The organism is Pseudomonas sp. S3_B11 (genome assembly GCF_054667715.1).
This window is the reverse complement of sequence record NZ_CP162749.1, coordinates 6,644,214-6,699,490: the sequence shown is the minus strand read 5'-3', so window position 1 is coordinate 6,699,490 and position 55,277 is coordinate 6,644,214. Positions and strand designations below refer to the sequence as shown.

62 protein-coding genes, 6 tRNA genes and 3 rRNA genes (2 of these 71 cut by a window edge) are annotated in these 55,277 nt (G+C 55.8%); 9 read left to right on the top strand and 62 right to left on the bottom strand.

The genetic code is table 11. The features are described 5' to 3' along the window. The 55 genes from AB4O22_RS30080 to tyrS form a co-directional block, all read right to left on the bottom strand. Window positions 1-449: the 5' end (the start) of a catalase gene (locus tag AB4O22_RS30080; RefSeq protein WP_460095684.1), read on the bottom strand. 1,000 nt of this gene lie to the left of the window's left edge; the window shows 449 of its 1,449 coding nt (coding positions 1-449); the start codon lies at window positions 447-449; its stop codon lies off the left edge, out of view. 223 nt (window positions 450-672) lie between these two features. Further along, complete coding sequence (gene rplQ, locus AB4O22_RS30075) at window positions 673-1,059, bottom strand: 50S ribosomal protein L17 (protein WP_003186009.1); 387 nt, start codon at window positions 1,057-1,059, stop codon at window positions 673-675. 42 nt (window positions 1,060-1,101) lie between these two features. Further along, window positions 1,102-2,103 carry a DNA-directed RNA polymerase subunit alpha gene (locus AB4O22_RS30070; protein ID WP_003186012.1) on the bottom strand — a complete coding sequence of 334 codons (1,002 nt, stop codon included), beginning with the start codon at window positions 2,101-2,103 and terminating at the stop codon, window positions 1,102-1,104. A 22-nt stretch (window positions 2,104-2,125) separates the two neighbouring features. Next, the gene (gene rpsD / locus AB4O22_RS30065) at window positions 2,126-2,746 is read right to left on the bottom strand and encodes a 30S ribosomal protein S4 (protein ID WP_003176404.1); all 621 of its coding nucleotides are present in this window, start codon (window positions 2,744-2,746) and stop codon (window positions 2,126-2,128) included. 18 nt (window positions 2,747-2,764) lie between these two features. Beyond that, window positions 2,765-3,154 (bottom strand): 30S ribosomal protein S11, encoded by a 390-nt coding sequence (rpsK, locus tag AB4O22_RS30060; protein WP_002555466.1) that lies wholly within the window; start codon window positions 3,152-3,154, stop codon window positions 2,765-2,767. A gap of 30 nt (window positions 3,155-3,184) precedes the next feature. After that, complete coding sequence (gene rpsM, locus AB4O22_RS30055) at window positions 3,185-3,541, bottom strand: 30S ribosomal protein S13 (RefSeq protein ID WP_003186020.1); 357 nt, start codon at window positions 3,539-3,541, stop codon at window positions 3,185-3,187. Window positions 3,542-3,671: 130 nt separating this feature from the next. Then, complete coding sequence (gene rpmJ, locus AB4O22_RS30050) at window positions 3,672-3,788, bottom strand: 50S ribosomal protein L36 (protein WP_002555468.1); 117 nt, start codon at window positions 3,786-3,788, stop codon at window positions 3,672-3,674. A 30-nt stretch (window positions 3,789-3,818) separates the two neighbouring features. Further along, the gene (secY, locus tag AB4O22_RS30045) at window positions 3,819-5,147 is read right to left on the bottom strand and encodes a preprotein translocase subunit SecY (RefSeq protein WP_003186029.1); all 1,329 of its coding nucleotides are present in this window, start codon (window positions 5,145-5,147) and stop codon (window positions 3,819-3,821) included. Beyond that, window positions 5,148-5,585, bottom strand: coding sequence for a 50S ribosomal protein L15 (gene rplO / locus AB4O22_RS30040; protein WP_003186032.1), 438 nt, complete (start codon window positions 5,583-5,585; stop codon window positions 5,148-5,150). Window positions 5,586-5,588: 3 nt separating this feature from the next. Beyond that, window positions 5,589-5,765 carry a 50S ribosomal protein L30 gene (gene rpmD, locus AB4O22_RS30035; RefSeq protein ID WP_003186033.1) on the bottom strand — a complete coding sequence of 59 codons (177 nt, stop codon included), beginning with the start codon at window positions 5,763-5,765 and terminating at the stop codon, window positions 5,589-5,591. 2 nt (window positions 5,766-5,767) lie between these two features. Next, the gene (gene rpsE / locus AB4O22_RS30030; protein ID WP_003186035.1) at window positions 5,768-6,268 is read right to left on the bottom strand and encodes a 30S ribosomal protein S5; all 501 of its coding nucleotides are present in this window, start codon (window positions 6,266-6,268) and stop codon (window positions 5,768-5,770) included. 3 nt (window positions 6,269-6,271) lie between these two features. After that, window positions 6,272-6,622 carry a 50S ribosomal protein L18 gene (rplR, locus tag AB4O22_RS30025; protein ID WP_003186037.1) on the bottom strand — a complete coding sequence of 117 codons (351 nt, stop codon included), beginning with the start codon at window positions 6,620-6,622 and terminating at the stop codon, window positions 6,272-6,274. Between the two features lie 10 nt (window positions 6,623-6,632). After that, on the bottom strand, window positions 6,633-7,166 hold the full coding sequence (gene rplF / locus AB4O22_RS30020) for a 50S ribosomal protein L6 (RefSeq protein WP_003186039.1): 534 nt from the start codon (window positions 7,164-7,166) through the stop codon (window positions 6,633-6,635). Window positions 7,167-7,177: 11 nt separating this feature from the next. Continuing rightward, complete coding sequence (rpsH, locus tag AB4O22_RS30015) at window positions 7,178-7,570, bottom strand: 30S ribosomal protein S8 (protein WP_003186040.1); 393 nt, start codon at window positions 7,568-7,570, stop codon at window positions 7,178-7,180. A 210-nt stretch (window positions 7,571-7,780) separates the two neighbouring features. Further along, window positions 7,781-8,086 carry a 30S ribosomal protein S14 gene (gene rpsN, locus AB4O22_RS30010; protein WP_003186042.1) on the bottom strand — a complete coding sequence of 102 codons (306 nt, stop codon included), beginning with the start codon at window positions 8,084-8,086 and terminating at the stop codon, window positions 7,781-7,783. Between the two features lie 13 nt (window positions 8,087-8,099). Then, window positions 8,100-8,639 (bottom strand): 50S ribosomal protein L5, encoded by a 540-nt coding sequence (gene rplE, locus AB4O22_RS30005; RefSeq protein ID WP_003186044.1) that lies wholly within the window; start codon window positions 8,637-8,639, stop codon window positions 8,100-8,102. 20 nt (window positions 8,640-8,659) lie between these two features. Next, window positions 8,660-8,974, bottom strand: coding sequence for a 50S ribosomal protein L24 (gene rplX, locus AB4O22_RS30000; protein ID WP_003186046.1), 315 nt, complete (start codon window positions 8,972-8,974; stop codon window positions 8,660-8,662). A gap of 11 nt (window positions 8,975-8,985) precedes the next feature. Then, window positions 8,986-9,354 (bottom strand): 50S ribosomal protein L14, encoded by a 369-nt coding sequence (gene rplN, locus AB4O22_RS29995; protein WP_002555479.1) that lies wholly within the window; start codon window positions 9,352-9,354, stop codon window positions 8,986-8,988. Window positions 9,355-9,377: 23 nt separating this feature from the next. Then, window positions 9,378-9,644, bottom strand: coding sequence for a 30S ribosomal protein S17 (rpsQ, locus tag AB4O22_RS29990; RefSeq protein ID WP_003194644.1), 267 nt, complete (start codon window positions 9,642-9,644; stop codon window positions 9,378-9,380). 2 nt (window positions 9,645-9,646) lie between these two features. Further along, complete coding sequence (rpmC, locus tag AB4O22_RS29985; RefSeq protein WP_002555481.1) at window positions 9,647-9,838, bottom strand: 50S ribosomal protein L29; 192 nt, start codon at window positions 9,836-9,838, stop codon at window positions 9,647-9,649. Beyond that, complete coding sequence (rplP, locus tag AB4O22_RS29980) at window positions 9,838-10,251, bottom strand: 50S ribosomal protein L16 (RefSeq protein ID WP_003186052.1); 414 nt, start codon at window positions 10,249-10,251, stop codon at window positions 9,838-9,840. Before rplP ends, rpmC begins: the two co-directional genes overlap by 1 nt. Window positions 10,252-10,263: 12 nt before the next feature. Then, a complete protein-coding gene (gene rpsC / locus AB4O22_RS29975) occupies window positions 10,264-10,950 on the bottom strand; it encodes a 30S ribosomal protein S3 (protein WP_003176422.1) in 687 nt (228 codons plus the stop codon). A gap of 13 nt (window positions 10,951-10,963) precedes the next feature. Beyond that, a complete protein-coding gene (gene rplV, locus AB4O22_RS29970; protein WP_003103908.1) occupies window positions 10,964-11,296 on the bottom strand; it encodes a 50S ribosomal protein L22 in 333 nt (110 codons plus the stop codon). Between the two features lie 11 nt (window positions 11,297-11,307). Beyond that, window positions 11,308-11,583: a 30S ribosomal protein S19 gene (gene rpsS / locus AB4O22_RS29965; RefSeq protein ID WP_002555486.1), complete on the bottom strand. Its 276-nt coding sequence runs from the start codon at window positions 11,581-11,583 to the stop codon at window positions 11,308-11,310. Window positions 11,584-11,599: 16 nt separating this feature from the next. Then, on the bottom strand, window positions 11,600-12,424 hold the full coding sequence (rplB, locus tag AB4O22_RS29960; protein ID WP_003186055.1) for a 50S ribosomal protein L2: 825 nt from the start codon (window positions 12,422-12,424) through the stop codon (window positions 11,600-11,602). Window positions 12,425-12,438: 14 nt separating this feature from the next. Continuing rightward, a complete protein-coding gene (gene rplW / locus AB4O22_RS29955) occupies window positions 12,439-12,738 on the bottom strand; it encodes a 50S ribosomal protein L23 (protein WP_002555488.1) in 300 nt (99 codons plus the stop codon). Then, a complete protein-coding gene (rplD, locus tag AB4O22_RS29950) occupies window positions 12,735-13,337 on the bottom strand; it encodes a 50S ribosomal protein L4 (protein ID WP_003186057.1) in 603 nt (200 codons plus the stop codon). The genes rplW and rplD overlap by 4 nt, the downstream gene beginning before the upstream one ends. 12 nt (window positions 13,338-13,349) lie before the next feature. After that, the gene (gene rplC, locus AB4O22_RS29945; protein WP_003186059.1) at window positions 13,350-13,985 is read right to left on the bottom strand and encodes a 50S ribosomal protein L3; all 636 of its coding nucleotides are present in this window, start codon (window positions 13,983-13,985) and stop codon (window positions 13,350-13,352) included. Between the two features lie 80 nt (window positions 13,986-14,065). After that, window positions 14,066-14,377 (bottom strand): 30S ribosomal protein S10, encoded by a 312-nt coding sequence (gene rpsJ / locus AB4O22_RS29940; protein ID WP_003186070.1) that lies wholly within the window; start codon window positions 14,375-14,377, stop codon window positions 14,066-14,068. Window positions 14,378-14,534: 157 nt separating this feature from the next. Beyond that, the gene (gene tuf / locus AB4O22_RS29935; protein ID WP_003186071.1) at window positions 14,535-15,728 is read right to left on the bottom strand and encodes an elongation factor Tu; all 1,194 of its coding nucleotides are present in this window, start codon (window positions 15,726-15,728) and stop codon (window positions 14,535-14,537) included. Window positions 15,729-15,758: 30 nt separating this feature from the next. Continuing rightward, entirely contained in the window at window positions 15,759-17,864 is a 2,106-nt protein-coding gene (fusA, locus tag AB4O22_RS29930) for an elongation factor G (RefSeq protein WP_003206094.1), read from the bottom strand. Window positions 17,865-17,894: 30 nt separating this feature from the next. Then, window positions 17,895-18,365 (bottom strand): 30S ribosomal protein S7, encoded by a 471-nt coding sequence (gene rpsG / locus AB4O22_RS29925; protein WP_003186074.1) that lies wholly within the window; start codon window positions 18,363-18,365, stop codon window positions 17,895-17,897. A 102-nt stretch (window positions 18,366-18,467) separates the two neighbouring features. Then, entirely contained in the window at window positions 18,468-18,839 is a 372-nt protein-coding gene (gene rpsL / locus AB4O22_RS29920; RefSeq protein ID WP_003186084.1) for a 30S ribosomal protein S12, read from the bottom strand. Window positions 18,840-19,055: 216 nt separating this feature from the next. After that, complete coding sequence (rpoC, locus tag AB4O22_RS29915) at window positions 19,056-23,255, bottom strand: DNA-directed RNA polymerase subunit beta' (RefSeq protein WP_003206095.1); 4,200 nt, start codon at window positions 23,253-23,255, stop codon at window positions 19,056-19,058. Between the two features lie 64 nt (window positions 23,256-23,319). Then, a complete protein-coding gene (gene rpoB, locus AB4O22_RS29910; RefSeq protein ID WP_013694338.1) occupies window positions 23,320-27,393 on the bottom strand; it encodes a DNA-directed RNA polymerase subunit beta in 4,074 nt (1,357 codons plus the stop codon). 220 nt (window positions 27,394-27,613) lie between these two features. Beyond that, window positions 27,614-27,979 carry a 50S ribosomal protein L7/L12 gene (gene rplL, locus AB4O22_RS29905; protein ID WP_003206098.1) on the bottom strand — a complete coding sequence of 122 codons (366 nt, stop codon included), beginning with the start codon at window positions 27,977-27,979 and terminating at the stop codon, window positions 27,614-27,616. 78 nt (window positions 27,980-28,057) lie between these two features. Beyond that, a complete protein-coding gene (rplJ, locus tag AB4O22_RS29900; RefSeq protein ID WP_003206099.1) occupies window positions 28,058-28,558 on the bottom strand; it encodes a 50S ribosomal protein L10 in 501 nt (166 codons plus the stop codon). Between the two features lie 198 nt (window positions 28,559-28,756). Further along, the gene (gene rplA, locus AB4O22_RS29895; RefSeq protein WP_003186095.1) at window positions 28,757-29,452 is read right to left on the bottom strand and encodes a 50S ribosomal protein L1; all 696 of its coding nucleotides are present in this window, start codon (window positions 29,450-29,452) and stop codon (window positions 28,757-28,759) included. Next, the gene (rplK, locus tag AB4O22_RS29890) at window positions 29,452-29,883 is read right to left on the bottom strand and encodes a 50S ribosomal protein L11 (protein ID WP_003176435.1); all 432 of its coding nucleotides are present in this window, start codon (window positions 29,881-29,883) and stop codon (window positions 29,452-29,454) included. Before rplK ends, rplA begins: the two co-directional genes overlap by 1 nt. 117 nt (window positions 29,884-30,000) lie before the next feature. Continuing rightward, a complete protein-coding gene (gene nusG / locus AB4O22_RS29885) occupies window positions 30,001-30,534 on the bottom strand; it encodes a transcription termination/antitermination protein NusG (RefSeq protein WP_003186097.1) in 534 nt (177 codons plus the stop codon). Between the two features lie 9 nt (window positions 30,535-30,543). Further along, window positions 30,544-30,912, bottom strand: coding sequence for a preprotein translocase subunit SecE (gene secE / locus AB4O22_RS29880; protein WP_003206102.1), 369 nt, complete (start codon window positions 30,910-30,912; stop codon window positions 30,544-30,546). 45 nt (window positions 30,913-30,957) lie between these two features. After that, window positions 30,958-31,033, bottom strand: a tRNA-Trp gene (locus tag AB4O22_RS29875). Window positions 31,034-31,086: 53 nt separating this feature from the next. After that, window positions 31,087-32,280: an elongation factor Tu gene (gene tuf, locus AB4O22_RS29870; RefSeq protein WP_003186103.1), complete on the bottom strand. Its 1,194-nt coding sequence runs from the start codon at window positions 32,278-32,280 to the stop codon at window positions 31,087-31,089. A gap of 84 nt (window positions 32,281-32,364) precedes the next feature. Then, a tRNA-Thr gene (locus AB4O22_RS29865) sits at window positions 32,365-32,440 on the bottom strand. Window positions 32,441-32,466: 26 nt separating this feature from the next. Next, window positions 32,467-32,540, bottom strand: a tRNA-Gly gene (locus tag AB4O22_RS29860). Between the two features lie 24 nt (window positions 32,541-32,564). Then, window positions 32,565-32,649 (bottom strand) — tRNA-Tyr (locus AB4O22_RS29855). A 142-nt stretch (window positions 32,650-32,791) separates the two neighbouring features. Beyond that, on the bottom strand, window positions 32,792-33,247 hold the full coding sequence (locus AB4O22_RS29850) for a hypothetical protein (protein ID WP_003206104.1): 456 nt from the start codon (window positions 33,245-33,247) through the stop codon (window positions 32,792-32,794). Window positions 33,248-33,254: 7 nt separating this feature from the next. Next, the gene (locus AB4O22_RS29845; protein WP_003206105.1) at window positions 33,255-34,004 is read right to left on the bottom strand and encodes a pantothenate kinase; all 750 of its coding nucleotides are present in this window, start codon (window positions 34,002-34,004) and stop codon (window positions 33,255-33,257) included. Beyond that, window positions 33,994-34,950 carry a bifunctional biotin--[acetyl-CoA-carboxylase] ligase/biotin operon repressor BirA gene (gene birA, locus AB4O22_RS29840; protein ID WP_003206107.1) on the bottom strand — a complete coding sequence of 319 codons (957 nt, stop codon included), beginning with the start codon at window positions 34,948-34,950 and terminating at the stop codon, window positions 33,994-33,996. Before birA ends, AB4O22_RS29845 begins: the two co-directional genes overlap by 11 nt. 133 nt (window positions 34,951-35,083) lie before the next feature. Continuing rightward, window positions 35,084-35,199, bottom strand: a 5S ribosomal RNA gene (gene rrf / locus AB4O22_RS29835). 168 nt (window positions 35,200-35,367) lie between these two features. After that, window positions 35,368-38,259, bottom strand: a 23S ribosomal RNA gene (locus tag AB4O22_RS29830). Between the two features lie 242 nt (window positions 38,260-38,501). Then, window positions 38,502-38,577, bottom strand: a tRNA-Ala gene (locus AB4O22_RS29825). 10 nt (window positions 38,578-38,587) lie between these two features. Further along, window positions 38,588-38,664: transfer RNA gene (locus AB4O22_RS29820), tRNA-Ile, on the bottom strand. Window positions 38,665-38,787: 123 nt separating this feature from the next. Next, a 16S ribosomal RNA gene (locus tag AB4O22_RS29815) occupies window positions 38,788-40,324 on the bottom strand. Together the 16S, 23S and 5S rRNA genes with 2 tRNA genes alongside form the textbook arrangement of a ribosomal RNA operon. A 550-nt stretch (window positions 40,325-40,874) precedes the next feature. After that, window positions 40,875-42,074 (bottom strand): tyrosine--tRNA ligase, encoded by a 1,200-nt coding sequence (gene tyrS / locus AB4O22_RS29810; protein WP_460095681.1) that lies wholly within the window; start codon window positions 42,072-42,074, stop codon window positions 40,875-40,877. Window positions 42,075-42,286: 212 nt separating this feature from the next. Here tyrS and AB4O22_RS29805 point away from each other — a divergent pair, with 212 nt between their 5' ends. Next, window positions 42,287-43,705 (top strand): peptidoglycan DD-metalloendopeptidase family protein, encoded by a 1,419-nt coding sequence (locus AB4O22_RS29805; RefSeq protein WP_003206111.1) that lies wholly within the window; start codon window positions 42,287-42,289, stop codon window positions 43,703-43,705. 2 nt (window positions 43,706-43,707) lie between these two features. Continuing rightward, window positions 43,708-44,799, top strand: a complete 1,092-nt coding sequence (locus tag AB4O22_RS29800) for an anhydro-N-acetylmuramic acid kinase (protein ID WP_223472746.1) — start codon at window positions 43,708-43,710, stop codon at window positions 44,797-44,799. Between the two features lie 66 nt (window positions 44,800-44,865). On the opposite strand, the gene erpA is transcribed toward AB4O22_RS29800, so the two are convergent. Both erpA and argC read right to left on the bottom strand, forming a co-directional pair. Then, window positions 44,866-45,216 carry an iron-sulfur cluster insertion protein ErpA gene (erpA, locus tag AB4O22_RS29795; protein WP_003177727.1) on the bottom strand — a complete coding sequence of 117 codons (351 nt, stop codon included), beginning with the start codon at window positions 45,214-45,216 and terminating at the stop codon, window positions 44,866-44,868. A 148-nt stretch (window positions 45,217-45,364) separates the two neighbouring features. Further along, complete coding sequence (gene argC, locus AB4O22_RS29790) at window positions 45,365-46,399, bottom strand: N-acetyl-gamma-glutamyl-phosphate reductase (RefSeq protein ID WP_003206116.1); 1,035 nt, start codon at window positions 46,397-46,399, stop codon at window positions 45,365-45,367. 135 nt (window positions 46,400-46,534) lie between these two features. On the opposite strand from argC, the gene hemJ reads away from it, so the two are divergent. The 6 genes from hemJ to coq7 all read left to right on the top strand — a co-directional run bounded on the left by hemJ (window position 46,535) and on the right by coq7 (window position 50,986). Next, on the top strand, window positions 46,535-46,966 hold the full coding sequence (hemJ, locus tag AB4O22_RS29785) for a protoporphyrinogen oxidase HemJ (RefSeq protein ID WP_212797820.1): 432 nt from the start codon (window positions 46,535-46,537) through the stop codon (window positions 46,964-46,966). Window positions 46,967-47,002: 36 nt separating this feature from the next. Then, on the top strand, window positions 47,003-47,971 hold the full coding sequence (locus AB4O22_RS29780) for an NAD(P)H-dependent flavin oxidoreductase (protein WP_460095678.1): 969 nt from the start codon (window positions 47,003-47,005) through the stop codon (window positions 47,969-47,971). A gap of 51 nt (window positions 47,972-48,022) precedes the next feature. Further along, on the top strand, window positions 48,023-48,991 hold the full coding sequence (locus AB4O22_RS29775; protein ID WP_460095677.1) for a DUF805 domain-containing protein: 969 nt from the start codon (window positions 48,023-48,025) through the stop codon (window positions 48,989-48,991). Between the two features lie 62 nt (window positions 48,992-49,053). Further along, window positions 49,054-49,842 (top strand): SDR family NAD(P)-dependent oxidoreductase, encoded by a 789-nt coding sequence (locus AB4O22_RS29770; RefSeq protein ID WP_003206122.1) that lies wholly within the window; start codon window positions 49,054-49,056, stop codon window positions 49,840-49,842. An 82-nt stretch (window positions 49,843-49,924) separates the two neighbouring features. Further along, window positions 49,925-50,263 carry a histidine triad nucleotide-binding protein gene (locus AB4O22_RS29765; RefSeq protein ID WP_003206124.1) on the top strand — a complete coding sequence of 113 codons (339 nt, stop codon included), beginning with the start codon at window positions 49,925-49,927 and terminating at the stop codon, window positions 50,261-50,263. 75 nt (window positions 50,264-50,338) lie between these two features. Then, window positions 50,339-50,986, top strand: a complete 648-nt coding sequence (gene coq7 / locus AB4O22_RS29760; protein WP_003206125.1) for a 2-polyprenyl-3-methyl-6-methoxy-1,4-benzoquinone monooxygenase — start codon at window positions 50,339-50,341, stop codon at window positions 50,984-50,986. Between the two features lie 112 nt (window positions 50,987-51,098). Here the strand turns inward: coq7 and AB4O22_RS29755 are convergent, their stop codons facing one another. After that, window positions 51,099-51,521, bottom strand: coding sequence for an OsmC family protein (locus AB4O22_RS29755; protein ID WP_003206127.1), 423 nt, complete (start codon window positions 51,519-51,521; stop codon window positions 51,099-51,101). Window positions 51,522-51,761: 240 nt separating this feature from the next. Between AB4O22_RS29755 and crp the strand changes: the two genes are divergently transcribed. Next, complete coding sequence (gene crp / locus AB4O22_RS29750) at window positions 51,762-52,406, top strand: cAMP-activated global transcriptional regulator CRP (protein ID WP_003206128.1); 645 nt, start codon at window positions 51,762-51,764, stop codon at window positions 52,404-52,406. Here crp and AB4O22_RS29745 read toward each other — a convergent pair. The 4 genes in view from AB4O22_RS29745 to AB4O22_RS29730 are tightly spaced (at most 9 nt apart) and all read right to left on the bottom strand, a layout consistent with a single transcriptional unit that may run on beyond the window. Continuing rightward, entirely contained in the window at window positions 52,403-53,104 is a 702-nt protein-coding gene (locus tag AB4O22_RS29745; RefSeq protein WP_223472743.1) for a lipoate--protein ligase family protein, read from the bottom strand. The genes crp and AB4O22_RS29745 overlap by 4 nt on opposite strands. A 3-nt stretch (window positions 53,105-53,107) precedes the next feature. Next, window positions 53,108-53,944, bottom strand: coding sequence for an indole-3-glycerol phosphate synthase TrpC (gene trpC / locus AB4O22_RS29740; protein WP_223472742.1), 837 nt, complete (start codon window positions 53,942-53,944; stop codon window positions 53,108-53,110). Continuing rightward, on the bottom strand, window positions 53,941-54,990 hold the full coding sequence (trpD, locus tag AB4O22_RS29735; RefSeq protein ID WP_003206134.1) for an anthranilate phosphoribosyltransferase: 1,050 nt from the start codon (window positions 54,988-54,990) through the stop codon (window positions 53,941-53,943). Before trpD ends, trpC begins: the two co-directional genes overlap by 4 nt. Window positions 54,991-54,999: 9 nt before the next feature. Next, on the bottom strand, window positions 55,000-55,277 hold the 3' end of the coding sequence (locus AB4O22_RS29730) for an aminodeoxychorismate/anthranilate synthase component II (RefSeq protein WP_003206137.1). It continues 316 nt past the right edge of the window; only the last 278 of its 594 coding nucleotides appear in the window; its start codon lies off the right edge, out of view; its stop codon occupies window positions 55,000-55,002.

Here is a 55,277-nt window from a genome sequence, read left to right as displayed (position 1 = left end):
CGTTTCTGGGTGTGGATGAAGTCTGGAAACTTCAACGGATCACGAATGAAGAATACCGGCGTGTTGTTGCCAACGATGTCCCAGTTGCCTTCCTCGGTGTAGAACTTCAGGGCGAAGCCGCGCGGGTCGCGTTCAGTGTCGGCCGAACCACGTTCACCACCCACGGTAGAGAACCGCAGGAAGGTGGGCGTCTGCTTGCCGATCGACTCGAACAACTTGGCGCTGGTGTACTGAGTGATGTCCTGGGTGACGGTGAATGTACCGTAGGCGCCCGAGCCTTTGGCATGCACGCGACGTTCAGGGATGTTTTCGCGGTTGAAGTGAGCAAGCTTCTCGATCAAATGAAAGTCGTCGAGCAGCAGCGGGCCGCGCGGGCCGGCGGAACGAGAGTTCTGGTTATCGGCGACAGGAGCGCCGCTGGCGGTCGTAAGCGTTTTGATCTGGCTCATGCTCAATCTTCCTAGGTCGGTCTTCGAACTGCCGGCTAATCGGCTGGAAAGGAGTATTGATCATATTAATGACAGTATCCAAATTCATTAAATCATGGACATCGATAGTCATTATCTAACGCTGAATACTTGCCAATAGCCAAGCCAGTCGAAACGGCTTGCCTGCTTTCCTTCAGGCAACAAAAAACCGGGCACAAGGCCCGGTTTTTTGTATGTTGCCGACTTACTCAGCGGATACAGCTTCACCGCTGGTAGCACGATCAACCAACTCGACGTACGCCATAGGCGCGTTGTCGCCAGCGCGGAAACCGCACTTGAGGATGCGCAGGTAGCCACCCTCACGGGTAGCGTAACGCTTGCCCAGGTCGTTGAAGAGCTTACCAACGATAGCTTTCGAACGAGTACGGTCGAAAGCCAGACGGCGGTTAGCCAGGCTATCTGTCTTGGCCAGAGTGATCAGCGGCTCAGCAACGCGACGCAGTTCTTTGGCTTTCGGCAGTGTAGTTTTGATCAGCTCGTGCTCGAACAGCGACACCGCCATGTTTTGGAACATGGCCTTGCGGTGCGAGCTGGTGCGGCTCAGGTGACGACCACTTTTACGATGACGCATGGTTCATTCCTTACCAAACACAACGTTCGGTGATTACGACGATCAGGCAGTCGCCTTGTCGTCCTTCTTAAGACTTGCAGGCGGCCAGTTGTCGAGGCGCATGCCGAGGGACAGACCGCGGGAGGCCAGAACGTCCTTGATTTCAGTCAAGGATTTCTTGCCAAGGTTCGGAGTCTTCAACAGCTCTACTTCGGTACGCTGAATCAGGTCGCCGATGTAGTAGATGTTTTCCGCCTTAAGGCAGTTAGCCGAACGTACAGTCAGTTCCAGATCGTCAACCGGGCGAAGCAGGATCGGATCGATCTCGTCTTCCTGCTCGACAACCACTGGCTCACTGTCACCTTTGAGGTCGACGAACGCAGCCAACTGCTGTTGCAGGATGGTTGCAGCACGGCGGATAGCCTCTTCAGGATCCAGGGTACCGTTGGTTTCCAGATCAATAACCAGCTTGTCCAGGTTGGTACGCTGTTCGACACGGGCGTTTTCCACCACGTATGCGATACGGCGAACTGGGCTGAACGAAGAGTCAAGCTGCAAGCGACCGATGCTGCGGCTTTCGTCTTCATCGCTCTGACGCGAGTCTGCCGGTTCATAACCACGACCACGAGCTACGGTGAGCTTCATGTTCAGGGCGCCGTTAGACGCCAGGTTAGCGATTACGTGATCGGGGTTAACGATCTCGACATCATGATCCAGCTGAATATCGGCAGCGGTAACCACCCCCGAACCCTTCTTCGACAAGGTCAGCGTAACTTCGTCACGACCGTGCAGCTTGATAGCCAGACCTTTAAGGTTCAACAGGATTTCAATTACGTCTTCCTGTACACCTTCGATGGCGCTGTACTCGTGGAGCACACCGTCAATCTCGGCCTCGACTACTGCACAGCCGGGCATTGAGGACAACAGGATGCGGCGCAGCGCGTTGCCCAGGGTGTGGCCGAAACCACGCTCGAGAGGCTCGAGCGTGATCTTGGCGCGGGTTGGACTGACAACCTGCACATCAATATGGCGGGGTGTCAGGAACTCATTTACCGAAATCTGCATGGATGCACCTATTTTCTAGCCCTTACTTGGAGTAGAGCTCGACAATCAGGCTTTCGTTGATGTCGGCGGACAGATCACTGCGAGCAGGAACGTTCTTGAAAACGCCCGACTTCTTCTCAGTGTCTACTTCTACCCATTCTACGCGGCCACGTTGGGCACACAGATCGAGAGCTTGGACAATGCGAAGTTGGTTCTTTGCTTTCTCGCGAACAGCAACCACGTCACCAGCACGAACCTGGTAGGACGGAACGTTTACGGTCTGACCGTTAACGCTGATCGACTTGTGCGATACCAGCTGACGAGATTCGGCACGAGTAGAACCGAAACCCATACGGTATACAACGTTGTCCAGGCGGCATTCGAGCAGTTGCAACAGGTTTTCGCCGGTTGCGCCTTTCTTGCCAGCAGCTTCTTTGTAGTAGCCGCTGAATTGACGCTCGAGAACGCCGTAGATACGACGGACCTTCTGCTTTTCACGCAGTTGGGTGCCGTAGTCGGACTGGCGACCGCGGCGTTGGCCGTGGATACCAGGTGCTGCTTCAATGTTGCACTTCGATTCGATCGCGCGCACGCCGCTCTTCAGAAAAAGATCGGTGCCTTCGCGACGAGCGAGTTTGCATTTTGGACCAATGTAACGAGCCATTCTTTACAATCTCCTGGATTACACGCGGCGCTTCTTCGGCGGACGGCACCCGTTGTGCGGGATTGGCGTCACGTCGGTGATGCTGGCGATCTTGTAGCCACAGCCGTTCAAAGCGCGGACTGCGGATTCACGACCTGGACCTGGACCCTTGACGTTGACGTCGAGGTTTTTCAGGCCGTATTCCAGCGCAGCTTGACCAGCACGCTCAGCAGCTACTTGAGCAGCGAACGGGGTGGACTTGCGGGAACCGCGGAAACCCGAACCACCGGAGGTAGCCCAGGAAAGAGCGTTACCTTGACGGTCGGTAATGGTCACGATGGTGTTGTTAAAAGAAGCATGGATGTGGGCGATGCCATCAACCACTGTCTTTTTAACTTTTTTACGAGGACGAGCAGCAGGTTTTGCCATGATTAAATTCCTGTCGATTCGCTGGGGCGATTACTTGCGGATCGGCTTACGCGGACCTTTACGGGTACGCGCGTTGGTCTTGGTACGCTGACCGCGTACTGGCAGACCACGACGATGACGCAGACCGCGATAGCAACCGAGGTCCATCAAGCGCTTGATTTTCATGTTGATTTCGCGACGCAGGTCACCTTCAGTGGTGAACTTCGCCACTTCGCCACGCAGCTGTTCAATCTGCTCGTCGCTCAGATCTTTGATCTTTGCCGCTGGGTTGACCCCAGTCACTGCACAAATTTTCTGTGCAGTAGTGCGACCAACACCATAGATGTAGGTCAGCGAGATAACAGTATGCTTGTTATCTGGAATGTTGACGCCTGCAATACGGGCCATTCAGTGGGACTCCAATTGACAGCTACCTACGCCCCGGAAGCCAAGAAATAGGGCGCGAGATAATATCGCTGTAATAACAAATAATCAACCCGGCAGCGCACTAGCTGCCGGGCTTAAAGCACAATCACACTCAGCCTTGGCGCTGTTTGTGACGCGGTTCCGCGCTGCAAATTACCCGAACAACACCTTCGCGGCGAATAATCTTGCAGTTACGGCACAGCTTTTTCACCGATGCACGAACTTTCATCACCAACTCCTCGAACCTTATGGACGCTACTCAGCGCAACATGCCGCTGCCGTAGCCCTTCAGGTTGGCTTTCTTCATCAGGGATTCGTACTGGTGCGAAACGAGGTGCGATTGTACTTGGGACATGAAGTCCATCACAACCACGACCACGATCAGCAACGAGGTCCCGCCAAGGTAGAACGGTACGTTTGCCGCAACCACCAGGAACTGGGGCAACAGACAGACGGCCGTCATGTAAAGAGCACCGAACATGGTCAAGCGAGTCAGAACGCCATCAATGTAGCGCGCAGACTGCTCACCTGGACGGATGCCCGGAATAAAGGCACCGGACTTCTTCAGGTTTTCCGCTACGTCTTTCGGATTGAACATCAACGCCGTATAGAAGAAGCAGAAGAAAATAATCCCTGCACTAAACAGCAGAATATTCAACGGCTGACCAGGAGCGATCGACTGCGAGATGTCCTGCAACCAGCCCATACCTTCAGACTGGCCGAACCAGGCACCCAACGAAGCCGGGAACAGCAGGATGCTGCTCGCGAAAATAGCCGGAATTACGCCGGCCATGTTCACCTTCAACGGCAAGTGGCTAGTCTGCGCAGCAAATACCTTGCGGCCCTGCTGACGCTTGGCGTAGTGAACAGCAATACGACGCTGGCCACGCTCAATGAACACCACGAAACCGATAATCGCTACTGCCAGCAGACCGATGGCAACCAGGGCGAAAATGTTGATATCACCCTGACGCGCAGACTCGAAAGACTGCCCGATCGCTCTCGGAAGACCGGCGACGATACCTGCGAAAATCAACATCGAGATACCGTTGCCAACACCACGCTCAGTAATCTGCTCACCCAGCCACATCATGAACATCGCGCCCGCCACAAAAGTGGTTACCGCAACGAAATGAAAGCTGAAGTCAGCAGTGAACGAAACGCCCTGCCCCGCCAAGCCGATGGACATGCCAATGGCTTGAACGAGAGCGAGGACGACAGTGCCGTAGCGGGTGTACTGGCTGATCTTGCGACGGCCAGCTTCACCTTCCTTCTTCAACTGCTCCAGCTGCGGGCTGACGGCGCTCATCAATTGCATGATGATCGATGCCGAAATGTACGGCATGATCCCCAGTGCAAAGATGCTCATCCGCTCCAGCGCGCCGCCGGAAAACATGTTGAACAAGCTAAGAATGGTCCCCTCATTCTGTCGAAACAGGTCCGCGAGTCGGTCCGGGTTGATACCTGGAACCGGGATGTGTGCGCCTATTCGGTAGACGATAATCGCCAGGAACAGAAAACGCAGACGAGCCCAGAGTTCAGACATACCGCCTTTGCCGAGCGCAGAGAGAGCACCTTGCTTAGCCATTTATTCCTCGAACTTGCCGCCAGCTGCTTCGATAGCCGCACGCGCACCTTTGGTGGCGCCGATTCCCTTTCCGATGGTGACAGCACGAGCAACTTCGCCCGACAGCATGATTTTCACACGCTGAACGTTCTGGTTGATCACGTTGGCATCCTTCAGGGACTGCACGGTGACGATGTCGCCGTCCACTTTGGCCAGCTCGGACAGACGCACTTCTGCGCGGTCCATGGCTTTCAGGGAAACGAAACCGAACTTCGGCAGGCGACGATGCAGCGGCTGTTGACCGCCTTCAAAGCCTGGAGCAATGGTGCCACCGGAGCGGGAGGTCTGACCTTTGTGGCCACGGCCACCGGTCTTGCCCAAACCACTACCGATACCACGGCCCGGACGATGCTTTTCGCGACGGGAACCCGGCGCTGGACTCAGATCATTGAGTTTCATCGATTAACCCTCGACACGCAGCATGTAGTAAGCCTTGTTGATCATCCCGCGATTCTCGGGAGTATCCAGGACTTCTACAGTGTGACCGATGCGACGCAGACCCAGACCCTTAACGCACAGTTTGTGGTTAGGGATGCGGCCGGTCATGCTTTTGATCAGCGTAACTTTTACGGTAGCCATGATCAGAAGATCTCCTTGACGCTTTTGCCACGCTTGGCGGCAATGGATTCAGGAGACTGCATTGCTTTCAAACCCTTGAAAGTGGCGTGAACCACGTTTACCGGGTTAGTCGAGCCGTAGCACTTGGCCAGAACGTTCTGAACGCCAGCAACTTCGAGGACAGCACGCATAGCGCCGCCAGCGATGATACCGGTACCTTCAGAAGCAGGCTGCATGTACACCTTCGAAGCGCCGTGGGCGGACTTCATTGCGTACTGCAGAGTGGTGCCGTTCAGATCAACCTGGATCATGTTGCGGCGAGCAGCTTCCATTGCCTTCTGGATCGCAGCAGGCACTTCACGCGACTTGCCACGGCCGAAGCCAACACGGCCTTTACCATCACCCACTACGGTCAACGCAGTGAAAGTGAAGATACGGCCGCCTTTAACGGTTTTGGCTACGCGGTTAACTTGAACCAGCTTCTCGATGTAGCCTTCGTCGCGCTTTTGGTCGTTATTTGACATAACTTAGAACTCCAGCCCAGCTTCACGAGCAGCATCAGCCAGCGCCTTGACGCGACCGTGGTACTTGAAGCCAGAGCGGTCGAAAGCCACCTGCGAGACGCCAGCGGCTTTAGCACGCGTAGCGACCAGCTGGCCAACCTTAGTGGCCGCGTCGATGTTGCCAGTGGCACCATCACGCAGTTCTTTATCCAAAGTCGAGGCACTTGCCAGGACTTTGTTGCCGTCGGCCGAAATGACCTGGGCGTAGATGTGCTGCGACGAGCGGAACACGCAGAGACGCACGACTTCGAGTTCGTGCATTTTCAGGCGTGCTTTGCGAGCGCGACGCAGTCGAGTAACTTTTTTGTCGGTCATTTGCTATGCCCTACTTCTTCTTGGCTTCTTTACGACGGACGACTTCGTCCGCGTAGCGCACACCTTTGCCTTTGTACGGCTCTGGTGGACGGAAGTCGCGGATCTCGGCGGCCACTTGACCTACCAGCTGCTTGTCGATGCCCTTGATCAGGATATCGGTCTGGCTAGGAGTCTCAGCGGTGATGCCTTCCGGCAGTTCATAATCCACTGGGTGCGAGAAGCCAAGAGCCAGGTTCAGCACTGTGCCTTTTGCTTGCGCTTTGTAACCAACACCGACCAGCTGGAGCTTGCGCTCGAAGCCTTGGCTTACGCCTTGGACCATGTTGTTTACCAACGCACGAGTGGTACCAGCCATTGCGCGAGTCTGTTGATCGCCATTGCGAGCAGCGAAACGCAGCTCACCAGCTTCTTCAACGATCTCAACGGACGAATGGATGTTCAGTTGCAGAGTGCCCTTGGCACCCTTCACCGAAAGCTGTTGGCCTGCGAATTTGACTTCGACACCGGCTGGCAGCTTAACGGGGTTCTTAGCGACGCGTGACATGCTTATCCCCCTTAGAACACAGTGCAAAGAACTTCGCCGCCGACACCGGCAGCGCGCGCAGCACGATCCGTCATCACACCCTTGTTGGTGGAGACGATAGACACACCGAGACCGCCACGAACTTTTGGCAGATCATCGACGGACTTGTACTGACGCAGGCCTGGACGGCTAACGCGCTTCACTTCCTCGATGACCGGACGGCCTTCGAAGTACTTCAGCTCGATGGACAGCAGTGGCTTGATTTCGCTGCTGATCTGATAACCCGCAATGTAACCTTCGTCCTTCAGGACTTTGGCAACAGCTACCTTCAAAGTAGAAGATGGCATGCTTACGACGGACTTTTCAGCCATCTGGGCATTACGGATACGAGTTAGCATGTCCGCTAACGGGTCCTGCATACTCATGGGCTAGACGCTCCTAATACACAAAAAATTAGCCTTTCGGCTAGTACGTGTCGCCGAGCGCATCCGTGCAATAAAAACACGGGCTCAGGCGAGCCGGGTATTCTAGACACACCCCACAAATGAATCAAGCCCCAATAGGGGCTTGATTCATGTTCAAGGTCACCGACGGTCAGGATCTTGCGATCCCGAACGCCGCGACTTTGACAGTGCTTACCAGCTGGCTTTAACCAGACCTGGAACGTCACCACGCATTGCAGCTTGACGCAGCATGTTACGGCCAAGGCCGAACTTGCGGTACACGCCGTGCGGACGACCAGTCAGGCGGCAGCGGTTACGCATGCGCGAGGCGCTTGCGTCACGTGGCTGCTTCTGCAGGGCTACGGTAGCTTCCCAACGCGCTTCTGGACTTGCGTTCAGATCAACGATGATAGCTTTCAGCGCTGCACGCTTGGTGGCGTACTTGGCAACGGTGAGCTGACGCTTCAGCTCACGGTTTTTCATGCTCTTCTTGGCCATTTTCCTACTCCAATCAGTTGCGGAACGGGAATTTGAAAGCGCGCAGCAGTGCGCGACCTTCGTCATCCGTCCGAGCAGTGGTGGTCAGGGTAATGTCCAGACCGCGGAGAGCGTCGATCTTGTCGTAATCGATTTCCGGGAAAATGATCTGCTCTTTAACGCCCATGCTGTAGTTGCCACGACCATCGAAGGACTTGGCATTCAGGCCGCGGAAGTCGCGAACCCGAGGCAGGGAGATCGACAGCAGACGATCCAGGAACTCGTACATACGCTCACGGCGCAGGGTCACTTTGACGCCGATCGGCCAACCTTCACGGACTTTAAAGCCAGCGATGGATTTCCGAGCGTAAGTCACGACGACTTTCTGACCGGTGATCTTTTCCAGGTCGGCAACAGCGTGCTCGATGACTTTTTTGTCGCCGATCGCTTCGCCCAGACCCATGTTCAGGGTGATTTTGGTAACGCGCGGAACTTCCATCACGTTCGAAAGCTTAAGTTCTTCCTTAAGTTTCGGTGCGATTTCCTTCCGGTAAATCTCTTTTAGTCGTGCCATGGTCTTCTACCTAGCAGTGTTCAAGCATCAACCGCTTTTTGGGTCGACTTGAAGACACGAATTTTCTTACCGTCTTCTACTTTGAAACCAACGCGGTCAGCCTTGTTGGTTTCGCCGTTGAAGATGGCGACGTTGGAAGCGTGCAGTGGCGCTTCTTTCTCGACGATACCGCCCTGTACGCCCGACATCGGGTTAGGCTTGGTATGACGCTTGACCAGGTTCAGACCACCAACAACCAGACGGTTGTCAGCAAGAACCTTCAGCACCTTACCGCGCTTACCTTTGTCTTTGCCGGCGATCACGATGATCTCGTCGTCACGACGAATCTTTTGCATGTCGGATCTCCTTACAGCACTTCTGGGGCGAGCGAGACGATCTTCATGAACTTCTCAGTACGAAGTTCACGGGTCACTGGCCCAAAGATACGGGTGCCGATCGGCTCTTGCTTGTTGTTCAACAGAACAGCAGCGTTGCCATCAAAGCGGATGATGGAGCCGTCAGCACGACGGACGCCATGGCGAGTGCGGACTACGACAGCAGTCATCACTTGGCCTTTTTTCACCTTACCGCGAGGAATTGCTTCCTTGACGGTAACTTTGATGATGTCACCGATACCAGCGTAACGACGATGGGAGCCACCCAGCACCTTGATGCACATAACACGGCGAGCGCCGCTGTTATCGGCCACATCGAGCATGGATTGAGTCTGAATCATATAATTTCTCCGACCCCTAGCCCTTAGACTTCCACAGCGCGTTCGAGAACATCAACCAGCGCCCAAGACTTGGTCTTGGCCATCGGACGAGTTTCACGAATAGTGACTTTGTCGCCGATGTGGCACTGATTGGTTTCGTCGTGCGCGTGCAGCTTAGTCGAACGCTTAACGTATTTACCGTAGATCGGGTGCTTAACGCGACGCTCGATCAGAACGGTGATGGTTTTGTCCATCTTGTCGCTGACAACACGGCCAGTCAGCGTACGGACAGTTTTTTCGGCTTCAGCCATGATTACTTACCTGCCTGCTGGTTGAGCACAGTTTTCACGCGAGCGATGTCACGCTTAACTTGCGAGAGCAGATGAGACTGCCCCAACTGGCCAGTTGCTTTCTGCATACGCAGATTGAACTGGTCGCGCAGCAGGCCGAGCAGTTGCTCGTTCAGCTGCTGTGCTGATTTTTCACGAAGTTCATTCGCTTTCATCACATCACCGTCCGTTTAACAAAGGAGGTGGCGAGCGGCAGCTTTGCAGCAGCCAGGGCGAAAGCCTCACGCGCCAGCTCTTCAGAAACACCCTCGATTTCATACAGGACTTTGCCTGGCTGAATCTGGGCAACCCAGTACTCCACGTTACCCTTACCTTTACCCATCCGAACTTCGAGTGGCTTCTTGGTGACAGGCTTGTCCGGGAATACACGGATCCAGATCTTGCCGCCACGTTTTACGTGACGGGTCAGAGCACGACGCGCTGACTCGATCTGACGAGCGGTGAGACGACCACGAGCAACAGACTTCAGCGCGAACTCGCCGAAGCTGACTTTGCTACCGCGCAATGCCAGGCCACGGTTGTGACCGGTCATCTGCTTGCGGAACTTCGTACGCTTTGGTTGCAACATTTGGCGTACCCCTTACTTAGCAGCTTTTTTACGAGGCGCTGGTGCTTGTGGCTTCAGTTCTTCTTGGCGACCACCAATTACTTCGCCTTTGAAGATCCAAACCTTTACACCGATCACACCGTAGGTGGTGTGAGCTTCGTAGTTGGCATAGTCGATGTCGGCACGCAGGGTGTGCAGTGGCACACGACCTTCGCGATACCATTCAGTACGTGCGATTTCAGCACCGCCGAGACGACCGCTCACTTGGATTTTGATGCCTTTGGCACCAATGCGCATTGCGTTCTGTACAGCGCGCTTCATAGCGCGACGGAACATTACGCGACGCTCCAGCTGCTGAGCTACGCTCTGCGCAACCAGCATACCGTCGAGCTCCGGCTTGCGGATCTCTTCGATATTGATGTGCACAGGCACACCCATTTGCTTGGTCAGGTCCTGACGCAGTTTCTCAACATCTTCACCTTTCTTCCCGATAACGATACCTGGACGAGCGGTGTGGATGGTGATACGTGCAGTCTGCGCCGGACGATGGATATCGATACGGCTTACGGACGCGCTTTTTAGTTTGTCTTGGAGATACTCACGCACCTTCAGATCAGCGAACAAGTAGTCCGCATAAGTCCGACCGTCTGCGTACCAGACGGAGGTGTGCTCCTTGACGATTCCCAGGCGAATGCCAATGGGATGTACTTTCTGACCCATCTCTTCGACTCCGTTACTTGTCAGCAACCTTGACAGTGATATGGCAAGACCGCTTGACGATGCGATCAGCACGGCCTTTGGCACGTGGCATGATGCGCTTCAGCGAACGCCCTTCGTTGACGAAAACGGTGCTGACCTTCAGGTCATCAACGTCTGCGCCTTCGTTATGCTCGGCGTTGGCTACGGCCGACTCCAGCACTTTCTTCATGATCTCGGCGGCTTTCTTACTGCTGAAAGCCAACAGGTTGAGCGCTTCGCCCACCTTCTTCCCGCGGATCTGGTCGGCGACCAAGCGGGCTTTCTGGGCGGAGATTCGAGCGCCCGACAACTTAGCGGCTACTTCCATTTCCTTACCCCTTAACGCTTGGCTTTCTTGTCAGCCACGTGCCCACGGTATGTGCGGGTACCGGCGAACTCGCCCAGTTTGTGGCCGACCATGTCTTCGTTCACGAGAACTGGGACGTGTTGGCGACCGTTGTGTACTGCGATGGTCAAACCGACCATTTGTGGCAGGATCATCGAACGACGCGACCAGGTCTTAACTGGTTTGCGATCGTTCTTTTCCGCCGCCACTTCGATCTTCTTCAGTAGGTGAAGATCAATAAAAGGACCTTTTTTCAGAGAACGTGGCACTGTCGTATCCCTCTATTTACTTGCGACGACGGACGATCATTTTGTCGGTACGCTTATTACCACGAGTCTTCGCGCCCTTAGTCGGGAAGCCCCATGGCGATACCGGATGACGACCACCAGAGGTACGACCTTCACCACCACCATGTGGGTGGTCAACCGGGTTCATGGCAACACCACGAACGGTTGGGCGAACGCCACGCCAGCGCTTGGCACCAGCTTTACCCAACGAACGCAGGCTGTGCTCGGAGTTCGAGACTTCGCCCAGGGTCGCACGGCATTCAGCCAGTACTTTACGCATCTCACCAGAACGCAGACGCAGGGTCACGTAGACACCTTCACGAGCGATCAGCTGAGCCGAAGCACCAGCGGAACGAGCGATCTGTGCGCCTTTACCTGGCTTCAATTCGATGCCGTGTACGGTGCTACCAACTGGAATGTTACGCAGTTGCAGAGCGTTGCCCGGCTTGATCGGTGCCAGGGCACCTGCGATCAGCTGGTCGCCAGCACTCACGCCTTTAGGGGCGATGATGTAGCGACGCTCGCCATCTGCGTACAGCAGCAGAGCGATGTGAGCAGTACGGTTTGGATCGTATTCGATACGCTCGACGGTGGCAGCGATGCCATCCTTGTCGTTGCGACGGAAGTCGACCAGACGATAATGCTGCTTATGACCACCACCGATGTGACGAGTGGTAATACGGCCATTGTTGTTACGACCACCAGACTTCGATTTTTTCTCGAGCAGCGGTGCGTGAGGAGCGCCTTTATGCAGCTCCTGGTTGACCACCTTGACCACAAAACGGCGGCCAGGGGAAGTCGGTTTGCATTTAACGATTGCCATGATGCACCCCTTCCTTACTCAGCACTGCTGCTGAAATCGAGATCTTGGCCTGGCTGAAGGGAGATAACTGCCTTCTTCCAGTCATTACGCTTGCCCAGACCGCGAGCAGTGCGCTTGCTTTTACCCAGAACGTTCAGGGTAGTCACGCGCTCTACTTTCACGCTGAACAGGCTTTCGACGGCCTTCTTGATTTCCAGCTTGGTTGCGTCGGTAGCAACCTTGAAAACGAACTGGCCTTTCTTATCTGCCAGAACCGTAGCCTTCTCGGAAACGTGCGGGCCAAGCAGAACTTTAAATACGCGTTCCTGGTTCATCCCAGCAGCTCCTCGAATTTCTTCACGGCCGACACGGTGATCAACACCTTGTCGTATGCGATCAGACTGACCGGATCGGAACCTTGCACGTCACGGACGTCGACGTGTGGCAGGTTGCGAGCAGCCAGGTACAGGTTCTGATCAACAGCGTCAGACACGATCAGGACGTCAGTCAGGCCCATGCCGTTCAGCTTGTTCAGCAGATCTTTGGTTTTCGGTGCTTCAACAGCGAAGTCCTGAACCACGACCAGACGATCAGTACGCACCAGCTCAGCAAGGATGGAACGCATTGCTGCGCGATACATCTTCTTGTTCAGCTTCTGGGAGTGATCCTGAGGACGAGCTGCGAAAGTGGTACCGCCGCCACGCCAGATTGGGCTACGGATAGTACCGGCACGAGCACGGCCAGTACCTTTCTGACGCCATGGGCGCTTGCCGCCACCGGAAACGTCGGAACGGGTCTTTTGCTGCTTGCTACCTTGACGGCCGCCGGCCATGTAGGCCACGACTGCTTGGTGAACCAGCGTCTCGTTGAATTCGCCGCCAAATGTCAGTTCGGAAACTTCGATCGCTTGAGCGTCATTTACATTTAATTGCATGTCAGCTTCCCCTTAACCGCGAGCCTTGGCTGCTGGACGTACAACCAAGTTGCCGCCAGTAGCGCCAGGAACAGCGCCCTTGACCAACAACAGATTGCGTTCAGCGTCCACGCGCACTACTTCGAGGGACTGCACGGTCACGCGCTCAGCGCCCATATGACCGGACATTTTTTTGCCCTTGAATACACGACCAGGAGTCTGGCACTGGCCGATAGAGCCTGGAACGCGGTGGGATACGGAGTTACCGTGGGTGTTATCTTGCCCGCGGAAGTTCCAACGCTTGATCGTACCCTGGAAGCCTTTACCCTTGGACTGACCGGTTACATCAACCAGTTGGCCAGCGGCGAAGATTTCAGCGTTGATCAGATCGCCGGCCTGGTACTCGCCTTCTTCAAGGCGGAATTCCATTACGGTACGACCAGCGGCAACGTTCGCCTTGGCGAAGTGGCCAGCCTGAGCTGCTGTTACACGCGAAGCGCGACGCTCGCCGACAGTGACTTGCACTGCACGATAGCCATCGGTCTCTTCAGTTTTGAACTGGGTGACGCGATTCGGCTCGATCTCAATGACCGTGACCGGAATGGAGACACCTTCTTCGGTGAAAATACGGGTCATACCGCATTTACGACCGACTACACCAATAGTCATGTTGTAAACCTCATGAGTGTACGGGGCTTTCACCCGCTATGGCCGCCCATTTCAGAGCGTTACACGACTAAGACCGAGTCTTAGCCGAGGCTGATCTGCACTTCCACACCGGCCGCAAGATCAAGCTTCATAAGTGCATCAACGGTTTTATCCGTTGGCTGGACGATGTCCAGAACGCGCTTATGAGTACGGATCTCGTACTGGTCACGCGCGTCTTTGTTGACGTGCGGGGAGACCAGAACGGTGAACCGCTCTTTACGGGTAGGCAGTGGAATTGGACCACGCACTTGAGCACCAGTACGTTTCGCGGTTTCCACGATTTCCTGGGTGGATTGGTCGATCAGGCGATGGTCAAAAGCCTTCAACCTGATACGGATTTGCTGATTTTGCATTGGATTTCAGACTCCGGCTGCTATTCCCACCGGGCGCAATACGCCCGTTAAAAGGAGGCGCAATTCTATAGACGCCCCTGATAGGTGTCAACCCAATAAAAAAGCCCCCGCTGGGCGGGGGCTTTTTCAACTCATCAAAGCTTACTCAAGAAAGAGCTTACTCGATGATTTTGGCTACGACGCCAGCGCCGACGGTACGACCGCCTTCACGGATAGCGAAACGCAGACCGTCTTCCATTGCGATGGTCTTGATCAGGGTGACAACCATTTTGATGTTGTCGCCTGGCATTACCATTTCAACGCCTTCTGGCAGCTCGCAGTTACCAGTCACGTCAGTTGTACGGAAGTAGAACTGTGGACGGTAGCCTTTGAAGAACGGAGTGTGACGACCGCCTTCTTCTTTGCTCAGAACATACACTTCAGCTTCGAACTTGGTGTGCGGCTTGACCGAACCCGGCTTAACCAGAACCTGGCCACGCTCAACGTCGTCACGCTTGGTACCACGCAGCAGAACGCCGCAGTTCTCGCCGGCACGACCTTCGTCGAGCAGTTTACGGAACATTTCAACACCGGTGCAGGTGGTGACGGTGGTGTCACGCAGACCTACGATTTCCAGTGGATCCTGAACCTTGACGATACCGCGCTCGATACGACCGGTCACAACAGTACCGCGACCCGAGATCGAGAACACGTCTTCGATTGGCATCAGGAACGGCTTGTCGATAACACGAACTGGCTCTGGGATGTAGCTGTCCAGAGTTTCTACCAGGCGCTTGACAGCGGTGGTACCCATTTCGTTGTCGTCCTGGCCGTTCAGAGCCATCAGAGCCGAACCGATGATGATTGGAGTGTCATCACCTGGGAAGTCGTAAGTGCTCAGCAGATCGCGCACTTCCATCTCAACCAGTTCCAGCAGCTCAGCGTCGTCAACCATGTCAGCCTTGTTCAGGAAGACAACGATGTACGGAACGCCTACCTGACGGGACAGCAGGATGTGCTCACGGGTTTGTGGCATCGGACCATCAGCGGCCGAGCAAACCAGGATCGCGCCGTCCATCTGGGCAGCACCAGTGATCATGTTCTTCACGTAGTCAGCGTGACCTGGGCAGTCAACGTGAGCGTAGTGACGAATCGAAGAGTTGTACTCAACGTGCGCGGTGTTGATGGTGATACCACGAGCCTTTTCTTCCGGAGCGCTGTCGATCTTGTCGAAAGCAACAACGGCCGAACCGAAAACTTCGGAGCAGACGCGAGTCAGAGCCGCAGTCAGAGTGGTTTTACCGTGGTCAACGTGACCAATGGTGCCAACGTTGACGTGCGGTAGGGAACGATCAAATTTTTCTTTAGCCACGACAATTAACTCCTTGCCTAAAGGGCTGAATCAGCCTTGCTTTTTGGTAACAGTCTCGACGATATGCGACGGAGCTGTATTGTATTTTTTGAATTCCATAGAGTAGCTTGCGCGACCCTGAGACATGGAACGAACGTCGGTTGCATAACCGAACATTTCACCCAACGGAACCTCGGCACGAATGACCTTGCCGGAAACCGTATCTTCCATACCCAGAATCATGCCACGACGACGGTTAAGGTCGCCCATGACATCACCCATGTAGTCTTCAGGCGTAACGACTTCTACCGCCATGATCGGCTCGAGCAACTCACCACCGCCCTTCTGGGCCAGTTGCTTGGTTGCCATGGAAGCAGCCACCTTGAACGCCATCTCGTTGGAGTCGACGTCGTGGTAAGAACCATCAAACACAGTTGCCTTCAGGCCGATCAGCGGATAGCCGGCAACAACGCCGTTCTTCATCTGCTCTTCGATACCCTTCTGGATCGCCGGGATGTATTCCTTAGGAACCACACCACCTACGACTTCGTTCACGAATTGCAGACCTTCCTGACCTTCGTCAGCCGGTGCAAAACGGATCCAGCAGTGACCGAACTGACCACGGCCGCCGGACTGGCGAACGAACTTGCCTTCGATTTCACAGTTCTTCGTGATGCGCTCACGATAGGAAACCTGAGGCTTACCGATGTTGGCTTCGACGTTGAACTCACGGCGCATCCGGTCAACCAGGATGTCCAGGTGCAGCTCGCCCATGCCGGAGATGATCGTCTGACCAGTCTCTTCATCAGTCTTGACGCGGAAAGACGGGTCTTCCTGAGCAAGCTTGCCCAGAGCGATACCCATTTTTTCCTGGTCATCCTTGGTCTTAGGCTCAACGGCAACCGAAATAACCGGCTCCGGGAAGTCCATGCGAACCAGGATGATTGGCTTGTCGCCGTTGCACAAGGTTTCACCCGTGGTGACGTCCTTCATGCCGATCAAGGCCGCGATGTCGCCAGCGCGCACTTCCTTGATCTCTTCGCGGGCGTTAGCGTGCATTTGCACCATACGGCCTACGCGCTCTTTCTTGCCTTTTACAGAGTTGATCACGCCGTCGCCGGAGTTCAACACGCCCGAGTAAACACGGACAAAGGTCAAGGTACCCACGAATGGGTCGGTAGCGATCTTGAACGCCAGAGCCGAGAACGGCTCGCTGTCATCGGCATGACGCTCCAGCTCGATAGTCTCGTCATCCGGGTCAGTACCCTTGATGGCAGGAATGTCGGTTGGCGCAGGCAGGAAGTCGATAACGGCGTCGAGAACCAGGGGAACGCCCTTGTTCTTGAAGGAAGAACCGCAAACAGCCAGGACGATTTCACCAGCGATAGTACGCTGGCGCAGAGCGGCCTTGATTTCCTCGTTGGTGAGCTCTTCGCCCTCGAGGTACTTGTTCATCAGCTCTTCGTTGGCTTCGGCCGCAGCCTCAACCATGTTGCCACGCCACTTCTCGGCTTCTTCCAGCAATTCAGCAGGAATGTCCTTGCGAACAGGAACCATGCCTTTGTCAGCATCGTTCCAGTAGACAGCTTGCATGTTGATCAGATCGATCTGACCTTGGAAGTTGTCTTCGGAACCGATAGCCAGCTGAATAGGCACCGGAGTGTGGCCCAGACGCTGCTTGATCTGACCGATCACGCGCAGGAAGTTGGCACCAGCACGGTCCATCTTGTTCACATAAACAAGACGTGGAACGCCGTATTTGTTGGCTTGACGCCATACGGTTTCCGACTGAGGCTCAACGCCCGAGGTGCCGCAGAATACAACCACAGCGCCATCGAGTACGCGCAGGGAACGTTCTACTTCAATGGTGAAGTCAACGTGGCCCGGGGTATCGATGACGTTGAAGCGGTGCTCGTCCTTGTACTGCTTCTCGGAACCCTTCCAGAAAGCGGTAATGGCAGCAGAAGTAATGGTAATACCACGCTCCTGCTCCTGCACCATCCAGTCGGTGGTCGCGGCGCCATCATGCACCTCGCCCATCTTGTGGCTTTTGCCGGTGTAAAAAAGGACGCGCTCGGTGGTGGTGGTTTTACCAGCATCCACGTGAGCGACGATACCGATGTTACGGTAGCGGTTAATCGGTGTAGTACGAGCCATAAAGCCCTCGCAAATTGAGTGACGCTAAAATTAGAAGCGGTAGTGCGAGAAAGCCTTGTTGGCTTCAGCCATACGGTGCACGTCTTCACGCTTCTTAACTGCAGCACCTTTACCTTCAGCAGCGTCCAACAGTTCGCCAGCCAAACGCAGGGCCATGGACTTCTCGCCGCGCTTGCGGGCGAAGTCTACCAACCAGCGCATTGCCAGGGCGTTACGACGGGACGGACGAACTTCGACCGGAACCTGGTAAGTAGCACCGCCTACACGGCGCGACTTCACTTCGACCAGCGGAGCGATGGCGTCGAGAGCTTTCTCGAAGATTTCCAGGGGATCGCTGTTCTTGCGTTCCTTAACTTTGTCCAGTGCGCCATAAACGATACGCTCGGCAACGGCTTTCTTGCCGCTTTCCATTACGTGGTTCATGAACTTGGCGAGAATCTGGCTTCCGTATTTCGGATCGTCCAGAATCTCACGTTTGGCTGCTACGCGACGTCTTGGCATTGATAAGCCCTCAAACGGTCTTCAGGTTAGCCCGGGACAGCGGATGCGTGCCCGACCTTACTCTTATCGACTCAATAAAATTAAAAACTGCAAAACGGCCGATTATTTCGGACGCTTGGTACCGTACTTCGAACGACCTTGGTTACGACCTTTAACGCCGGAAGTATCCAAAGAGCCGCGAACGGTGTGGTAACGAACACCTGGCAAGTCTTTTACACGACCGCCGCGGATCAGTACCACGCTGTGTTCTTGCAGGTTGTGGCCTTCACCGCCGATGTACGAGGAAACCTCGAAACCGTTGGTCAGACGCACACGGCATACTTTACGCAGTGCCGAGTTAGGTTTTTTCGGCGTGGTGGTATACACACGAGTGCATACGCCACGACGTTGCGGGCAGTTCTGCAGCGCAGGCACGTCGGATTTCTCGACGATACGCTTACGCGGCTGACGTACCAGCTGGTTGATAGTTGCCATCTACTAGCTCCACTGTTGTCTTGCGACGCTATTGTCTTACAAGAAAAGCAAAATGGCAGGAACGAATTCCCGCCAAATTTAGGGGATCAAGAGTCTAAAGAGGATCTTGTCCCCAGTCAAGGCAAGGCCCCGACCTCCCCGCCCGCCGGATCTCGACAATTTGTCTCGATCCGCCGAACGGGGTGACCAGGGCCAGGCACTCAATTACCGCAGAACTCAGTTACCACTCGAGTTCAGTGCTTCGGTCAGTGCAGCTTCTACTTCACTGGCGCTTACGCGCAACGGCTTGTCAGCATCACGGCGACGCTTGCGTTCGCTGTGATAGGCCAAACCGGTACCGGCCGGGATCAGACGACCCACGACCACGTTTTCTTTCAGGCCGCGCAGGTAATCGCGCTTGCCGGTTACCGCCGCTTCGGTCAGCACACGGGTGGTTTCCTGGAAGGAAGCCGCCGAGATGAACGATTCGGTGGACAACGACGCCTTGGTGATACCCAGCAGCACGCGAGTGAACTTGGAGACAAACTTGTCTTCGGTCGCCAGGCGCTCGTTTTCCACCAGTACGTGAGTCAGTTCCATCTGGTCGCCCTTGATGAAACTCGAGTCGCCGGATTCAGCGATCTCGACCTTACGCAGCATCTGACGCAGGATGGTCTCGATGTGCTTGTCGTTGATCTTCACGCCTTGCAGACGGTAAACGTCCTGGATCTCGTTCACGATGTACTTGGCCAGCGCACTCACACCCAGCAGACGCAGGATGTCGTGTGGATCGCTCGGACCGTCCGAGATAACTTCGCCGCGGTTTACCTGTTCGCCTTCGAAAACGTTCAGGTGACGCCACTTCGGAATCAGCTCTTCGTACGGATCGCTACCGTCGTTCGGTGTAATGACCAGGCGACGCTTGCCCTTGGTCTCTTTACCAAACGCGATGGTGCCGCTGACTTCAGCCAGAATCGAGGCTTCTTTCGGACGACGGGCTTCGAACAAGTCGGCAACACGCGGCAGACCACCGGTGATGTCGCGAGTTTTCGAAGTTTCCTGCGGAATACGAGCGATAACATCACCGATCGCGATCCGCGCACCGTCCGCAACACCGACCAGGGCGTTGGCCGGCAGGAAGTACTGAGCGATTACGTCAGTGCCTGGCAGCAACAGATCCTTGCCATTGTCGTCGACCATCTTCACAGCAGGACGGATGTCCTTGCCGGCAGCTGGACGATCTTTCGCGTCGAGTACTTCAATGTTGGTCATACCGGTCAATTCGTCGGTCTGACGCTTGATCGTGATGCCTTCTTCCATGCCCACGTAGGTCACGGTACCTTTCATCTCGGTAACGATCGGGTGAGTGTGCGGGTCCCACTTGGCCACGATGGCGCCAGCGTCGACCTTGTCACCTTCCTTGACCGAAATCACAGCACCGTACGGCAGCTTGTAGCGCTCGCGCTCGCGACCGAAGTCGTCAGCGATGGCCAGCTCACCGGAACGCGATACAGCCACCAGGTGACCATCCACTCGCTCAACGTGCTTCAGGTTGTGCAGGCGGACGGTACCGCCATTCTTCACCTGAACGCTGTCGGCCGCGGAGGTCCGGCTTGCCGCACCACCGATGTGGAACGTACGCATCGTCAGCTGGGTACCCGGCTCACCGATGGACTGGGCAGCGATAACGCCGACCGCTTCACCGATGTTCACCTGGTGACCACGTGCCAGGTCGCGACCGTAGCACTTGGCGCAGATGCCGTAGCGAGTTTCGCAACTGATCGGCGAACGTACGATCACTTCGTCGATGCTGTTGAGCTCGATGAACTCGACCCACTTCTCGTCAACCAGGGTGCCCGCAGGAACGATCACGTCCTCGGTACCTGGCTTGAATACGTCACGGGCGATGACACGACCCAATACGCGTTCACCCAACGGCTCTACAACGTCACCGCCTTCAATGTGCGGAGTCATTACCAGGCCGTGTTCGGTGCCGCAATCGATCTCGGTCACGACCAGATCCTGGGCAACGTCTACCAGACGACGCGTCAGGTAACCGGAGTTCGCCGTTTTCAACGCGGTATCCGCAAGACCCTTACGAGCACCGTGAGTGGAGATGAAGTACTGGAGTACGCTCAGGCCTTCACGGAAGTTCGCGGTAATCGGGGTCTCGATGATGGAGCCGTCCGGCTTGGCCATCAGGCCACGCATACCGGCGAGCTGACGGATCTGCGCAGCAGAACCCCGTGCGCCCGAGTCGGCCATCATGTACATCGAGTTGAAGGATTCCTGGTCGACTTCGTTGCCATGACGGTCGATGACTTTCTCTTTCGAGAGGTTGGCCATCATCGCCTTGGAGACTTCGTCGTTCGCCTTGGACCAGAGGTCGATCACCTTGTTGTACTTCTCGCCCTGGGTTACCAGGCCGGAGGCGTACTGACTTTCGATCTCTTTCACTTCTTCGGTAGCAGCACCGATGATGCGGGCTTTTTCATCCGGGATAACGAAGTCGTTAACACCGATGGAAACGCCGGAAATGGTCGAATAGGCAAAACCGGTGTACATCAACTGGTCAGCGAAGATCACGGTCTCTTTCAGACCAACCACGCGGTAGCACTGGTTGATCAGCTTGGAGATCGCCTTCTTCTTCATCGGCTGGTTGACGACGTCGTAAGACAGACCAGGTGGAACAACCTGGAACAACAACGCACGGCCGACAGTGGTGTCGACGATTCGAGTGTTCTTGACGCTGCCACCGTCACGATCGTTCACGGTTTCATTGATCCGCACCTTGACCTTGGCGTGCAGTGCGGCTTCGCCGGCACGGAACACACGGTCAACTTCCTGCAGATCCGCGAACACACGACCTTCGCCCTTGGCGTTGATCGCTTCACGCGTCATGTAGTACAGACCCAATACAACGTCCTGCGACGGAACGATGATTGGCTCACCGTTGGCTGGCGACAGGATGTTGTTGGTCGACATCATCAACGCACGCGCTTCCAACTGGGCTTCCAGTGTCAGCGGTACGTGCACGGCCATCTGGTCGCCGTCGAAGTCGGCGTTGTACGCAGCACAGACCAGCGGGTGCAGCTGGATAGCCTTACCTTCGATCAGTACCGGTTCAAACGCCTGGATGCCCAGACGGTGAAGGGTCGGTGCACGGTTGAGGAGAACCGGGTGTTCGCGAATCACTTCAGCGAGAACGTCCCAGACCTCTGGCAGCTCGCGCTCGACCATTTTCTTGGCCGCTTTGATGGTGGTCGCAAGACCACGCATTTCCAGCTTGCCAAAAATGAACGGCTTGAACAGCTCCAGGGCCATTTTCTTTGGCAGACCGCACTGGTGCAGACGCAGGGTCGGGCCTACGGTAATTACCGAACGACCGGAGTAGTCAACACGCTTACCGAGCAAGTTCTGACGGAAACGACCCTGCTTACCCTTGATCATGTCAGCCAGGGATTTCAGAGGACGCTTGTTGGAACCGGTGATAGCGCGGCCACGACGACCGTTGTCGAGCAGTGCGTCGACCGCTTCCTGCAACATACGCTTCTCGTTGCGCACGATGATGTCCGGAGCGGACAGATCGAGCAGACGCTTCAAGCGGTTGTTACGGTTGATCACTCGACGATACAGATCGTTGAGATCGGAAGTCGCGAAACGACCGCCATCGAGCGGAACCAGTGGACGCAGGTCTGGCGGCAGAACCGGCAGAACGGTCAGCACCATCCACTCTGGCAGGTTGCCGGAACCCTGGAAGGCTTCCATCAACTTCAGACGCTTGGACAGCTTCTTGATCTTGGTTTCGGAGTTGGTTTGCGGAATCTCTTCGCGCAGACGGCCAATCTCGTGTTCCAGGTCGATAGCGTGCAGCAGCTCGCGGACAGCTTCGGCACCCATGCGGGCATCGAAATCGTCGCCGAACTCTTCCAGCGCTTCGAAGTACTGCTCGTCGTTGAGCAGTTGACCCTTTTCAAGGGTGGTCATGCCTGGATCGATAACGACGTAGCTCTCGAAGTAGAGAACGCGTTCGATATCACGCAGGGTCATGTCCATCAGCAGGCCGATACGGGACGGCAGCGACTTCAGGAACCAGATGTGGGCAACTGGCGAGGCCAGTTCGATGTGCGCCATGCGCTCACGACGAACTTTTGCCAGCGCGACTTCAACGCCGCACTTCTCGCAGATCACACCACGGTGCTTCAAGCGCTTGTACTTACCGCACAGGCACTCGTAATCCTTGACCGGGCCAAAGATCTTGGCGCAGAACAGGCCGTCACGCTCAGGTTTGAACGTACGGTAGTTGATGGTTTCCGGCTTTTTAACTTCACCGAACGACCACGAACGGATCATCTCAGGCGATGCCAATCCAATACGGATGGCGTCGAACTCTTCGACTTGACCCTGGTTTTTCAGCAAATTCAGTAGGTCTTTCAAGGCCTTTCCTCCTGGCGGAGCAGAGAGCGGGCAAAACAGCCCCGCTCTCGATTCGCGTCACGTGTTATTCGGTTTCCAGATCGATATCGATGCCGAGGGAACGAATTTCCTTGATCAACACGTTGAAGGACTCGGGCATGCCCGGCTCCATACGGTGATCGCCGTCCACGATGTTTTTGTACATCTTGGTCCGGCCGTTCACATCGTCCGACTTCACTGTGAGCATTTCTTGCAGAGTGTATGCAGCACCGTACGCTTCCAGTGCCCAGACCTCCATCTCCCCGAAACGCTGACCACCGAACTGCGCCTTACCACCCAGCGGCTGCTGGGTAACCAGGCTGTAAGAACCGGTAGAACGAGCGTGCATCTTGTCGTCTACCAAGTGGTTCAGCTTCAGCATGTACATGTAGCCAACGGTAACCGGGCGCTCGAACTTGTTGCCGGTACGGCCGTCGAACAGCTGCATCTGGCCGCTTTCTGGCAGATCTGCCAGTTTCAGCATGGCCTTGATTTCGCTTTCCTTGGCACCGTCGAACACCGGAGTAGCCATTGGAACGCCGCCGCGCAGGTTCTTCGCCAGATCCAGGATTTCCTGGTCGGAGAAGGTGTCCAGCTCTTCGTTGCGACCGCCGATCTCGTTGTAGATCTCGTGCAGGAACTTACGCAGGTCAGCGACCTTGCGCTGCTCTTCGATCATACGGTTGATCTTCTCGCCCAAGCCCTTGGCCGCGAGGCCCAGGTGGGTTTCAAGGATCTGACCGACGTTCATACGCGAAGGTACGCCCAACGGGTTGAGGACCACATCGACCGGGGTGCCATTGGCATCGTGCGGCATGTCTTCAACCGGCATGATCACGGAGACCACACCCTTGTTACCGTGACGACCGGCCATCTTGTCGCCCGGTTGGATGCGACGACGGATTGCCAGGTAAACCTTGACGATTTTCAGCACGCCTGGAGCCAGGTCATCGCCCTGCTGCAGTTTGCGCTTCTTGTCTTCGAACTTGTCGTCCAGCAGACGGCGGCGATCAACGATATAGGCCTGGGCCTTCTCGAGCTGCTCGTTCAGAGCATCTTCAGCCATGCGCAGTTTGAACCACTGGCCATGCTCAAGACCGTCGAGAACTTCGTCGGTGATTTCCTGACCTTTCTTCAGGCCGGCGCCGCCTTCGGCTTTGTGGCCGACCAGAGCGGAGCGCAGACGCTCGAAAGTTGCGCCTTCGACGATACGGAACTCTTCGTTCAGGTCCTTGCGGATCTCGTCGAGTTGAGTCTTCTCGATCGACAGTGCACGAGCATCACGCTCAACGCCGTCGCGAGTGAAGACTTGTACGTCGATGACGGTACCCTTGGTGCCGGTAGGCACGCGCAGGGAAGTGTCTTTAACGTCGCTGGCTTTTTCACCGAAGATGGCACGCAGCAGTTTTTCTTCCGGAGTCAACTGGGTCTCGCCTTTCGGAGTGACCTTGCCCACCAGGATGTCGCCTGCGCCTACTTCAGCACCTACGTAAACGATACCGGCTTCGTCCAGCTTGTTCAGTGCAGCTTCACCCACGTTCGGGATGTCCGCAGTGATTTCCTCTGGGCCAAGCTTGGTGTCACGAGCCACACAGGTCAGTTCCTGGATGTGGATCGTGGTGAAGCGGTCTTCCTGAACCACACGCTCGGACAGGCAGATGGAGTCTTCGAAGTTGAAGCCGTTCCATGCCATGAACGCGATGCGCATGTTCTGACCCAACGCCAGTTCACCCATATCGGTGGACGGACCGTCGGCCATGATGTCGCTGCGCTGAACCCGATCACCCTTGCTCACCAGCGGACGCTGGTTGATGCAGGTGTTCTGGTTGGAGCGGGTGTATTTGGTCAGGTTGTAGATGTCGACACCGGCTTCGCCAGTTTCAACTTCGTCATCGGCAACACGAACCACGATACGGCTGGCGTCGACGGAGTCGATCACGCCACCACGACGAGCCACGACGCAAACGCCGGAGTCACGGGCAACGTTACGCTCCATGCCGGTACCTACCAGCGGCTTGTCGGCACGCAGGGTGGGTACAGCTTGACGCTGCATGTTCGAACCCATCAACGCACGGTTGGCGTCGTCGTGCTCCAGGAACGGGATCAGCGACGCTGCAACCGAAACTACCTGCTTCGGCGATACGTCCATCAAGGTGACGTCTTCCGGCGCCTTGACGGTGAACTCGTTCAAGTGACGAACAGCTACCAGCTCGTCGACCAGGACCTTCTTGTCGTTCATCGTGGCCGAAGCCTGGGCGATCACGTGATCAGCTTCTTCGATGGCGGACAGGAACACGATCTCGTCGGTGACCAGGGCGTCTTTCACCACACGGTACGGGCTCTCGAGGAAGCCGTACTGGTTGGTGCGCGCATAGGCAGCCAGGGAGTTGATCAGACCGATGTTCGGACCTTCCGGCGTTTCGATCGGGCATACACGACCGTAGTGAGTCGGGTGTACGTCACGAACTTCGAAGCCTGCACGCTCACGGGTCAGACCGCCCGGGCCGAGTGCGGAGACACGACGCTTGTGGGTGATCTCGGACAGCGGGTTGTTCTGGTCCATGAACTGGGACAGCTGGCTCGAACCGAAGAACTCCTTCACCGCCGCAGCCACAGGCTTGGCGTTGATCAGGTCTTGCGGCATCAGGCCTTCGCTTTCAGCCATCGACAGACGTTCCTTGACCGCACGCTCTACGCGCACCAGGCCAACACGGAACTGGTTCTCGGCCATTTCGCCTACACAGCGAACACGACGGTTACCCAGGTGGTCGATGTCATCGACGATGCCCTTGCCGTTACGGATGTCGACCAAGGTCTTGAGGACGGCAACGATATCGTCCTTGTTCAATACACCCGAACCTTCGATTTCGGTACGACCGATACGACGGTTGAACTTCATCCGGCCGACCGCAGACAGGTCATAGCGCTCAGGGCTGAAGAACAGGTTGTTGAACAGCGTTTCGGCGGCATCCTTGGTTGGCGGCTCGCCAGGACGCATCATGCGATAGATCTCGACCAGGGCTTCCAGTTGGTTGCCGGTGGAGTCGATCTTCAGCGTGTCGGAGATGAACGGACCGCAGTCGATGTCGTTGGTGTACAGCGTCTCGATGCGAACGACCTGGGCCTTGGCGATTTTTGCCAGGATCTCGGTGTTCAGCTCGGTGTTGCACTCTGCCAGGATTTCGCCGGTGGCCGGATGCACGATGACCTTGGCCGTGGTGCGACCCAGGACGTAGTCCAGAGGCACCTGCAGCTCTTTGATCCCGGCTTTTTCCAGCTGGTTGATGTGGCGAGCGGTGATACGGCGACCCTGCTCGACAATAACCTTGCCTTTGTCATCCTGGATATCGAGGACAGCGATTTCACCGCGCAGGCGCTGAGGCACCAGTTCCAGGCTGAGGTTTTCACCCTGCACATGGAAAACGTTGGTGGTGTAGAACGCGTCCAGCACTTCTTCGGTGGTATAGCCGAGCGCGCGCAGCAGTACCGATGCAGGCAGCTTGCGACGACGGTCGATACGCACGAATACGCAGTCTTTCGGGTCGAACTCGAAGTCCAACCACGAACCGCGGTAAGGGATGATGCGCGCGGAGTAAAGCAGTTTGCCGGAGCTGTGCGTCTTGCCACGGTCGTGGTCGAAGAACACGCCCGGAGAACGGTGCAGCTGGGAAACGATTACACGCTCGGTACCGTTGATTACGAAGGTACCGTTCTCAGTCATCAGGGGGATTTCACCCATGTAGACTTCTTGCTCTTTGATGTCCTTGATCGCTTTGTTCGACGATTCTTTGTCGAAAATGATCAGGCGCACTTTTACCCGCAAAGGTACGGCGTAAGTAACACCGCGCAATACGCATTCTTTGACATCAAATGCCGGTTCGCCCAGGCGATAACCGACGTACTCCAGCGCAGCATTGCCGGAGTAGCTGATGATCGGGAAAACGGATTTGAAGGCCGCATGCAGGCCCACGTCGCGGAACTGATCTTTAGTCGCTCCCGCTTGCAAGAATTCACGATACGAATCCAGCTGGATGGCCAGGAGGTACGGCACATCCATGACGTCCGGCAACTTGCTAAAGTCCTTGCGGATACGTTTTTTCTCAGTATATGAGTAAGCCATCAGCGTTCCCCAGCTTGGTCACCTGCTTGTTTGGCCCCTCCCGACGGGAGCAGCCAGAAAATCGTGCAAACCCCATGGTTTGCGCCACCACATCGGGTGGTTACAGCTCGTGATCAGCACCGACCCAGTCGGCTGCCAATAACGGAAAAAGGCCGGTGGCAAGAGCCACCAGCCATCAGCCTGTCGCTTAACGCTCGGGCTGGAGACGCAAAGTCGATGCTTACTTCAGCTCGACTTTAGCGCCTGCTTCTTCCAGAACTGCTTTGGCTTTGTCAGCTGCGTCTTTGGCAACAGCTTCCAGAACCATGGCAGGAGCGCCGTCAACTACAGCCTTGGCTTCTTTCAGGCCCAGACCGGTCAGTTCACGTACTGCCTTGATCACGTTAACTTTCTTCTCGCCAGCTTCGGTCAGCATGACGTTGAATTCGGTTTGCTCTTCAGCAACGGCAGCAGCAACAGCTGGACCAGCGGAAGCAGCAGCAGCGGTAACACCGAATTTTTCTTCGAAAGCTTTGATCAGCTCAACAACTTCCATTACGGACATGTTGCCAACGGCTTCGAGGATATCGTTTTGAGAGATAGACATGACTCTAAATTCCTGGATTGGGGGACGGCCTACGCGACCATCGAAATAAACAAAAAACGCGAAAAGGAGTGTCGAGCCTTAGGCTGCGGCAGCTTCTTTCTGGTCGCGCAGTGCCGCCAGAGTACGAGCCAATTTGCTGGTTGCGCCTTGAATCACGCTCATCAGCTGGGAAATTGCTTCGTCACGGGTCGGCAGAGTTGCCAGTACGTCGATCTGGTTAGCTGCGAGGAACTTGCCCTCGAACGCAGCTGCCTTAATCTCGAACTTGTCCTGACCTTTGGCGAATTCCTTGAACAAACGGGCAGCAGCGCCAGGATGTTGGGTGGAGAACGCGATCAAGGTCGGGCCGGTGAACACGTCGTTGAGGACACTGTATTCAGTGTCAGCAACAGCGCGCTTGAGCAGAGTGTTACGTACAACACGTACGTAAACGCCAGCTTCACGAGCCTCTTTACGGAGTCCGGTCATAGCGCCTACTGTTACGCCACGGGCATCAGCCACGACAGCGGACAGAGCAGCTTTGGCAGCCTCGTTGACTTCAGCGACGATGGCCTTCTTGTCTTCGAGTTTAATTGCCACGGGTTTAACTCCTGCTTGTTACCGTTTCATCCGGTCGAAACCGAATGTCGTTTTGGTGTCTGATTCGGTAAGGAACCGGGAGCACCATCTGCGTAGGCTTGTGGTTTAAGACTTGCGTCGCCTACGGTCTTGGACAGCCCCCGCCAGGCAGGGACCCCAATTTTTCGATTGGCGCAATTACTTGCGCCAACCTGAGTCTTACGCGTCGAGCGAGCTCTGATCGATGACCAGACCTGGGCCCATAGTGGTGCTCAGGGTAACGCGCTTGACGTAGATACCTTTCGAAGAAGCTGGCTTGATACGCTTCAGATCAGCGATCAGGGCTTCAACGTTTTCCTTCAGCTTGACGGCGTCGAAGCCGATCTTGCCAACGGAAGTATGGATGATGCCGTTTTTGTCGGTGCGATAACGAACCTGACCAGCCTTGGCGTTTTTAACCGCGGTGGCTACGTCTGGCGTTACGGTGCCGACTTTAGGGTTAGGCATCAGACCACGTGGACCGAGGATCTGACCCAACTGACCTACAACGCGCATGGCATCCGGGGATGCGATCACTACGTCATAGTTCAGGTCGCCGCCCTTCATTTCAGCAGCCAGATCGTCCATGCCTACGCGATCAGCACCAGCAGCCAGAGCAGCTTCTGCTGCTGGGCCCTGGGTGAAGACAGCTACACGAACGGTCTTGCCAGTGCCGTGTGGCAGCACGGTAGCGCTACGAACGACCTGGTCGGATTTACGTGGGTCAACGCCCAGGTTTACAGCAACGTCGAACGACTCGCTGAACTTGACAGTCGACAGCTCAGCCAGCAGAGCGGCGGCATCTACAAAGTTGTAGGCCTTGCCTGCTTCGATTTTGCCGGCGATAGCCTTTTGACGCTTGGTCAGCTTAGCCATTACACACCCTCCACGTTAAGGCCCATGCTACGAGCAGAACCGGCGATAGTACGCACGGCTGCATCCATATCAGCTGCAGTCAGATCCGCGTTTTTGGTTTTCGCGATTTCTTCCAGCTGAGCACGGGTAACGGTGCCAACCTTAACGGTGTTTGGACGAGCGGAACCGCTGGTCAAACCTGCAGCCTTCTTCAGCAGAACCGAAGCCGGGGTGCTTTTTGTTTCGAAAGTGAAGCTACGGTCGCTGTAGACAGTGATGATCACTGGAGTCGGCAGACCTGGCTCAAGACCCTGAGTACGGGCGTTGAAAGCCTTGCAGAATTCCATGATGTTCACGCCGTGCTGACCCAGGGCAGGACCAACAGGTGGGCTTGGGTTAGCCTGAGCGGCCTTCACTTGCAGCTTGATGTAAGCGGTAATTTTCTTGGCCATGAGGCACTCCAATTACGGGTTCGAACGCCTCGAAAGGCTCCCCGGTTACTTGCGCGTTTATCCCAGTGACGACAAAACCCCACAGCCTTGGGCTGCGGGGTTGGGATGCCTGCTCAATCAGACCTTTTCGACCTGACTGAACTCTAGCTCTACCGGAGTAGAGCGACCGAAAATGAGCACTGCCACTTGGATCCGGCTCTTTTCGTAGTTAACTTCTTCAACCGTGCCGTTAAAATCAGCGAATGGACCGTCAGTGACGCGTACAACCTCACCTGGTTCAAACAGTGTCTTCGGCTTCGGCTTGTCGCTACCATCAGCGACGCGACGCAGAATCGCTTCTGCCTCTTTATCTGTGATCGGCGCAGGCTTGTCGGCGGTACCGCCAATGAAGCCCATCACCCGAGGGGTATCCTTGACCAAGTGCCAAGTCCCTTCATTCATGTCCATCTGTACCAGCACGTAGCCCGGAAAGAACTTACGTTCACTTTTGCGCTTCTGGCCATTACGCATCTCAACCACTTCTTCAGTGGGGACCAGAATCTCGCCAAAGCCATCTTCCATGCCAGCCAGCTTTACGCGCTCTACCAGCGAGCGCATAACATGCTTCTCGTAACCCGAGTAAGCATGCACAACGTACCAACGCTTAGCCACGGGACACCCTTAGCCAACAATCAAGGAAACAAGCCAGCCGAGCAGGGAATCGAGCCCCCACAACAGCAACGCCATTACCAGAACAACAGCCACAACAATCAACGTGGTCTGCGTGGTTTCTTGGCGAGTCGGCCATACGACTTTACGAATCTCGGTGCGAGCTTCCTTAGCGAGTACAAAGAAAGACTTGCCCTTGGCTGTCTGCAGGCCTACAAAGGCAGCAACAGCAGCAATGGCAAGCAATGCAAGTACGCGGTACAGGATCGGCGAAGCAGAATAATACTGATTGCCAACAACGCCAATAACCACCAAAGCGACTACCACTAGCCACTTGAGCAGATCGAAGCGAGAGCCTTGAGCTTCAGCTTTAGGAGTCATCTATGAAGATCCTGTGAAAAGAAAGCCAGACACACTGAGTGAATCTGGCAGGTCAGGAGGGAATCGAACCCCCAACCTACGGTTTTGGAGACCGTCGCTCTGCCAATTGAGCTACTGACCTAAAACAAAATCAGGCCGACCATTATGCCGGCCCGAAAAAGACATTACAACTGTTTACTCGATGACTTTAGCTACGACGCCAGCGCCGACGGTACGACCGCCTTCACGGATAGCGAAACGCAGACCGTCTTCCATCGCGATGGTCTTGATCAAGGTAACAGTCATCTGAATGTTGTCACCTGGCATTACCATTTCAACGCCTTCTGGCAGCTCGCAGTTACCAGTCACGTCAGTTGTACGGAAGTAGAACTGTGGACGGTAGCCCTTGAAGAACGGAGTATGACGGCCGCCCTCTTCCTTGCTCAGAACGTAAACTTCTGCGGTGAACTTGGTGTGCGGCTTGACGGTACCTGGCTTGACCAGAACCTGGCCACGCTCAACATCGTCACGCTTGGTGCCGCGCAGCAGCACGCCGCAGTTCTCACCAGCACGACCTTCGTCGAGCAGCTTGCGGAACATTTCAACGCCGGTGCAGGTAGTTTTCTGAGTATCGCGCAGACCGACAATCTCAACTTCTTCCTGGATACGGACGATGCCACGCTCAACACGACCAGTCACAACAGTACCGCGACCCGAGATCGAGAACACGTCTTCGATCGGCATCAGGAACGGCTTATCGATAGCACGCTCTGGCTCTGGGATGTAGCTATCCAGAGTTTCCACCAGCTTCTTGACAGCAGTGGTGCCCATTTCGTTGTCGTCTTGGCCGTTCAGAGCCATCAGAGCCGAACCGATGATGATTGGAGTATCATCACCTGGGAAATCGTAAGTACTCAGCAGATCGCGCACTTCCATCTCAACCAGTTCCAGCAGCTCAGCGTCGTCAACCATGTCAGCCTTGTTCAGGAAGACAACGATGTACGGAACGCCTACCTGACGGGACAGCAGGATGTGCTCACGGGTTTGCGGCATCGGACCATCAGCGGCCGAGCAAACCAGGATCGCGCCGTCCATCTGAGCAGCACCAGTGATCATGTTTTTTACGTAGTCGGCGTGACCTGGGCAGTCAACGTGTGCGTAGTGACGCACGGCCGAATCGTACTCAACGTGAGCGGTGTTGATGGTGATACCGCGAGCTTTCTCTTCCGGGGCGCTGTCGATCTTGTCGAAGTCAACCTTGGCCGAACCGAAAACTTCGGAGCAGACACGGGTCAGAGCAGCGGTCAGCGTGGTTTTACCGTGGTCAACGTGACCAATGGTACCAACGTTGACGTGCGGCTTATTACGTTCGAACTTTTCCTTAGCCATCGAAATCACCCCTAGGAGAAGAATTTAGCGAGTCACACAAGCCATTAAAACAAAGGCAGATATTTTCATATCTGCCTTGTTATATGGAGCTCTTGAGCGGATTTGAACCGCTGACCTCACCCTTACCAAGGGTGTGCTCTACCAACTGAGCTACAAGAGCGAAACACTTTGCACAACCTGCAAACTTGGAGCGGGTAGCGGGAATCGAACCCGCATCATCAGCTTGGAAGGCTGAGGTTCTACCACTAAACTATACCCGCGGAGCTTGCAGCTCACGCTAAAAATGGTGGAGGGGGAAGGATTCGAACCTTCGAAGTCGTAGACGTCAGATTTACAGTCTGATCCCTTTGGCCGCTCGGGAACCCCTCCTAAGCGAGCCGGCATTCTATATCATGCCAGCCTTCTGTCAAGCATTTTCTCATTAAAAACCTGAGGTTAGCTGCGTTGACGTCGCTTCGTATCGCTAACCTTTAAAGGTCTTCGCTGCGAAGCGGGCGCCATTCTATGCAAACTACCCAGCGGGTGCAACCCCTTCGCATGGCATTATTTTATGTTTTAACTCATTGAATTCTTTAGAAAGGTTTTGAAGCAACGTTTCATTCACCTTTCCCGCGCTTTCCTGGGAAACCTGAACCCAGAATCCCCCACCCTCAGGGAGATTTGGCGAGTTCGGCGCAGCAGAACGACCTACAACGCCCGAGGCAGCCAATCGCTGCTCCAGCTGCCTGGCCAGCTCCGGACGAACAAAACCACCCAAGTAAACACAGGTCTTTGGCGCTTCACCGGGTTTACCCAGGTCGCGCCTGATAAGTGCATCCGCCGTTTCGCTCAACAGGTGAATATCCTGCTGCGAACCGCGGTACAAACTGAGCGGAGTCACATCCTTGGCGCGAAGTGGGGCCTCCTGCTGATGCCAGATGTAGTAGAAGACATTCAAAACCAGCAACAACAGAAACAACCACCGCATAGAAACCTCAAGACAAAGGACAGGCCATCGCCAAACCGACAAATACCAGGTCGGGCACCACCCTGGCATCAGGAACAACCCCGGAAACCAGATTGGCGTCCCCACCCGTGAGAAACACCACGAAATCCTTTCCCCAATATTGCTGCGCCAATTCAAGCTGAGTCAGGACAAACCCTCTGAGCATCAGCATGCAACCGCGCTCGACCGCTTCGACAGTTGTCCGACCTGGAGCGAGACTCTCATGGGCTCGCTCAGCCGCCATATCGTCATATCGAATTCTTCGCGTGTGAGTACGCAATTGGTTACGCATCAAAGGCATGCCCGGACAAATGAATCCGCCGAGATGCTCACCGTCCGCCGCCACAAAATCAGCCGTAATGGCAGTACCAAAATCAAGGACCAGGCACGCGCCTGAAGCAAGATGGAACCCACCAAGCAGGGCCAGCCATCGATCAAGCCCCAACCGCTCGTAATCCTGATAGCCGTTTTTCACCCCCGCCATTTCTCGGGCAGGCATAGCACGGGTCACCGACACCCCATACGCATCAACCAGAGAGGCGACCAATGAATCTGTCTCCTCCGGAGTCCTCACACTAACAAGACGACATTTCTTGAGTTGGAACTTCTCGGCATTACTGAGGCTCACCAGCAAATCGCTGTCAGAGCTGACCACACCGCCGTCAACCGTCGTCACCCCGTCGGCACGAAGAACACGCCATTTGATAAAGCTATTGCCGCAGTCAAGCTCAAGAATCATCACGCAACCTCAGGCTGAGCTCACCACCGCTAAAGTTTTTTTCCACACCCTCTACCTTCAAACGCAGCGCACCCTGGTGATCAATGCCCAGCACAATACCGTCAATTTTATTAACACCAGCAATCAGGGAGACAGCCCTGCCCTGCCAAAGATGGTGTTGCTCCCACTCCGACTGTATTGCGGCAAACCCCGATGCACGATGAAGCTCCAGATAGTGCTGAAGCTTCGCCCCCAATCGTGCCACCAGCTCATTTCGATCAAAATTCCTTCCTGCCTCAAGGCACATGGATGTCCATTGCTGGTCGACCTCATCAGTCGATTGCATATTCACATTAATCCCCACGCCCAGGACAACATGGCAAACGTCCGCAGGATCTCCCACCAACTCAAGCAAAATGCCGGCGATCTTTTTCTCTCCCACCAAGACATCATTAGGCCATTTCAGACCCGCCTCGGCGATCCCCATATCACGCAGGGCATGCATGACAGCAAGCCCGACGACCAGGCTCAGCCCTTCGATCTGTCGCATGCCGCCGTCAATGCGTAGCACCAGGCTGTGGTAGAGATTTTCGGCAAACGGACTGACCCACTTACGGCCACGACGACCACGACCAGCGACCTGTCGCTCGGCCAAAACCATGAATGGCGCCGCCACCCCACGCTCGATCAAACGCAGCGCCTCGGCGTTGGTGGAGTCAATAGTGTCAAAGATATGGACAGGCCACTCATGAAGGCCTTTTGCGCAAATCTCTGCCGCATCCAAAAGCACCAGAGGTTTAGCCAACTGATACCCCCTACCTCGAACCTTATGAACAGACAGCCCTATTTCTGCTTCCAAGTGCTGTAATTGCTTCCATACAGCACTACGACTGATACCCAGCGCAGCACCCAGCGCCTGCCCTGAATGAAAGCGACCATCCTTCAGAAGTTTTAGCAACGTGAGCATGCGGACTGCGCCCTGATAATGAGGCCCGCATGATAGCCATGCGCAAGACAGTTGCATAGAAACACAAAATGACTTTCCCGCGGGCAAAACAAAACCCCTACCTGCGTCAGCAGATAGGGGTTTCGGAATTTAATCTTGACGATGACCTACTCTCACATGGGGAAACCCCACACTACCATCGGCGATGCATCGTTTCACTGCTGAGTTCGGGATGGGATCAGGTGGTTCCAATGCTCTATGGTCGTCAAGAAATTCGGGTACTGAGTCGCGGCCAGTCGGCCTCGCTTCAGCAAATTGGGTATGTGATAGCTTCGGTGTTTTGTGAGATTCGAACTTTCGGTTCGTTTCGTCTTCACACACCGCAATCTGGTCTCGTTCGCTTTTCAGCTCGGAGGATACAAATTGCTTGGGTGTTATATGGTCAAGCCTCACGGGCAATTAGTACAGGTTAGCTCAACGCCTCACAGCGCTTACACACCCTGCCTATCAACGTCGTAGTCTTCGACGGCCCTTCAGGGGACTCAAGGTCCCAGTGAGATCTCATCTTGAGGCAAGTTTCCCGCTTAGATGCTTTCAGCGGTTATCTTTCCCGAACATAGCTACCCGGCAATGCCACTGGCGTGACAACCGGAACACCAGAGGTTCGTCCACTCCGGTCCTCTCGTACTAGGAGCAGCCCCTCTCAAATCTCAAACGTCCACGGCAGATAGGGACCGAACTGTCTCACGACGTTCTAAACCCAGCTCGCGTACCACTTTAAATGGCGAACAGCCATACCCTTGGGACCGGCTTCAGCCCCAGGATGTGATGAGCCGACATCGAGGTGCCAAACACCGCCGTCGATATGAACTCTTGGGCGGTATCAGCCTGTTATCCCCGGAGTACCTTTTATCCGTTGAGCGATGGCCCTTCCATACAGAACCACCGGATCACTAAGACCTACTTTCGTACCTGCTCGACGTGTCTGTCTCGCAGTCAAGCGCGCTTTTGCCTTTATACTCTACGACCGATTTCCGACCGGTCTGAGCGCACCTTCGTACTCCTCCGTTACTCTTTAGGAGGAGACCGCCCCAGTCAAACTACCCACCATACACTGTCCTCGATCCGGATAACGGACCTGAGTTAGAACCTCAAAGTTGCCAGGGTGGTATTTCAAGGATGGCTCCACGCGAACTGGCGTCCACGCTTCAAAGCCTCCCACCTATCCTACACAAGCAAATTCAAAGTCCAGTGCAAAGCTATAGTAAAGGTTCACGGGGTCTTTCCGTCTAGCCGCGGATACACTGCATCTTCACAGCGATTTCAATTTCACTGAGTCTCGGGTGGAGACAGCGCCGCCATCGTTACGCCATTCGTGCAGGTCGGAACTTACCCGACAAGGAATTTCGCTACCTTAGGACCGTTATAGTTACGGCCGCCGTTTACCGGGGCTTCGATCAAGAGCTTCGCGTTAGCTAACCCCATCAATTAACCTTCCGGCACCGGGCAGGCGTCACACCCTATACGTCCACTTTCGTGTTTGCAGAGTGCTGTGTTTTTAATAAACAGTCGCAGCGGCCTGGTATCTTCGACCGGCGTGGGCTTACGCAGCAAGTGCTTCACCCTCACCGGCGCACCTTCTCCCGAAGTTACGGTGCCATTTTGCCTAGTTCCTTCACCCGAGTTCTCTCAAGCGCCTTGGTATTCTCTACCCAACCACCTGTGTCGGTTTGGGGTACGGTTCCTGGTTACCTGAAGCTTAGAAGCTTTTCTTGGAAGCATGGCATCAACCACTTCGTCACCCAAAGGGTAACTCGTCATCAGCTCTCGGCCTTGGAATCCCGGATTTACCTAAGATTCCAGCCTACCACCTTAAACTTGGACAACCAACGCCAAGCTGGCCTAGCCTTCTCCGTCCCTCCATCGCAATAACCAGAAGTACAGGAATATTAACCTGTTTTCCATCGACTACGCTTTTCAGCCTCGCCTTAGGGACCGACTAACCCTGCGTCGATTAACGTTGCGCAGGAAACCTTGGTCTTTCGGCGTGGGTGTTTTTCACACCCATTGTCGTTACTCATGTCAGCATTCGCACTTCTGATACCTCCAGCAAGCTTCTCAACTCACCTTCACAGGCTTACAGAACGCTCCTCTACCGCATCACTTGCGTGATACCCGTAGCTTCGGTGTATGGTTTGAGCCCCGTTACATCTTCCGCGCAGGCCGACTCGACTAGTGAGCTATTACGCTTTCTTTAAAGGGTGGCTGCTTCTAAGCCAACCTCCTAGCTGTCTAAGCCTTCCCACATCGTTTCCCACTTAACCATAACTTTGGGACCTTAGCTGACGGTCTGGGTTGTTTCCCTTTTCACGACGGACGTTAGCACCCGCCGTGTGTCTCCCATGCTCGGCACTTGTAGGTATTCGGAGTTTGCATCGGTTTGGTAAGTCGGGATGACCCCCTAGCCGAAACAGTGCTCTACCCCCTACAGTGATACATGAGGCGCTACCTAAATAGCTTTCGAGGAGAACCAGCTATCTCCGAGCTTGATTAGCCTTTCACTCCGATCCACAGGTCATCCGCTAACTTTTCAACGGTAGTCGGTTCGGTCCTCCAGTTAGTGTTACCCAACCTTCAACCTGCCCATGGATAGATCGCCCGGTTTCGGGTCTATTCCCAGCGACTAGACGCCCTATTAAGACTCGCTTTCGCTACGCCTCCCCTATTCGGTTAAGCTCGCCACTGAAAATAAGTCGCTGACCCATTATACAAAAGGTACGCAGTCACCCAACAAAGTGGGCTCCCACTGCTTGTACGCATACGGTTTCAGGATCTATTTCACTCCCCTCTCCGGGGTTCTTTTCGCCTTTCCCTCACGGTACTAGTTCACTATCGGTCAGTCAGTAGTATTTAGCCTTGGAGGATGGTCCCCCCATATTCAGACAAAGTTTCTCGTGCTCCGTCCTACTCGATTTCACTTCTAAGATCCTTTCGCGTACAGGGCTATCACCCACTATGGCCGCACTTTCCAGAGCGTTCCGCTAAAATCAAAGAAGCTTAAGGGCTAGTCCCCGTTCGCTCGCCACTACTAAGGGAATCTCGGTTGATTTCTTTTCCTCAGGGTACTTAGATGTTTCAGTTCCCCTGGTTCGCCTCTTGCACCTATGTATTCAGTACAAGATAACCATCTTATGATGGCTGGGTTCCCCCATTCAGACATCTCCGGATCAAAGTCTGTTTGCCGACTCCCCGAAGCTTTTCGCAGGCTACCACGTCTTTCATCGCCTCTGACTGCCAAGGCATCCACCGTATGCGCTTCTTCACTTGACCATATAACCCCAAGCAATCTGGTTATACTGTGAAGACGACATTCGCCGAAAATTCGATCTTGCTCATGAGAGCAACTCACAAATTTTACCTTAGCCTGATCCGTTACCAGTGAAAGTAACGTTCAGTCTATCTTTCTATCACATACCCAAATTTTTAAAGAACGATCTAATCAAAAGACTAGAAATCAACATTCACCATCACTTTGATGGAATGCTCATTTCTAAGCTTTCAGAAGCAGTTTATGGTGGAGCCAAGCGGGATCGAACCGCTGACCTCCTGCGTGCAAGGCAGGCGCTCTCCCAGCTGAGCTATGGCCCCATTACAAAATTGGTGGGTCTGGGCAGATTCGAACTGCCGACCTCACCCTTATCAGGGGTGCGCTCTAACCAACTGAGCTACAGACCCAATTTCGAGCTTGTAACTGTTAGCTATGAGCTATCAGCTTGGAGCTTAAAGCTGCTTCTATCGTCTTCTTCAATGAATCAAGCAATTCGTGTGGGAGCTCATGAAGCAGCTGCGGTCGTCGATTAAGGAGGTGATCCAGCCGCAGGTTCCCCTACGGCTACCTTGTTACGACTTCACCCCAGTCATGAATCACACCGTGGTAACCGTCCTCCCGAAGGTTAGACTAGCTACTTCTGGTGCAACCCACTCCCATGGTGTGACGGGCGGTGTGTACAAGGCCCGGGAACGTATTCACCGCGACATTCTGATTCGCGATTACTAGCGATTCCGACTTCACGCAGTCGAGTTGCAGACTGCGATCCGGACTACGATCGGTTTTGTGGGATTAGCTCCACCTCGCGGCTTGGCAACCCTCTGTACCGACCATTGTAGCACGTGTGTAGCCCAGGCCGTAAGGGCCATGATGACTTGACGTCATCCCCACCTTCCTCCGGTTTGTCACCGGCAGTCTCCTTAGAGTGCCCACCATAACGTGCTGGTAACTAAGGACAAGGGTTGCGCTCGTTACGGGACTTAACCCAACATCTCACGACACGAGCTGACGACAGCCATGCAGCACCTGTCTCAATGTTCCCGAAGGCACCAATCCATCTCTGGAAAGTTCATTGGATGTCAAGGCCTGGTAAGGTTCTTCGCGTTGCTTCGAATTAAACCACATGCTCCACCGCTTGTGCGGGCCCCCGTCAATTCATTTGAGTTTTAACCTTGCGGCCGTACTCCCCAGGCGGTCAACTTAATGCGTTAGCTGCGCCACTAAGAGCTCAAGGCTCCCAACGGCTAGTTGACATCGTTTACGGCGTGGACTACCAGGGTATCTAATCCTGTTTGCTCCCCACGCTTTCGCACCTCAGTGTCAGTATCAGTCCAGGTGGTCGCCTTCGCCACTGGTGTTCCTTCCTATATCTACGCATTTCACCGCTACACAGGAAATTCCACCACCCTCTACCATACTCTAGCTCGACAGTTTTGAATGCAGTTCCCAGGTTGAGCCCGGGGATTTCACATCCAACTTAACGAACCACCTACGCGCGCTTTACGCCCAGTAATTCCGATTAACGCTTGCACCCTCTGTATTACCGCGGCTGCTGGCACAGAGTTAGCCGGTGCTTATTCTGTCGGTAACGTCAAAACACTAACGTATTAGGTTAATGCCCTTCCTCCCAACTTAAAGTGCTTTACAATCCGAAGACCTTCTTCACACACGCGGCATGGCTGGATCAGGCTTTCGCCCATTGTCCAATATTCCCCACTGCTGCCTCCCGTAGGAGTCTGGACCGTGTCTCAGTTCCAGTGTGACTGATCATCCTCTCAGACCAGTTACGGATCGTCGCCTTGGTGAGCCATTACCCCACCAACTAGCTAATCCGACCTAGGCTCATCTGATAGCGCAAGGCCCGAAGGTCCCCTGCTTTCTCCCGTAGGACGTATGCGGTATTAGCGTCCGTTTCCGAGCGTTATCCCCCACTACCAGGCAGATTCCTAGGCATTACTCACCCGTCCGCCGCTCTCAAGAGGTGCAAGCACCTCTCTACCGCTCGACTTGCATGTGTTAGGCCTGCCGCCAGCGTTCAATCTGAGCCATGATCAAACTCTTCAGTTCAAACATCTTTGGGTTTTGAGAAAACCCTAAACTTGGCTCAGCAATCGTTGGTTACATCTTTGATTTCTCGCGGAGTAACTTGTGATGCTGATAATCTGTTGACTAGCAGTCTGACTCCACAAGCACCCACACGAATTGCTTGATTCAGTTGTTAAAGAGCGGTTGGCTGAGTCTTTCGTCTCAACCGAGGCGCGCATTCTACAGCGCCTCGTGCATCTGTCAAGCGGTTATTTTCAGAAGTTTTCAAAGTTTCCTTTGCAACTTCAACCACTTGCGCTTCCGATCTCTCGTTAGCGGGAGGCGAATTCTACAGCGTTACTCGCTGCTGTCAACACCTCTTTTTCACCGCTTTCGACCGAGAAGATCGAACCGCTGATAGAGCCAAACAACACCGCTCTATCTGCTCCTTCCGGACTTCGATGAACTGAAGCCCAACACCTTCGAAACTTACTTAACTCATTGAATCTCAAGGAGTTTTCCGTTTCGACTGCGCCGGAAGTGGGGCGAATTATAGACTTCCAGAATCTGCCGTCAACACCTATTTTCAGCTTTATTCGGATTTCAGCGTAATACGCGCGAAAGCCTTCTTGCCGGCCTGGCATACATGAGTAGAGCCCAGCTCATATATATAGGTGCGATCCACAACCTCACCATCGATACGCACACCACCCGAACCCAGGAGGTCTCGCGCCACCGCAGCATTCTTGACCAGGCCTGCTTTATTAAGGACTGCCGCAATCGGCATATCCTCGGCAGCAGTCAGCTCGATCTCCGGCAGATCGTCCGGCAGTTCGCCATCCTTCATACGATTGCCTGCCGCACGATGAGCACTGGCCGCAGCCTCCTCACCATGGAAACGAGCAACAATTTCTTCGGCCAGCTTGATCTTGATGTCGCGCGGATTGGCCCCTGCCTCGACATCGGCACGGAACGCATTGATTTCATCCATGGACCGGAAGCTCAACAGCTCGAAGTAGCGCCACATCAGCACATCAGGAATGGAGACCAGCTTGCTGTACATGACGCCTGGCGCTTCCTGGATACCGACGTAGTTGCCCAGCGATTTGGACATCTTCTTCACGCCATCCAGACCTTCGAGCAATGGCATGGTCAGAATGCACTGCGCCTCCTGGCCATAACCACGCTGCAACTCACGCCCCATCAACAGGTTGAACTTCTGGTCAGTACCGCCGAGTTCAACGTCCGCGCGCAACGCGACCGAGTCATAGCCCTGTACAAGCGGGTAGAGGAACTCATGAATGGCAATTGGCTGATTGGACTTATAGCGCTTGTCGAAATCATCGCGCTCGAGCATACGAGCCACGGTGTATTGAGACGTCAGGCGAATGAAATCCGCCGGCCCCATCTGGTCCATCCAAGTGGAGTTGAAAGCCACTTCGGTCTTGGCCGGATCAAGAATCTTGAAAACCTGAGTCTTGTAGGTCTCGGCGTTATCGAGAACCTGCTCACGAGTCAGCGGTGGGCGCGTAGCACTCTTGCCGCTCGGATCACCGATCATCCCGGTGAAGTCACCTATAAGGAAGATGACCTGATGCCCCAGATCCTGGAACTGGCGCAGCTTATTAATAAGCACGGTATGACCCAGGTGCAGATCAGGCGCCGTCGGATCGAAACCAGCCTTGATACGCAGCGACTGCCCGCGCTTGAGCTTTTCGATCAGCTCGGACTCGACCAACAGTTCTTCCGCACCACGTTTGATCAGCGCTAGCTGCTCTTCAACCGACTTCATAACAGACCCGTAAGGCTCAGATTCAAAGGGCCTCAACCATACAAGATCGCGCACCAAATACAAGGTTTGCCCGGCGCACGGACGCCAATCCACAGAACAGAGCGTCCGCGGGCTTGCTTCGCAGGGGTTTTGGTTATATTTTATACAGTTATTTCATCTTCATCATGTCATTCATCTTTTCCAATTCATCTTTTCAAAAGTCAAAATTACCTATGACCACAGAACCGTCTAAAGCGCCACCGCTTTACCCAAAGACCCACCTGCTTGCCGCAAGTGGCATCGCCGCCCTCCTTAGCCTGGCGCTCCTGGTGTTTCCCTCCAGCGATGTTGAAGCCAAAAAGACGACTCTGAGTCTTGAACTGGAAAGTCCTGCTGAACAACTGACACAAGAACAAGACGCCGCCGAAGCCGTTCAAGCCACAAACGAACCGGCCGCCTCTCCTTTTGCGCAGATTGAAAACAGCCCGCAAGACACCACAGAGACCGCAGCTCAGGCAGAAGCGCCTGTTGCAGAAGAAAAGAAAGGACCAGACCATCGCGAAGTGATTGTGGCCAAGGGCGACACACTTTCCACTCTCTTCGAAAAGGTTGGCCTGCCCTCGACTTCGGTCCATGAAATCCTGGCCAGCGACAAGCAAGCCAAGCAGTTCACTCAACTGCAGCGCGGCCAGAAACTCGAATTCGAACTCAATCCAGACGGACAGCTGACCAACCTGCACACCAAGCTGAGCGACCTGGAAAGCATCACCCTGACCAAAAACGACAAGGGTTATGTATTTAACCGCGTCACCGCCAAGCCTACCGTTCGCTCGGCCTACGTTCATGGCGTCATCAACAGCTCATTGTCCCAGTCGGCTGCTCGTGCCGGCCTTTCCCATAGCCTGACCATGGACATGGCCAGTGTATTTGGCTACGACATCGACTTCGCTCAGGACATTCGCCAGGGCGATGAATTCGACATCATCTATGAGCAGAAAGTGGTCAATGGCAAGAGCGTCGGCAACGGTCCGATTCTTTCCGCGCGCTTCACCAACCGCGGCAAGACGTACACCGCAGTGCGCTACACCAACAAGCAAGGCAACAGCAGCTACTACACCGCCGATGGCAACAGCATGCGCAAGGCCTTCATCCGTACACCGGTTGATTTCGCCCGTATCAGCTCGAAGTTCTCCGCCGGTCGCAAGCATCCAATCCTGAACAAGATCCGCGCCCATAAAGGTGTCGACTACGCCGCCCCCCGTGGTACGCCAATCAAGGCCGCCGGCGACGGCAAGGTATTGCTGGCCGGACGTCGTGGCGGTTATGGCAACACCGTGATCATCCAGCACGGCAATACCTATCGCACGCTGTACGGCCACATGCAGGGCTTCGCCAAAGGCGTGAAGACGGGTGGTACCGTCAAGCAAGGCCAGGTTATTGGATACATCGGCACTACCGGCCTGTCCACTGGCCCGCACTTGCATTATGAATTCCAGGTCAATGGCGTCCACGTCGACCCGCTAGGCCAGAAACTGCCGATGGCCGATCCGATCGCCAAGGCCGAGCGCGCGCGCTTCCTGGCTCAAAGCCAACCCTTGATGGCTCGCATGGATCAAGAGAAAGCCACCATGCTGGCCTCGAGCAAGCGCTAAGCATGGCGCTCTATATCGGTGTGATGTCCGGGACCAGCCTGGATGGCTTGGATATCGCACTGATCGAACTGACCCCGGCGATCAAACTGATCGCCACGCACTACATTCCTATGCCCGCCGCCCTGCGCACCGAATTGCTCGGATTGTGCAGCAGTGGGCCCGATGAGATCGCCCGCTCCGCCATTGCCCAGCAAAGCTGGGTGAAGCTGGCTGCACAGGGTATCCATACCCTGCTCAACGAACAGAAACTCAAGCCTGAAGACATCACGGCGGTCGGCAGCCACGGCCAGACCATCCGCCATGAACCAGCCCGCGGGTTTACCGTACAGGTTGGCAACCCGGCCTTGTTGAGCGAGTTGACCGGTATCGCCGTCGTCAGCGATTTCCGCAGCCGCGACGTCGCCGCCGGTGGACAAGGCGCCCCGCTGGTTCCGGCGTTTCACGAAGCATTGTTCGAAGAGCGAGTCGGCAATCGTGCCGTGCTGAATGTCGGCGGTTTCAGCAATCTCAGCCTGATAGAGCCCGCAAAACCAGTAGCCGGTTTCGACTGTGGCCCGGGCAACGTATTGCTCGATGCCTGGATACACCAACAACGAGGCGACCATTTCGATCGCGACGGTCAATGGGCTGCCAGCGGGAAAGTCGAGCCTGTCTTGCTCAAGGCACTGCTCAGCGATCCCTTCTTTGTCACCAAGGGTCCAAAAAGTACCGGGCGCGAAGTATTCAACCTGCCTTGGCTGACACAGCATTTGTCGCAGTTGCCAGCCTTCGCCCCGGAAGACGTGCAGGCAACGTTGCTCGAACTGACAGCCCTGACTATCGTCGAATCCCTCCAACATGCCCAGTCCAATACTCAAGAGTTGCTGGTCTGTGGCGGCGGCGCGCACAACCAGGCGCTCATGCAGCGCCTGGCTGACTTGCTGCCGAATGCCAAAGTCAGCAGTACGGCGGTGTACGGCGTAGACCCGGATTGGGTTGAAGCCATGGCTTTCGCCTGGCTTGCCCATTGTTGTCTTGAAGGTATTCCAGGCAACCGCCCAAGTGTCACCGGCGCACGCGGGCTGCGCATACTCGGCGCCATCTACCCGGCCTGAATCCAATAATTACGGACAAAAAAAGCCGCAGGCCCCTAAGGCACTGCGGCTTTTTTATTGAAGCACTCAGATCGAGAACGAAGAACCACACCCACAGGTCGTGGTCGCGTTTGGGTTCTTGATCACGAACCGCGAGCCTTCCAGGCCTTCCTGATAATCCACCTCGGCACCTGCCAGGTACTGGAAGCTCATTGGATCGACCACCAGGCTGACCCCTTCACGCTCGACGATGGTGTCATCTTCGGCCACTTCTTCATCAAAAGTGAAACCGTACTGAAAACCGGAACAACCGCCGCCCGTTACAAACACGCGCAGCTTCAAACGATCATTGCCCTCTTCATCGACCAGGCTCTTCACCTTGTGCGCGGCACCGTGGGTGAATTGCAAAGCCGTGGGGGTGAAGGTTTCGACGCTCATGCTGAATATCTCCCGGCGCTTACGCCGCCATAATGCGTGATGGCGGGCATTATCCGCTTCTCCTAGAAAATCGGTCAACTATTTAGAAGAGCAGCGGCGACTACAAGCCTCAAGCTTGTAGCTGCCAACTTGAAACGAGTGACTGCCGTTACGGCAACATCCCTGCATGGGACAGCCCCAGGCGCTCATCCAGCCCGAACAGGATGTTCAGGTTCTGCACGGCCTGGCCGGACGCGCCCTTGACCAGGTTATCGATGACCGACAACACCACCACCAGATCACCGTCCTGCGGACGATGCACGGCGATTCGGCAAACGTTCGCACCGCGCACGCTGCGGGTTTCCGGATGGCTGCCGGCCGGCATTACGTCGACGAACGGTTCGTTGGCGTAGCGCTTTTCAAACAACGCCTGCAGGTCCACCGAACGATCGACGACGGTTGCATACAGAGTGGAGTGGATGCCACGAATCATCGGCGTCAGGTGCGGCACGAAGGTCAGGCCGACCTCCTTGCCCGCGGCCCGGCGCAATCCCTGGCGAATTTCCGGCAGATGACGATGCCCCTTGACCGCGTACGCCTTCATGCTTTCCGACGTCTCGGAGTAAAGCGAACCGACACTGGCGCCACGCCCGGCACCACTGACACCGGACTTGCAGTCGGCAATCAGACGCGAAGCGTCGGCAAGACCGGCCTCGAGCAGCGGCAGGAACCCGAGCTGAGTTGCCGTCGGATAGCAACCCGGTACTGCGATCAGTCGCGCCTGCTTGATTTTCTCGCGATTGACTTCCGGCAAGCCGTAGACCGCCTCGTCGAGCAGATCCGGCGCGCCGTGGGGCTGACCGTACCACTTGGCCCATTCATCGGCGTCCTGCAGACGGAAGTCCGCCGACAGGTCGATGACCTTGGTCCCGGCGGCCAGCAGTTCACCCGCCAGGGCGTGGGCGACACCGTGGGGCGTGGCGAAGAACACCACATCGCAGGCGCCAAGGGTCTTGATGTCCGGAACGCTGAACGCCAGGCCGTCGTAATGGCCGCGCAGGTTCGGGTACATGTCGGCGACGGCCAGGCCGGCCTCGGATCGGGAAGTGATGACCACCACCTCAGCTTGCGGATGCTGTGCCAATAGACGCAGCAGTTCGACACCGGTGTACCCCGTGCCGCCGACGATACCGACCTTGACCATAAACCTGCCCTCAACGAACCCACTGGAAAGCCGTCGATGATAGGGGCCGCAGGGCCCGGCGACAACCGCCAAGGTGACGTGCGGACGCTCTAACCTCTACTATCGGGCTACCGTGAATCCTGGGAATAACTAAAAATGCTCTATCTGTGGCTCAAAGCACTTCACATCGTCAGCATGGTCTGCTGGTTCGCCGGCCTGTTCTACCTGCCTCGCCTGTTTGTCTATCACGCCCAAAGCGAGGACAGCGTCAGCAAAGAACGTTTCAGCATCATGGAGCGCAAGTTGTACCGCGGCATCATGGGCCCGGCGATGATTGCCACCCTGGTGTTCGGCATCTGGCTACTCAGCCTCAACGCCGGCGCCTATTTCACTCAAGGTGGCTGGATGCACGCCAAGCTGACCCTGGTCGTGCTGCTGATCGGCTACCACCATATGTGCGGCGCCCAAGTGAAGCGCTTCGCCCGTGGCGAAAACACCCGCAGCCATGTCTTTTATCGCTGGTTCAATGAAGTGCCGGTTCTGATATTGCTGGCTATCGTAATTCTGGTCGTCGTCCGACCGTTCTAATTTCCAATGCAGCATCCATTATCCGGGGTACTTGCGATGTCGTTGCCCGCTCTGCTTGAACAACGCTTGCGCCTGCCCGTCGTGGCAGCGCCAATGTTCCTGATTTCCAATCCGCAACTGGTGCTGGCCTGCTGCCGCAACGGCATCGTTGGCAGTTTTCCGGCGTTGAACCAGCGCGAGAGCAGTGGCTTCAAGGCCTGGCTCGAGGAAATCGAAGCAGGCCTGGCGACCCTGGAGAATCCGGCACCCTACGCTGTGAACCTGATCGTCCATCACAGCAACCCGCGGCTTCAGGCCGACTTGGCCATCTGCATCGAACACAAGGTGCCGATCGTCATCACCAGCCTGGGCGCGGTGAAGGAGTTGGTGGATGCCGTCCATGCTTATGGCGGACTGGTGTTCCATGACGTGACGACCCGGCGTCATGCCGAGAAAGCCGCCGAAGCCGGTGTCGATGGCTTGATCGCCGTTGCCGCCGGAGCAGGCGGGCACGCCGGAACGTGGAGCCCGTTTTCACTGGTCGCCGAGATCCGGCAGTTTTTCGACAAAACCGTGCTGCTTGCAGGATGCCTGAACCACGGTCATCAGATTCTGGCCGCACAATTGCTCGGCGCCGATCTGGCCTACTTCGGTACGCGCTTTATCGCTACGAGCGAAAGCCACGCCCCTGACGCTTATAAAGAGATGTTGCTCACATCCAGAGCCGCAGACATCGTGCATACTCCCGCTGTATCCGGAGTGCCGGCCAGCTTCATACGTCAGAGCCTGGAGAATGCCGGTTTCGATCTGACCGCCCTGCAGAACAAGGGCGAGGTGGATTTTGGCTCGAAACTCAAACCGCTGAACGATGAAGCCAAGGCCTGGAAAACCGTATGGTCCGCGGGCCAGGGCGTGGGTGAAATCGATGATTTGCCCAGCGTCGATCAGTTGGTGGCACGCCTGGATAAAGAATACCGTCAGGCACATGCCCGGGCGGCGCAGCTTGGCGGGCAATGGCCTCGCTGAAGCGACCCTAAAAAAACAGTTACTTAACTTTCAGAGACAAGGATGCCGGGCATGAGCGAAACCCGTTTCAACATCGTATTCGACGGAGGCCTGATGCCGGGCGTCGATACCACCACCGCCAAACTCAACCTCGCCGAACTGTTCAAAAGCGACATCAGCGCCATTGAACGGCTGTTCACCGGTCGCAAGGTTGCCCTTAAGAGCAACCTGTCCCAGAGCGAAGCCCAGCAGTACCTGGAAGCGCTCAACAAGAGCGGAATCGACGCCCGAATCGAAGCCGAACCCGCCGCCCTCCAACTGAGCCTTGGCGAAGTACAGGAGTCGCCGCAACAGCCGGGTGGACGCCATCCAGAGCCGATCGTCGACCCCGTCTCGCCGTACGCGCCTCCCCGCGCCGAAGTGGGTGAAGCGCTCGCCGAGTACAGCACGCTAAAACCCTTCAGCTTCGATGGGCGTATCGGGCGTTTGCGCTACCTGGCCTGGACCATGGTGTTGACCCTGGCCATGCTGCCCTTGGTCGGCCTGGGCTTCTGGTTGGCCACGGCCTGGCTGCTGGCTTCCAACTCGATAGCTGCACTGATTGTCGGCGGCCTGCTCGGCGCAGCCGTTGTACTTGCCTTTGCCTTCGTAAGCATCCAGTTCAACGTCCAGCGCCTGCATGACCTCGGCTGGTCGGGGTGGTTGTGGCTGGTCAACCTCGTTCCATTCGTGGGCAGCATCTTCCCGTTCATCCTGATCATTGCCCCGGGCAATACCGGTGCAAACCAGTATGGCCCGCCGCCACCGCGCAATACCACGGCAGTCAAACTGCTGGCGTCGCTTTGGCTTGTGATGATCGTCCTGATTTTCCTGGCTACCTTTGCCGGCATCTTCGGAGCCCTCCAGGAGGACTATGACAGCAGCAGCCTGAGCAGCTATGAAAGCAGCGAGTCCAGCAACGAAACCGCCGAAGAACCCGCTGTCGAGGCAGCCGAGCCCGCCTCGCCTTCTGTAGACTATGAGGAAGAAGAGGAACAATAAGCGCGCTTCATGCCGGTGACAGCCCAGTCAACTGGCGGCGGGCTGTTGCGATGGAGAACTGCATGACCCGTTACGCACTGATCACTGGCGCTTCCAGCGGCATTGGCCTGGCCATGGCCGAAGCGCTGGCCCGGCGCGGCCGCAACCTGATACTGGTGGCTCGACAGCGTGATCGGCTGGAAAGTATTGCAATCGAACTGACTCAGCGGTTTGGCGTGGAGGTGTTGTTCCGGGCCTGCGACCTGGGAGAACCGCTGAGGCTTTCCGGCTTTCTCCTGGAACTGGAGGAAGGTGAGCGGCAGATCGACCTGTTGGTCAATTGTGCAGGCATCGGCACCAGCGGGCCGTTCCTGGGCCAGGACTGGATGACCGAGCAGGACCTGATCGAAGTCAACATCCTCGCCCTGACACGGCTTTGTCATGCCATCGGCAACAGCATGGCACTGCTTGGCGGCGGCCAGATCCTCAACGTCGCCTCGATTGCCGCGTTCCAGCCCGGCCCCTGGATGAGTACCTATTACGCCAGCAAGGCCTATGTGCTGCACTTCTCCGAAGCCCTGCGGGTCGAGCTGAAGAAATGCGCGATCAAGGTCTCGGTGCTTTGCCCTGGCCCAACCCGGACCGGCTTCTTTTCCAGAGCGCAGATGGACGAACAGAAGCTCATCGACAGCAAGTTGCTGATGAGCCCGGAAGAGGTGGCCCTGTACGCCGTGCGCGCGCTGGACCGCAACCGCGCCATCATCATTCCCGGACGCCGCAACCGCTGGCTGGCCGCGCTGCCGCGACTGGGGTCGCGATGGCTGGTCCGAACCATCGCCGGCATGATCAACAAGGCTTATTGCCCGCGCTGATCCCTTCAAGTTGAACAACCAGGCACCTCAACCGGAGCCTTCAAGACACCCGACCTCGACGAACCCAACGGAGAAAACAGCTGTGGATACTCTGTTCACCAAGATCATCAACCGGGAAATCCCGGCGAAGATCATTTACGAGGATGACCAGGTATTGGCCTTCCACGACATCGCCCCACAGGCGCCTGTACATTTTTTGGTCATACCGAAAAAACCGATCCGCACCCTCAATGACCTGGCCGAAGAAGACAAAGGCCTGGCTGGACACATTTTGTTCACTGCTCAGCGCCTGGCGCTTGAATTGGGCTGTGAAGAAGGTTTTCGCGTGGTGATGAATTGCAATGAACTGGGTGGGCAAACGGTCTATCACATTCATATGCATGTGCTGGGGCAGCGCCAGATGAACTGGCCGCCGGGCTGATACCCCTGACCCAACGCAAATCTTCGGCGGTCGATTGGGTTAAACTGGCCGCTGTGATTTTTCCCGGAGGTAAGCATGACTACCCAACGTCACTACTCGCCGATTGATCGTCTGTTGCTGCAAGCTGATACCGCGATGCGCACGCTGCTGCCTTTCAGTGGCCAGCCATACCGCCCATCACCGGCTATCGTGCAACCAGACGCGCAACTGAGTGACGAGCAAACCCGCCACGTCGCCGGACTGATGCGCATCAACCACACCGGCGAAGTTTGTGCCCAGGCGCTGTATCAGGGCCAGGCGCTGACAGCGAAGCTACCGCAAGTGCGTGAGGCAATGGAGCATGCCGCCGAGGAAGAAATCGACCATCTGGTCTGGTGTGAACAACGGATTCGCCAGCTGGGCAGCCATACCAGCGTCCTGAACCCGCTGTTCTATGGGATGTCATTCGGAATAGGCGCCGTTGCCGGGCTGATCAGCGACAAAGTCAGCCTCGGTTTCGTTGCGGCGACCGAACATCAAGTGTGCAAGCATTTGAATGAACATCTCGACCAGCTGCCAGCCGAAGATGAAAAATCCCGGGCAATCCTTGAGCAGATGCGCGTGGATGAGGAACACCACGCCGAGAGTGCGCTTGAGGCCGGTGGCTTCCGTTTTCCGGCCCCGGTCAAGTTCGGCATGAGCCTGCTGGCCAAGGTCATGACCAAGAGCACTTATCGGATTTGACGGCAATTGGGAACTGACTAGCTCATTCCCACGGAAATTAAAAAGGCGACGTCCCCAAGGGAAGTCGCCTTTTTCTGTCCGAAAACTTCAATACGGCCAGTCGGCTATCGACTCAACCCAACTCGATGATTTCATAATCGTGGGTGATTTCGACCCCGGCGGCGCCAAGCATGATCGAAGCCGAGCAGTATTTCTCGGCGGACAGTTCAATCGCGCGCTTGACCTGAGCTTCCTTCAGGGCTCGCCCCTTCACCACGAAGTGCATGTGGATCTTGGTAAACACTTTGGGATCTTCAGTGGCGCGTTCTGCCTCCAGGAAAGCTTCGCAGCTTTCGACGGCCTGGCGGGACTTTTTAAGAATGCTGACCACGTCAAAGTTGCTGCAACCGCCCACGCCCAGCAGGAGCATTTCCATCGGCCGAACACCGAGGTTCCGCCCACCGGCCTCTGGCGGGCCGTCCATGACGACCACATGACCACTGCCTGACTCACCGAGGAACATGGCTTCGCCAGCCCATTGGATGCGTGCCTTCATCGCCAAGACTCCACTGTTAAAAAAGGGTCGCCAGCTTAGCACAGCGCTCCGGCATGACTGCTCTGCGTCTTAGGAGACCTGACCTGCCAGCATGTAGGTAAATTCTCAAATCAATTGAGGACGCCTCTGTTAAGCTGGCCATACGCCAACTCGCTGGCGCATGGCCAGCTTTTAGCGATAGCCATTCGCGTCTATAAAAAAATCAAACCATCACACTGCGCAGTCTTTCGGGATACAACCATGGTTGCCATTACTCCCACGTTCAAGATCAAGAATCTCGACAAACTCTTGATGCATTGCCAGCGCCGCCGCTATCCAGCCAAACACAACATCATTTGTGCGGGAGATCGTTCCGAGACGCTGTTTTTCATCATCAAGGGCTCGGTCACTATCCTGATTGAGGATGACGACGGCCGGGAAATGATCATCGCCTACCTCAATTCCGGAGATTTTTTTGGTGAGCTGGGGTTGTTCGAGCAGGCGGGCAAGGAGCAGGAGCGCAGTGCCTGGGTACGGACCAAGATTGAATGTGAAGTTGCGGAAATCAGCTACGCCAAATTCCGAGAACTGTCCTTGCAAGACCCGGACATTCTTTACGTCCTGAGCGGACAAATCGCACAACGCCTGCGCAATACCACCCGCAAGGTCGGCGATCTCGCATTTTTCGACGTCACCGGACGTGTCGCACGTTGCCTGCTGGAACTGTGCAAGCAGCCCGATGCCATGACCCACCCGGACGGCATGCAGATCAAGGTGACCCGCCAAGAGATTGGGCGGATTGTCGGTTGTTCGCGTGAAATGGTCGGTCGCGTTCTCAAGGATCTGGAAGAGCGCAACCTGGTCAACGTCAAAGGCAAGACCATGGTGGTGTTCGGAACGCGTTAAGGGCCCAGCAGATTGGTCAGCAGCTTCCGGTACAAAACGTCGAGCCGCTCCAGCGCGTGAGGCGCTGGGAATTTTTCATGCAGGGCAATATGGCTCTCGGCCCGCACTCGCTGCTCCAAGCCACAGGCCTCATTGAAGCGATTGACTGCCGCGACCATGGACTCGCGCTCGTTCTCCAGCAAAAGCGCGCCATGAACCAGCCCCACCGGACGTTGACCACCCTTGCTCTGGCGCCAGCGCTGAGCGGTGCCCACCATTTTCCGGCCGTCGAGATTGACGTTGAAGCGCCCGTCACAAAAAGCCCCTTCCACCTCTCCCAGCGAAGCCACCCCGCCCAACTCGTCCAACAGCTGACAAATGGGATCGCACAACCGGCGATACCCGGTTTCGATACGTCCGTGGTCACCTTCGCAGCGTGGTGGTGCGTAGACCAGGGCGATATTGACGGTAGCGGCCGACTGCGGCACCGGTTCGCCACCCGTTTCACGCAACAAGACAGGCCAGCCATGAGCAGCCGATACTTCACAGGCGTGTTCAAACCCCTGCAGGCGACTCAAGCGACGCGGCATCACCAGCGCACGATCGTTGGGCTGCCAGAGCAGCAGGCCGAACTCGGCGTCGCCCGCGCAGATGCTGGCCAACAGATCCTGTTCGGCTTGCAGGCCAGCTTCGACGGTGAGGGAAATCACAGGCGGCATGGATCAGTCCAGCGTCGAGCCGCTCACCGGCAGGCCTCGTTCAGGAAAGAACAGTCGCTGCAATTCCGTACCCGGGTTCTCGGCGCGCATGAACGCTTCGCCCACCAGGAATGAGTACACATCGCTGACTTCCATCAGCTCGACATCGGCCCGGTTGAGGATGCCGCTTTCGGTGATGACCAGGCGATCGCGCGGAATGCGCGGCAACAGGTCCAGGGTGGTTTCCAGGCTCACTTCGAAAGTGTGCAGGTTGCGATTGTTCACGCCGACCAGTTTGGTATCGAGGGTTTTCAGGGCTCGCTCCAACTCGACACCGTCGTGGACTTCCACCAGGACATCCAGCCCGACGCTTTTGGCAACGGCCGCCAGTTCGGCCATTTTCACGTCGTCCAAGGCGGAAACGATCAACAGTACGCAGTCGGCGCCCAGCGCACGCGCTTCGATGATCTGGTACGGGTCGATCATGAAGTCCTTGCGGATCACCGGCAACTTGCATGCCGCCCGCGCCTGCTTCAGGTAGTCGTCGGCCCCTTGAAAAAAGTCGACGTCGGTCAGCACCGAGAGGCAGGTCGCACCACCCTTCTCGTAGCTTCGCGCGATCTCGGCCGGGACGAAGTGCTCACGAATCACGCCCTTGCTGGGGGACGCCTTCTTTATTTCGGCAATCACCGCCGGCTGTTTTTTCTTGGCCTGATCGATCAGAGCCTGGGCAAAGCCGCGCGGCGCATCCGCTGAACGCGCCAGGTTTTCCAGCTCGGCCAGACTGACCCGAGCGCTGCGCTCAGCCACTTCCTGGGCCTTGCGAGCCAGAATTTTTTCCAGAACCGTTGGCACGCTCATCCTTCGTTCTCCACTTTGAATACGGCGGTAAATGCACCCAACTCTTCGAGCTTTTCCCTGGCCAGGCCAGTGTGCAGCGCATCATGGGCCAGTTCCACGCCTTGCTTTAGGCTGCTGGCGTGGTCAGCGGCGTACAACGCGGCACCGGCATTGAGCACGATCATCTCAGCAGCTTTCTGGCCATTCTCGGTCTTGCGACGACCCAGGGCATCACGAATCAGCTCCAGCGATTGGGCCGGGCTGTCGACTGCCAGCCCGTGCAGGCTCTGGCTTTTCATGCCGAGGTCTTCAGGTTCGACCCAATACTCGCTGATCTGATCATTTTTTAGTTCGGCCACGAATGTAGGCGCCGCCAGGCTGAACTCATCCAGCCCATCCTTCGAATGGACCACCAGTACGTGCTTGCTGCCCAGGCGTTGCAAGACTTCAGCCAATGGCCGGCACAATGCCTGGCTGAACACACCGACTACCTGATGCTTCACGCCGGCCGGATTCGTAAGCGGGCCGAGCATGTTGAACAGCGTACGCAGCCCCAGCTCGCGGCGCGGCGCGGCAGCGTGTTTCATGGCGCTATGGTGGGTCTGGGCAAACATGAAACCGATGCCGACGTTATCGATGCAGCGTGCCACCTGGATCGGCGTCAGGTTCAGGTAAATGCCGGCCGCCTCCAGCAGATCGGCACTGCCGCTCTTGCCGGAAACTGCCCGATTGCCGTGTTTGGCAACGGTGCAACCGGCCGCCGCGACGACAAACGACGAGGCCGTGGAAACGTTAAAGATATTGGCGCCGTCACCGCCGGTACCGACCACATCCACCACACCGTCCAGCGTCTTGAGTTCGACCTTGTCCGCCAGCTCACGCATCGCCGAAACCGCACCCACGATTTCATCGATGCTCTCACTCTTCATGCGCATGGCCATCATGAACGCGCCGATCTGCGCATCCGAGCATTGGCCGGTCATGATTTCGCGCATCACGTCGCGCATCTCGTCGGTGCTCAGGTCGAGATGGCCGACGATACGGCTCAGGGCTGTCTTGATATCCATGAAAAGTCCTTAGCGCGTGCCGCCGGTTTGTTTGAGAAAGTTGGCGAACAGTTCGTGGCCCTGTTCGGTGAGAATAGACTCGGGATGAAATTGCACACCCTCGATATTCAGCGTCTTGTGGCGCAGCCCCATGATTTCATCGACCGAGCCATCCTCAAGCTGGGTCCAGGCCGTCAACTCCAGGCAGTCGGGCAGAGTTTCGCGCTTGACCACCAGGGAATGGTAGCGGGTTACGGTGAGCGGATGATTCAGCCCCTCGAACACGCCCTTGTCCTCGTGGAATACCG

What these genes read in the sequence shown, in the direction of transcription:
- rplL (WP_003206098.1), bottom strand. Translation starts at nt 27,979, where the DNA reads ATGTCTATCTCTCAAAACGATATCCTCGAAGCCGTTGGCAACATGTCC.
- rpsN (WP_003186042.1), bottom strand. Translation starts at nt 8,086, where the DNA reads ATGGCCAAGAAGAGCATGAAAAACCGTGAGCTGAAGCGTCAGCTCACC.
- tuf (WP_003186103.1), bottom strand. Translation starts at nt 32,280, where the DNA reads ATGGCTAAGGAAAAGTTCGAACGTAATAAGCCGCACGTCAACGTTGGT.
- crp (WP_003206128.1), top strand. Translation starts at nt 51,762, where the DNA reads ATGGTTGCCATTACTCCCACGTTCAAGATCAAGAATCTCGACAAACTC.
- rplB (WP_003186055.1), bottom strand. Translation starts at nt 12,424, where the DNA reads ATGGCAATCGTTAAATGCAAACCGACTTCCCCTGGCCGCCGTTTTGTG.
- rpsQ (WP_003194644.1), bottom strand. Translation starts at nt 9,644, where the DNA reads ATGGCTGAAGCCGAAAAAACTGTCCGTACGCTGACTGGCCGTGTTGTC.
- rplQ (WP_003186009.1), bottom strand. Translation starts at nt 1,059, where the DNA reads ATGCGTCATCGTAAAAGTGGTCGTCACCTGAGCCGCACCAGCTCGCAC.
- AB4O22_RS29780 (WP_460095678.1), top strand. Translation starts at nt 47,003, where the DNA reads ATGTCGTTGCCCGCTCTGCTTGAACAACGCTTGCGCCTGCCCGTCGTG.
- rpsG (WP_003186074.1), bottom strand. Translation starts at nt 18,365, where the DNA reads ATGCCAAGACGTCGCGTAGCAGCCAAACGTGAGATTCTGGACGATCCG.
- rpsJ (WP_003186070.1), bottom strand. Translation starts at nt 14,377, where the DNA reads ATGCAAAATCAGCAAATCCGTATCAGGTTGAAGGCTTTTGACCATCGC.
- rpsM (WP_003186020.1), bottom strand. Translation starts at nt 3,541, where the DNA reads ATGGCCCGTATTGCAGGCGTCAACATTCCAGATAACAAGCATACTGTT.
- rpsH (WP_003186040.1), bottom strand. Translation starts at nt 7,570, where the DNA reads ATGAGTATGCAGGACCCGTTAGCGGACATGCTAACTCGTATCCGTAAT.
- AB4O22_RS29755 (WP_003206127.1), bottom strand. Translation starts at nt 51,521, where the DNA reads ATGAAGGCACGCATCCAATGGGCTGGCGAAGCCATGTTCCTCGGTGAG.
- trpC (WP_223472742.1), bottom strand. Translation starts at nt 53,944, where the DNA reads ATGAGCGTGCCAACGGTTCTGGAAAAAATTCTGGCTCGCAAGGCCCAG.
- rpmD (WP_003186033.1), bottom strand. Translation starts at nt 5,765, where the DNA reads ATGGCTACCGTAAAAGTTACGCTGATCAAAAGCATGACCGGCCGCATC.
- secY (WP_003186029.1), bottom strand. Translation starts at nt 5,147, where the DNA reads ATGGCTAAGCAAGGTGCTCTCTCTGCGCTCGGCAAAGGCGGTATGTCT.
- rplN (WP_002555479.1), bottom strand. Translation starts at nt 9,354, where the DNA reads ATGATTCAGACTCAATCCATGCTCGATGTGGCCGATAACAGCGGCGCT.
- rpsC (WP_003176422.1), bottom strand. Translation starts at nt 10,950, where the DNA reads ATGGGTCAGAAAGTACATCCCATTGGCATTCGCCTGGGAATCGTCAAG.
- fusA (WP_003206094.1), bottom strand. Translation starts at nt 17,864, where the DNA reads ATGGCTCGTACTACACCGATTAACCGCTACCGTAACATCGGTATCGTC.
- rplP (WP_003186052.1), bottom strand. Translation starts at nt 10,251, where the DNA reads ATGTTGCAACCAAAGCGTACGAAGTTCCGCAAGCAGATGACCGGTCAC.
- hemJ (WP_212797820.1), top strand. Translation starts at nt 46,535, where the DNA reads ATGCTCTATCTGTGGCTCAAAGCACTTCACATCGTCAGCATGGTCTGC.
- rpsE (WP_003186035.1), bottom strand. Translation starts at nt 6,268, where the DNA reads ATGTCAAATAACGACCAAAAGCGCGACGAAGGCTACATCGAGAAGCTG.
- AB4O22_RS30070 (WP_003186012.1), bottom strand. Translation starts at nt 2,103, where the DNA reads ATGCAGATTTCGGTAAATGAGTTCCTGACACCCCGCCATATTGATGTG.
- rpsD (WP_003176404.1), bottom strand. Translation starts at nt 2,746, where the DNA reads ATGGCTCGTTACATTGGTCCAAAATGCAAACTCGCTCGTCGCGAAGGC.
- AB4O22_RS29800 (WP_223472746.1), top strand. Translation starts at nt 43,708, where the DNA reads ATGGCGCTCTATATCGGTGTGATGTCCGGGACCAGCCTGGATGGCTTG.
- AB4O22_RS29805 (WP_003206111.1), top strand. Translation starts at nt 42,287, where the DNA reads ATGACCACAGAACCGTCTAAAGCGCCACCGCTTTACCCAAAGACCCAC.
- AB4O22_RS29845 (WP_003206105.1), bottom strand. Translation starts at nt 34,004, where the DNA reads ATGATTCTTGAGCTTGACTGCGGCAATAGCTTTATCAAATGGCGTGTT.
- rpsK (WP_002555466.1), bottom strand. Translation starts at nt 3,154, where the DNA reads ATGGCAAAACCTGCTGCTCGTCCTCGTAAAAAAGTTAAAAAGACAGTG.
- coq7 (WP_003206125.1), top strand. Translation starts at nt 50,339, where the DNA reads ATGACTACCCAACGTCACTACTCGCCGATTGATCGTCTGTTGCTGCAA.
- rplA (WP_003186095.1), bottom strand. Translation starts at nt 29,452, where the DNA reads ATGGCTAAGCTGACCAAGCGTCAAAAGGCTATCGCCGGCAAAATCGAA.
- argC (WP_003206116.1), bottom strand. Translation starts at nt 46,399, where the DNA reads ATGGTCAAGGTCGGTATCGTCGGCGGCACGGGGTACACCGGTGTCGAA.
- rplD (WP_003186057.1), bottom strand. Translation starts at nt 13,337, where the DNA reads ATGCAATTAAATGTAAATGACGCTCAAGCGATCGAAGTTTCCGAACTG.
- tyrS (WP_460095681.1), bottom strand. Translation starts at nt 42,074, where the DNA reads ATGAAGTCGGTTGAAGAGCAGCTAGCGCTGATCAAACGTGGTGCGGAA.
- rplX (WP_003186046.1), bottom strand. Translation starts at nt 8,974, where the DNA reads ATGCAAAAGATTCGTCGTGACGACGAGATCATCGTGATCGCCGGCAAA.
- AB4O22_RS29770 (WP_003206122.1), top strand. Translation starts at nt 49,054, where the DNA reads ATGACCCGTTACGCACTGATCACTGGCGCTTCCAGCGGCATTGGCCTG.
- secE (WP_003206102.1), bottom strand. Translation starts at nt 30,912, where the DNA reads ATGACTCCTAAAGCTGAAGCTCAAGGCTCTCGCTTCGATCTGCTCAAG.
- rpmC (WP_002555481.1), bottom strand. Translation starts at nt 9,838, where the DNA reads ATGAAAGCGAATGAACTTCGTGAAAAATCAGCACAGCAGCTGAACGAG.
- rplO (WP_003186032.1), bottom strand. Translation starts at nt 5,585, where the DNA reads ATGAAACTCAATGATCTGAGTCCAGCGCCGGGTTCCCGTCGCGAAAAG.
- rplK (WP_003176435.1), bottom strand. Translation starts at nt 29,883, where the DNA reads ATGGCCAAGAAAATTACCGCTTACATCAAGCTGCAAGTGAAGGCCGCT.
- AB4O22_RS29775 (WP_460095677.1), top strand. Translation starts at nt 48,023, where the DNA reads ATGAGCGAAACCCGTTTCAACATCGTATTCGACGGAGGCCTGATGCCG.
- birA (WP_003206107.1), bottom strand. Translation starts at nt 34,950, where the DNA reads ATGCTCACGTTGCTAAAACTTCTGAAGGATGGTCGCTTTCATTCAGGG.
- rplR (WP_003186037.1), bottom strand. Translation starts at nt 6,622, where the DNA reads ATGACCGACAAAAAAGTTACTCGACTGCGTCGCGCTCGCAAAGCACGC.
- rpoB (WP_013694338.1), bottom strand. Translation starts at nt 27,393, where the DNA reads ATGGCTTACTCATATACTGAGAAAAAACGTATCCGCAAGGACTTTAGC.
- AB4O22_RS29745 (WP_223472743.1), bottom strand. Translation starts at nt 53,104, where the DNA reads ATGCCGCCTGTGATTTCCCTCACCGTCGAAGCTGGCCTGCAAGCCGAA.
- trpD (WP_003206134.1), bottom strand. Translation starts at nt 54,990, where the DNA reads ATGGATATCAAGACAGCCCTGAGCCGTATCGTCGGCCATCTCGACCTG.
- rplF (WP_003186039.1), bottom strand. Translation starts at nt 7,166, where the DNA reads ATGTCACGCGTCGCTAAGAACCCCGTTAAGCTGCCAGCCGGTGTCGAA.
- AB4O22_RS29850 (WP_003206104.1), bottom strand. Translation starts at nt 33,247, where the DNA reads ATGCGGTGGTTGTTTCTGTTGTTGCTGGTTTTGAATGTCTTCTACTAC.
- rplE (WP_003186044.1), bottom strand. Translation starts at nt 8,639, where the DNA reads ATGGCACGACTAAAAGAGATTTACCGGAAGGAAATCGCACCGAAACTT.
- erpA (WP_003177727.1), bottom strand. Translation starts at nt 45,216, where the DNA reads ATGAGCGTCGAAACCTTCACCCCCACGGCTTTGCAATTCACCCACGGT.
- rpsL (WP_003186084.1), bottom strand. Translation starts at nt 18,839, where the DNA reads ATGGCAACTATCAACCAGCTGGTACGTCAGCCGCGTAAGCGTATCGTC.
- rplC (WP_003186059.1), bottom strand. Translation starts at nt 13,985, where the DNA reads ATGACTATTGGTGTAGTCGGTCGTAAATGCGGTATGACCCGTATTTTC.
- rplV (WP_003103908.1), bottom strand. Translation starts at nt 11,296, where the DNA reads ATGGAAGTAGCCGCTAAGTTGTCGGGCGCTCGAATCTCCGCCCAGAAA.
- rpmJ (WP_002555468.1), bottom strand. Translation starts at nt 3,788, where the DNA reads ATGAAAGTTCGTGCATCGGTGAAAAAGCTGTGCCGTAACTGCAAGATT.
- rplW (WP_002555488.1), bottom strand. Translation starts at nt 12,738, where the DNA reads ATGAACCAGGAACGCGTATTTAAAGTTCTGCTTGGCCCGCACGTTTCC.